This is a genomic window from Georgenia thermotolerans, from assembly GCF_009193185.1.
GTDB classification, from domain to species: Bacteria; Actinomycetota; Actinomycetes; order Actinomycetales; family Actinomycetaceae; genus Georgenia; species Georgenia thermotolerans.
In genome coordinates this window covers 1-45,677 of record NZ_VUKF01000040.1, presented here as the reverse complement: position 1 = coordinate 45,677, position 45,677 = coordinate 1, and the positions used below count along the sequence as shown (strand labels likewise).

The window sequence follows — 45,677 nt, the reverse complement described above, 5'->3', positions numbered from 1 at the left end:
GCTGGACGCCGCCGGGTTCGGCCCGACCCCGCGCGGCCTGCGCCTGCGCCCGGGCGCGGGGCACCGCTGAGCGCCCGCCCCCGGGCGCTCAGCCCCCGGCCGCACCGGGCCCGGCGGCCTTGAGGCGCGCGGCGGCGACGACGATCGCCACGCAGGTGTCGAGGTCGAGCAGCCCGGTGTTGAGGACCAGGTCGTAGTGGTCGACCTCGCGCGGGTCCCAGCCGTAGAGGTCGAGGGACATGTCCGCGCGCACCTGGTCCTCGCGCTTCTGCCGCTTGCGGGCCCGCTCGACGTCGATGCCGGCGTCGCGGGCGGCGCGGGCCACCCGCTGCTCGAGCGGCCCGTCGAGCCGGACGTGCAGCGTGGCCGGGCGGTCGCGCAGGATGAAGGCGCCGTTGCGGCCCATGATCACCCCGCCCTGGTCGGCCTCCTCGAGCACGACGCGGGTGTTCTCCATCGTCAGCTCGTACTTGTCGCGCTGGGCGGCGGTGACGTCGCCGACGTCGAGCCCGCCGTAGGAGGTACCCACGGCACCGAACACGCGGGCGAGGAGCCCCTCGTGCTCCCGGTGGCTCTCCGCCGCCTCGATCTCCTCCGAGCTGAACGCCTGCTGGTGGAAGGGCAGGCCGAGGGCCTGCGCCACGCGGGGGCCGACGTAGCCGGCGCCGGACCCGTACGACTCGAAGAGGGTCACCACGGGCAGCACCGCCCGCCCCGCCCCCTCCGGTGGACCAGCCTGGGACATGGCGTCCTCCCGGTGCCTGGGTCAGTTGGCTCCATGGTAGGGACCGGGCCCGGCCGGCACCCGGCACGACGCCGCCCGCCGCGCGGCCGGCACCACCCCGCCACCCGCCGCCCGTTGGCAGGTTGCTGACGTGGCCTGTTCTCCCCCTTGACCCAGATATGACGGAGCCGAGAACGTCGGGATCCGTGGCCTGCGCAACCGCGCAGCCGCTCCCGGCCCCTCCAAGGCCACCGACGACAGGAGGATCACGTGCACCATCCCAGACGCGTCGCCGCCCTCGCCGCCGCCACCCTCGTCCTCTCCGCGGGCGCCGCCGCCCCGGCGCTGGCGAAGGGCAACCCGAACAACTCCGCCAAGCTCACCCAGGCCGTCACCGTCGACGGCGTGCTCGAGCACCTCGAGGCCTTCCAGGCCATCGCCGACGAGCACGGCAGCCGCGCCTCCGGCACCGCGGGCTACGCGGCCTCCGCCGACTACGTCCAGGCCCAGCTCGAGGCCGCCGGCTACGAGGTCGAGCGGCAGGAGTTCCCCTTCGACTACTGGGAGCTCGGCGCCAGCTCGCTGCAGCAGACGAGCCCCAGCACGCGGACGCTCGAGGGCGTGCCGATGGAGTACTCCCCGGGCGGCAGCGCCGCCGGGGAGCTGGCCGCCCCCGCCGACCCGCTCGGGTGCACCGCCGCCGCGTACGCGGGCGCCGACCTCACGGGCAAGGTCGCCCTGGTGAGCCGGGGCTCGTGCACCTTCAGCGAGAAGGCGCTGGCCGCCGGCGCCGTCGGGGCCGACGCCGTGATCATCTACAACAACGCCCCCGGTCCGCTCAACGGCACCTACGGCGGGCTCCACCCCGACCACGTGCCCGGCTTCGGCATCACCCAGGACCTCGGCCGCGAGCTGCTCGCCCACACGGCGGCCGGACCGGCCGCCGTCGACCTCAGCGTGGAGGCCGTCGCCTACCCGTCGAGCACCTTCAACCTCATCGCCGAGACCCGTACGGGCCGGGCGGACAACGTCGTCATGCTCGGCGCCCACCTCGACTCGGTCACCGACGGGCCGGGGATCAACGACAACGGCAGCGGCTCGGCCGCCATCCTCGAGACCGCCATCCAGCTCGCCGAGGTCAACAAGCTCAACAACAAGGTGCGCTTCGCCTGGTGGGGCGCCGAGGAGAACGGCCTGCTCGGCTCCTGGGCGTACGTCGACAGCCTGAGCAAGCAGGAGAAGGCCAGGATCACCACCTACCTCAACTTCGACATGGTGGCCTCGCCCAACTACGTCATCGGCGTCTACGACGCCAACGAGTCCACCCACCCGGCGCCCGACGGCGTCACCATCCCCGCGGGCTCGGCGCAGACCGAGGCGGTCTTCACCGACTACTTCGACCGCACCCGGCAGGCGTGGGTCGACACGGAGTTCTCCGGCCGCTCGGACTACCAGGCCTTCATCGAGAACGGCATCCCGGCGTCGGGCCTGTTCACCGGCGCCGACGGCGTCAAGACCGCGCGGGAGGCGGAGATGTTCGGCGGCACGGCCGGGATCACCTACGACCCGAACTACCACACCGCCGCCGACGACCTCGCCAACGTCAACCGCACGGCGCTGGACATCATGAGCGACGCCATCGCCCACGCCACCATCACCCTCGCCCAGGACACCTCCGACATCAACGGCAAGCGCAGCGCCGGCAAGTCCGGCAAGCCGCACCCGCAGGGCGACCTGCACGCGCGCGGCGAGCTGCTCGCCGGCTGACCCGGGGGGCCGCGGGCACGTTGCAGGGGGGCGTGCCCGCGGCCCACCTCTTTACACAGAAAGTGTGCACACGTACTGTGCACTCCCATGGACACCCTCCCGGGCGGCGTCCGCCTCGATGCGCGGGCCGTGAAGGTCCTCGCGCACCCGCTGCGCACCCGGCTCCTCAGCGCGCTGCGCCTCGACGGGCCCGCCACCGCGACCACGCTCGCGCGCGCGCTGGGCACGAACAGCGGCGCCACGAGCTACCACCTGCGCCGGCTGGCCGAGGTCGGCCTGGTCACCGACGCCGACGGCGGCACCGGGCGCGAGCGCCGGTGGCGCGCCGCGCACGAGAGCCACGGCTTCACGGCCGGCGACGTCGAGGACTCCCCCGACGCCCGCGCCGCGCAGGCCTGGCTGCGCGCGGAGTACCAGCGCCAGTACCAGGCCTGGGCGCAGGCCTGGCTCGCCCACGAGGACGACTACCCTCTCGCCTGGCGCGACGCCGCGGGCAGCTCCGACTTCGCCCTCGAGCTCACCGCGGACCAGCTCGCGGCACTGCTGGCCGACCTCACCGCCGTCGTCGAGCGCTACCGCACCGCGCCGCCGCCCGCGGCCGACGACGAGCCCCGCCCCGTGCTCGTCGTCCTCCATGGCTTCCCGCGGGTGCCCGGCGGCGAGCCGTGAGCACGGCCGGCGTGGCGTTGACGGCGTCGTCGGCCCGGCGCCGGTTCCTGGTCCTCACCGCCCTGCGGTGGCTGCCCGTGGGCCTGGTCATCCCGGTGGTGGTGCTCCTGCCCCTCGACCGCGGCCTCACCCTCGCCGAGGTGGGCCTGGCGACGGCCCTGCAGGGGCTGGTCGTGCTGGCCCTGGAGCTGCCCACCGGCGGCCTGGCCGACACGCTCGGGCGCCGGGCGGTCCTGCTCCTCGCCGCCGTCGTCGGCGTCGGGGCGATGGCCCTGTACCTCGCCGCGGACAGCCTCGCGGCGTTCGCGGTCGTCTACGCGCTCAAGGGGGTCTTCCGTGCCCTCGACAGCGGGCCGCTGGAGGCGTGGTACGTCGACGCCGCGCTCGCCGCCGACCCCCGCGCGGCCATCGAGCGGGGGCTCAGCGCGCACTCGGCGGTGCTCGGGGTCGCCATCGCCGGCGGCGCCCTGGCCGGCGGCGGCCTCGTCGCCTGGGCCCCGGTCCCCGGCCTGGACGCGCTGGCCACCCCGGTGGCCGCGGCCCTCGTGCTGCAGGTGGCCGGCCTGGCCGCCATCGCCGCGCTCATGGTCGAGCCCCGCCGCGCCGGCGGCGCGCGGGCGGCGTGGCGCGCGGCCGCCGGGACGCCCCGGGCGATCGCCGACGGCGTGGGCCTCCTGCGCCGCAACCGGGTGCTGCTCGCGCTGGTCGCCGTGGAGCTGTCCTGGGGGTTCGGGATGGTGGCCTTCGAGCAGCTCACCCCGGTGCGGCTCCTGGAGATCCTCGGCGACCCCGACGCCGCCGCGGCGCTCGTGGGCCCCGCGAGCTCGGCCGCCTGGCTCGCCTCCGCGGCCGGGGCGGCGCTCGTGCCGCTGGTGGGCAGCCGGCTCGGGCTCGCCCGGTTCGCCGCGCTCACGCGCCTGCTGCAGGCCGCCACGGTCGTGGGCATCGGCCTGTTCGGCGGCGTCGTCGGCGTCGTGACGGCCTACCTGGCGTGCTACGTCGTCCACGGCGCGGCCAACCCCGCGCACATGGCCCTGCTGCACCGACAGGTCGACGGCCCCCGCCGGGCCACCGTCGTGTCGCTGAACTCCATGGTGGCCCAGCCCGCCGGCGCCCTGGGCGCCGTCGCGCTCACCGCGCTGGCCGACACCGCCTCGGTGGCCGTCGCGGTGTGCCTGGGGGCGGTCGTGCTCGCCCTGGCGGCGCCGCTGTACCTGCCCGCCTGGCGCCAGGAGCGGGCGGAGCGGGCGCGGGCGCGGGCACCCGAGCAACCGGGAAGCATGGACGCGGCCACCGGGCCCCACGAGCCCGAGCCGGGGAACGAGGTGCCCGGTGCCTGAGGGCGACATCGTCGTGCGGGTGGCGCGCCGCCTCGACGCCGCGCTGGCGGGGCAGGTGCTCACCCGCGGGGAGCTGCGCTGGGCGGACCTGGGCGCCGTCGACCTGGCCGGCGTCGGCGTGGTCGAGAACGCCACCCGCGGCAAGCACCTGCTGACGCGCCTGGACGACGGCCGCACGCTGCACACCCACCTGCGCATGGAGGGCGTCTGGCGCCTCGTGCGCACCGGCGACCTCGCCAGCGGGGCCAGCCGGGCGGACCGCAACCCCTACGTGCGCGCCGTGCTGGGCACCGCGCGATGGACTTGCCTGGGCATCAACCTCGGGATGGTCGACCTCGTGCCCACGGCCGAGGAGGCCCGGCTCGTCGGGCACCTCGGCCCGGACCTGCTCGCCCCGGAGCTGGACGCCGACGCCGCGGCCGCACGGATCCTCGCCCAGGACGAGCGCGGCATCGCCGAGGTGCTGCTCGACCAGACCGTGGTCGCCGGCCTGGGCACGATCTACATGGCGGAGACGCTGTGGACCCACCGGGTGTGGCCGTGGACGCCGGCGGGCTCCCTCGACGCCGTCGCCCGCGAGCTCGTGACGACCGGGCGCCGGCTCATGCGCCGCTCCGCCGACGCCCGGCTGCCCACGGCGACCGGCGACCCGCGCCGGAGCACCAACGTCCACGGCCGGGAGCGGCGCCCGTGCCCGCGGTGCGGCACCCCGATCGCCCGGGGCAAGGCCGGCACGCCGCCCAGGCAACGGTCGGTGTACTACTGCCCGTCGTGCCAGCGCCGGGGGTGAACGGGCCCGGGCATGGCGCGAGGCCCGGACCGTGCGGTCCGGGCCTCGCGGCGTCGTGGCGGCTGGGCGCCGATCTCACCCCACCGGGGTGAGCAGGCTCTCGCGGCGCACCAGCTCGTCGGGAACGGTGTCGGGGACATGGACGCCCTCTTCGACGGCGACGCGGTCGGACACGGCGCGCAGTACGAAGCTCATGGGCACGTTGAGCGCCTCGCAGATGGAGGCGAGCAGCTCGGACGAGGCCTCCTTCTGACCGCGTTCGACCTCGCTGAGGTAGCCGAGGGACACACGCGCGGCCGAGGAGACCTCACGCAGGGTCCGGCCCTGACGCTGACGGGCGTCACGGAGCACGTCCCCGATCTCGCGGCGAAGCAAGATCATGGTGCGGCCCTCCTCCCCTGCCCTGCTGGGCGATGTGGTCCTACCGTACCCTGCCGGAGCGGCGGGGCGCTTGCCCGGTCGTGCGTCCCGGCGGCCCTGGGGTCGCGTGGGAGTCGTGCCGTGTGTGGTGGTGGCACGGTACACGTACTTGCTGGTTGTCATCACCTGTACCAACGGCGCGTCGGCCCGGCTTGTTCCCCGCGACGGCGCCCGCTACCCGTCGTCGACGACGGAGCCGAGCAGCGCCAGGGCGGCGCCGGTCGCGGCGGCCCGGACGGCCGCGCGGGGCCCGGCCAGCGCCAGGCCGCGCACCCGCGCCGTGCCCGGGCCGCACGCCGCGACATAGACGGTCCCGGCCGGGCGCCCGTCGGCCGGCCCGGGGCCGGCCACGCCGGTCGTGCCGATCCCGTGCGTCGCGCCCAGCCGGCGGGCGGCGCCGCGGGCCATCTGCAGCGCGACCTCGGGGCGCACCGGGCCGTGCGCGGCGAGCAGATCGGCGTCGACGTCGAGCAGCTCGGCCTTGAGGTCGGTGGCGTAGGCGACGACGGCGCCGCGCAGCACCGCCGAGACCCCGGGGACGGTGACCAGGGTCGCGCTGACCTGCCCGCCGGTGAGGGACTCGGCGACGGCGAGCGTCGCGCCCCGGCCCAGCAGCCCGGCGACGACGCGCTCGACCGTCACCGCCCGGCGCCGGCGCCGGCGCTGGTGCTGGTGCCCGTGCCGTCCCCGGCGCGGGCGATGCGCGCGGCCTGCGCGACGTAGTCGAGGCCGGTGATCACCGTGACCGCGACGGTGAGGTAGACGAGGACCTGGGTGACGACGTTGATGACGTCGGCGACACCGGTGGGCACGAGCTCCGCCCACGGCACGAGGAGCAGCACGATGAAGGCCACCTGGAGGGTGGTCTTGAGCTTGCCGCCCTTGGAGGCGGCCATGACGGCGCGCCGCTTCATGAAGAACCGCAGCACCGTGATGCCCAGCTCGCGCACGATGATGACGATCGTGACCCACCAGGGCAGCGACCCGTCGAGCGAGAGCAGCACCAGGGCGGTGAGGACGAGGGCCTTGTCCGCGATGGGGTCGGCGAGCTTGCCGAAGTTCGTCACCAGGCCGCGGCTGCGGGCCAGGTGGCCGTCGAGCTTGTCGGTCGCGGCGGCGAGGGCGAAGACGACGGCCGCCCACACCCGGGTGGTGGTGGTGCCCTGCAGCAGCAGGACCGCGAACAGCGGCACCATGGCGATGCGCAGCATCGTCAGCACGTTGGCGATGTTCCACAGCGGCACGTCGGCGGGCTCACCGGCGCCGGTGGGCACCGTCTGGGGGTTCGTCGTCACCCGCCCAGCGTAGGGCCCGCGCGGCGGCGCCGCCGCCAGGAGCCACACCCGTCCGGACAGCCAGAACGCCATTCCGGTCACAGCCGGAATGGCGTTCTGGTCGCTGCGGGGTCAGCGGCCGGTGAGCTGCCAGGCGTCCTCGCCGCCGTCGTCGTCCTCGTCGTCCCAGCTCTCGGCGACCGGCGGGGCGTGCCCCTCGATCCCGTCGGCGTAGCGGTCCTGCGGCTCGTCGGCCTCGCGGTCGTAGGGCCCGGCGCCGTCGTCCTCCACCGGCGGCGGGTCCTCCCCGCGCAGCATCGCCAGCGTGGCGGGCAGGTCGTCGGGCTGGACGAGCACCTCGCGGGCCTTCGACCCCTCCGAGGGGCCGACGATCTCGCGGGACTCGAGCAGGTCCATGAGCCGGCCGGCCTTGGCGAAGCCGACGCGCAGCTTGCGCTGGAGCATCGACGTCGAGCCGAACTGCGTGGTGACCACCAGCTCGGCGGCCTGCAGGAGCAGGTCGAGGTCGTCGCCGATGTCCTCGTCGACCTGCTTCTTGACCACCGGCGCGATGACGTCCTCGCGGTAGGTGGGCTGCAGCTGGGCCTTGACGTGGTCGACGACGGCGTGGATCTCGGACTCGGTGACCCACGCGCCCTGCACGCGCATCGGCTTGGCCGATCCCATGGGCAAGAACAGCGCGTCGCCCTGGCCGATGAGCTTCTCGGCGCCGGGCTGGTCGAGGACCACGCGGGAGTCGGCCAGCGACGACGTCGCGAACGCCAGCCGCGAGGGCACGTTGGCCTTGATGAGGCCGGTGACGACGTCGACCGAGGGTCGCTGGGTGGCCAGGACCAGGTGGATGCCCGCCGCGCGCGCCAGCTGGGTGATGCGCTGGATGGAGGCCTCGACGTCGCGCGGGGCGACCATCATGAGGTCGGCCAGCTCGTCGACGATGACCAGCAGGTACGGGTAGGGGGCGATCTTCCGCTCGCTGCCCGGCAGCGGCTGGACCTTCCCGGCGCGCACCCCGGCGTTGAAGTCGTCGATGTGCTTGAACCCGTAGTTGGACAGGTCGTCGTAGCGGGCGTCCATCTCCCGCACGACCCACTCCAGCGCCTCGGCGGCCTTCTTCGGGTTGGTGATGATCGGGGTGATGAGGTGCGGGATGCCCTCGTAGATCGTCAGTTCCACCCGCTTGGGGTCGACCAGCACCATGCGCACCTCCTCGGGGGTGGCGCGCATCATGATCGAGGTGATCATCGAGTTCACGAAGCTCGACTTGCCGGCGCCGGTGGCGCCGGCCACCAGCAGGTGCGGCGTCTTGGCGAGGTTGGCGACGACGTAGCCCCCCTCGACGTCCTTGCCGACGCCGACGACGAGCGGGTGCTCGCTGCGCCGGGCCACCGAGGAGCGCAGCACGTCGCCCAGGGCGACGGTCTCGCGGTCGGTGTTGGGGATCTCCACGCCGATCGCGGACTTGCCCGGGATCGGCGAGAGGATGCGCACGTCGGCGCTGGCGACGGCGTAGGCGATGTTCTTGCTCAGCGCGGTGATGCGCTCGACCTTGACGCCGGGGCCGAGCTCGAGCTCGTAGCGGGTCACCGTCGGGCCGCGGGAGAACCCGGTGACCTTGGCGTCGACGTTGAACTCCGAGAGCACCTGCGTCAGCGCCTCGACCACCCGGTCGTTGGCGGCCGAGCGCACCTTGTGCGGGGCGCCCTTGATGAGCATGTCGTCCGCGGGCAGCGTGTAGATGACGTCCGGGGCGAGCTGGAGCTGCTCGGCCCGGGCGGGCAGCGCCTGCGTGGGCGGCGCCTGCAGCTCGCGCTCGGGGGTCTCCTCCGCGTGGCCGCCGTCGCCGGCGGTGTCGGCGGTGGGCGCCGTCTCCGCGGACTTCTTGCGGCCTCGGCCCTTGCGCGCGGCGCTGAGCGCCGCCGTCGCCGCCTCGTCGGCGGGAGCCAGGTCGTGCGGCTGGGCGAAGGCCTCGTCGCCGGTATAGTCCCCCGGCACCACCTCGGGGACGTCGGCCGCCTTCTTCCGGCGCCGGCGCGGCGCGGGGGGCCGGTGCGTCCCGTCGGCGGCGACGACCTCCGTCGTCGCGTCGTCGGGGGTGGCCTCGGGCCCGCGGCCGAGGAGCCACGCGCCCGCGGCGGAGAGCTTCGCGGGGACCGCGGCGACCGGGGTGGCGGTGACCACGAGGACCCCGAACACGGCCAGCAGCACGAGGATCGGCACGGCTCCCCAGGCCGAGAGCAGCACCGTGAGGGGGGTGCCGACCGCCCAGCCCAGCAGCCCGCCGGCGGACTCGACCGCGGCGAAGGAGTCGGTGGGGCGCGGCAGGTCCGCGCCGATGTGGACCAGGCCGCAGACGGCGGCGGTGAGGGCGACGATCCCGATGGTCACCCGGACGTTGGCCTGGGTGCGCTCGGGGTGGCGCATGAGGCGCACCGCCATGGCCACGAGGACGAGCGGCAGCAGGACGCCGAGCACCCCGACCACCCCGGCGGCCACGTGGTGGATGACGTCGCCGGCGATGCCGGAGAGCCCGAACCACTCGCGCAGCGCGATGACGATGGCCAGCGCGAGGAGCAGGAACGCCAGCCCGTCCCGGCGCAGGGCGGGGTCGAGGTCCTTCGTGCCGGACCCGACCTTGCGGGCGGTGCCTGCCACCACGTGTGCTCCTCCCATCCAGATGAAGCGGAAGGGCCGGAGCAGCAGGGGGACCTGCTGGGGGCGCGACGAAGCCGTCGAGCGCCCGCGGCCGCGGGCCTTGCTTCCGCGAGTACTGCGCGCGGATGACCCACGTGCCGTCGAGGCCGACCGTCCGGGGGAAGGCGTACGGGTAGCCATGACCAGCCCAACCTAGCGTCCGGGGCGGCTGGTCACACCCGCGCCGCGCCGCGGGTGCCCCGCATCACGTGCCCGACCGCCGCCGGCGGCCCGCATCACGTGCCCCGAGCACCGCCTCGAGCTCGGCGCGGGTCGGCGCCGCCCCGCCCCCGACGCGGGTGACGGCGATCGCGGCGGCGGCGTTGGCGCGGCGCACCGCCTCCAGCAGCGGCGTGCCGGCGAGGAGGCCGGCGGCGAGGACCCCGGTGTGCACGTCGCCGGCCCCGGTGGTGTCCACCGGGCGCACGGGCCGGGAGGGCACGAGGCTGCCCCCGCCGCCGGGCTCGCGCACCCAGCACCCGGCCACGCCCAGCCGCACGAGCACCGCGCACCTGGCGGGCACGCGCGAGCACAGACCGGTCCTGCCGTCCTCCCGCCCCGGTTCGCTGCCGGCCAGGTGCGCCGCCTCCTGGGCGTTGACGGTGAGCACGTCGCAGCGCGCCAGCACGGGGTCGAGCACCTCGGCCGGGATCAGGCCCGCCAGCGGGCTGGGGTCGAGCAGCAGCCGCACCCCGGCGGGCAGCGCGGCCGCCCACGGGCCCACGACGGGCGCGGCGTCGGGGTAGACGAGGTCGTATCCCGAGACGTAGACGAGGTCGCCGGGGCGCGGCGCCACGGCGCCGAGCTCCGCGGCCCGGGGCCGCCCCTCGGCGCCGATGGTCGTGACGAAGGTGCGCTCGCCGTCGGGCTCGACGAGGGCGACGACGACGCCGGTGTCCCCCGGCGCCGGTGCGGTGAGCACCTCCACGCCCTCCGCACGCAGCGCGGCGCGCACGAGGTCGCCGTTCGGGCCGGTGCCCACCGGGCTGGCCACGGCCACCCGGGCGCCCTGCCGCGCCGCGGCGGCGACGACGTTGAACCCCCCGCCCGGCGCCGGGCCGGCCGTCGTCGCCAGCACGTCGCCGCCGCGGGCGGGCAGACCGGGCACCAGCAGCGGCAGGTCCACCACGACCGAGCCGGTGGAGACCAGCCGCGGCGCCGGCGCGGCACCCGGCGGGTCGCCCGCCGGGCCCACCGCCTCGTCCGCCGGGCTCACCGCCTCGTCCGCCGGGCTCACCTCCGCAGCTCCAGCAGGTCCTCGGCGAGGGTGTCCAGGTCGAGGGTCGGGTTGCGCCGTGCCACGGTGTCCACCGCCTCGGCAGGCAGGGCCTGCCGCCCGCCCAGGGCGCCGGCCACCGCCCCGGCCATCGCCGCGATGGTGTCGCAGTCCCCGCCCAGGCTCGCGGCGATGCGGCACACCCACCACGGGTCGGCGGCCCCGCCGGGGCGCACGGCGTCGGCCAGCGCGAGCACGGCGAAGGCGGCGGGCACGGACTCCTGGGTGATCAGCGAGGTGCCCACGACCTCGTCGATGACGCGCGAGCCGGCCTCGACCTGCTCCGCCTCACCGGCCCCGGACGCCGCCTCGGCGGCCTCGAGGGTGAGGCGCACGGCGCACTCGAGCCGGCCGGCGAGCGAGGGCGCCGCGGTGTAGAACCCGCGGGTGGCGCCCGACCGGGCGGCGGCGGTGGCCGCGTCGAGCGCCTCGGGCAGGCCGGCGCCGTCCACCGCCACGGCGACGGCGGCGGCCACGGCGGCGGCGCCGGCGAGGGCCACGTGGGTGTTGTGGGTCGGCTCGCTCACGGCGACGACGCGGTCGACGAGCACCTGCAGCGGGCGGGCCGCCGTGGCGACGCCGACCGGGGCGATGCGCATGGCGGCGCCGTTGGTGTCGCCCCAGCGTCCCGAGGTCGGCGAGGGCCCGTGGGTGCGGATGTGCTGCAGCGCCCGCAGCGTCGACGGGCCCAGCAGGCTGGCCGCGCCCGCCGCGCGCATGCGCTCCTGCCAGGCGAGCAGCCGCTCGGCCAGCTCGGTGGCGTCCACCCGGCCCGCGCCGTCGACCAGGAGACGGCCGACGATGACGGCCTGGTCGGTGTCGTCGGTGACGTGCCCGGCGGGCAGGTCACCGGCGATCTCGTTGTCCTCGGCGTGCCCGGGGTGGAACCGGTCGATGAGCCCGTACCGCTGGGCCACGAGCGCGCGGGGCAGCCCCTCGGCCGGCATGCCGAGGGCGTCGCCGACGGCCAGCCCCCACAGGGCGCCGCGGGCGCGGTCGCGGGTGGTCGGGGCGCTCACTCGCCCGCCACGACCGCCGGCTCGGGCGCCGTGACCGTGGCCGCCTCCTGGCGGCGGATGCGCCCGGCGTTCGCCAGCCCGACAACCAGCCCGCCGAACAGCGCGACGGCCACGCCGACCCCGGAGAAGCCCCAGGTGTCGACGTCGAGGCCGAGCGGGCCGAAGAGGTAGCCCTGCCAGGTCAGCCCCTGGACGCCGTTGGTCACCAGCCCCCAGCCGATGGCGGTGAGCGCGAGCATGCCGACGACGTTGAGCCAGTTCACCGCCCCGTAGACGCCGCGGGCGTCGAACAGGGAGAAGGTGTCGTAGTCGCGGCGGCGCAGCAGCAGGTCGCCGATGAAGATGCCGGCCCACGCCGCGATCGGGACGCCGAGGGTGATGAGGAAGCCCTGGAAGGGGCCGAAGAAGTCCGCGGCGAACCACACGATGACGATCGTGCCGACCACCATGAGCAGCCCGTCGATGGCCGCGGCGACCCACCGCGGCACCCGCACGCCGACGGCGAGGAGCGTCAGGCCGGAGGAGTAGATGTCCAGCACGGCACCGGAGACCAGCCCGCCGACGGCCACCAGGACGAACGGGACGAGGTACCAGGTGGGCAGGAGCGTGGCGAGCGTGCCGATCGGGTCGCTGGAGATGCCCGCCGAGAGGTCGGGGTTGGACCCGACCAGCAGGAGGCCGTAGACGATGAGGACGACCGGCGCCAGGGAGGCGCCGAACGTCGTCCAGAAGACGACGCCGCCGGAGGAGGCCGCCCGGGGCAGGTAGCGCGAGTAGTCGGCCGCGGCGTTGACCCAGCCCAGCCCCAGCGCCGTCATGACGAGCATGAGCGCGCCGAGCACCGCCTCCCACGACCCGGCGGGCAGCTGCCCCAGGGCGGCGAGGTCGATCTGGTCGACGGTCAGGGCGATGTAGCCCAGGGTGACTACGCCCAGGACGATCGTCAGGACCGTCTGGACCCGCATGATCATGTCGAAGCCGAGGATCCCGGCGCCGACGACGATCGCGATGACCACGAGGAAGGCGATGATCCGGGCGGTGTTCCCGCCGGACCAGCCCAGCTGCTGGATGACGGTGTCGGTGGCGAGCGTGGCGAGGGCGACGAGCACGATCTCCCAGCCCACGAGCAGCAGGTACGACACGACGCCGGGCAGGAGGTTGCCGCGCACGCCGAACGCCGCCCGGGACAGGGTCAGGGTCGGGGCGGAGCCGCGCTTGCCGGCGAGCGCGATGATCCCGACGAGGAGGAAGGACAGCACCGTGCCGACGACGGCGACCAGGGTCGCCTGGGCGAAGGAGATGCCGAAGTCGAGGATCCACGAGCCGTAGCTGATGCCGAACACCGAGATGTTCGCGGCGAACCAGGGCCAGAAGAGGGAGGCGGGGCGGCCCTTGCGGTCCGCGTCGGCGATCACCTCGATGCCGGTGGCCTCGATGGTGAAGGCCGAGCTCGGGCCCTCCTGGCTGAGCGTCCGGTCGGTCACGACGTCGTCTCCTTGCTCCCGGCGACGGAGGGGGCCGGGACGTGGGGGTGGGAGGGGGGAAGGCCGGCGAGGACGCGGCGCACGGCCGGCGACAGGCGCCCCGCGGCGGCCTCCGCGACGGCGACGACCTCGTCGGGGTCGATCTGCTCGCCGGAGGCCTCGTGCGCCGTCACCGTGGACAGCGCGAGGACCCGCAGGCCGGCCTCGCGGGCGGCGATGGCCTCCAGCACGGTGGACATGCCGAGGACGTCGGCGCCCAGCGCCCGCACCATGCCGGCCTCGGCGGCGGTCTCGTAGTGCGGGCCGGCGAGCATGGCGTAGACGCCGGTGGCCAGCTCGACGCCGTCCTCCGCGGCGGCGGCCAGGAGTCCCGCGCGCAGGTCGGGGTCGTAGGCGGCGGTGAGGTCGACGAAGCTGGCGCCCTCGAGCGGCGAGACGCCGGTGAGGTTGAGGTGGTCGGTCAGCGCGACGACGCGGCCCAGCGGCCACTCGGGGCGCAGCGAGCCGTTGGCGTTGGTGAGCACCACCGTGCCGGCGCCGAGGGCGGCCAGGGTGCGCACGCCGTGGGCGACGGCGCCCGGCCCGTGCCCCTCGTACAGGTGCGTCCGGCCGGCCAGCGCGACCACCGGGCGCGCCTCGCCGTCGGGACCGGGCAGGTCGAAGCGGAGGATGCGGCCGTCGTGGCCGGGGGCGACCGGGGCGCGGAAGTGCGCCACCTGCGCCGTCGGCACCGCGGCCACGGGCGCGCCCCAGCCCGCGGTGAGCGGGCCCCAGCCGGAGCCGAGGACCACGCCGGCGGCCACGTCGTCGAGCCCGAGCCGGTCGCGCAGCTGCGCGGCGGCCGCCTCGGCCGCGGCCCGCCAGTCGTTCGTCACACGCGCATGCTAGAGCGAGAGCGCTGGTGGCGAGGTCAAGCGGGGCCGCGGCGGGCGCCGCGACGTCGAGGTGCGGCGGGCCGGCCGGCCGCCGAGCGGCGACGGCGGGGACGGCCCGTCGTCGGGCGGAGCCGGGCTACCGGACCTCGCGCAGCGCGAGGTAGGACTGCTCCGTCGCGACGTGGTGCACCTGGAACGCGTTCCCGCCGGGCGTCACCTCGACCTCCACGGCGCCGCCCGCGGGCACCCGCACGGGCAGCTCGGGGCTGCCGGTCCAGTCGATGCGCGCGCGGACGCGGCGGTCCCCCGCCGGGACCTCGAGCTCGAGGCGCTCGCCGCGGCGGACCTTGCCGCGCTCGACGCCGTCGACCTCCACCACGTAGGCGCGGAGCAGGTCCCGCCACCCGCCCCGGGGGCGATGGACGACGAGGCGCCCGGACGGCGGCGCCTGGTAGGTGGTCACGGCACTAGGCCTCGACGACCGTGGGGATGATCATCGGGCTGCGCCGCAGCCGCTTCGCCGCCCACCGGCCCACCACGCGGCGCATGGCCTGCTGCATCTGGTGGGTGTCGGCGTTGCCGCGGCCCACCACCTCGTTGAGCGCGCTGGTCACGTCGGGCAGGATCGCGTCGAAGACCGAGTCGTCCTCGGCCATGCCGCGGGCCTGGATGTGCGGCCCGGTCAGCACCTGGCCGGTGGAGGTGTCCACCACGGCGAAGATGGAGATGAACCCCTCCTCGCCGAGGATCCGGCGGTCCTTGAGCTCGGCGTCGGTGATCTCGCCGACCGAGGAGCCGTCGACGTAGACGTACCCGCACGGCACGGCGCCGGCGATGCGGGCCTTGCCGTCGACGAGGTCGACGACGACGCCGTCCTCCGCCAGCACCACCCGCTCGGCCGGCACCCCGGTGGAGACGGCGAGGGCGCCGTTGGCCACGAGGTGGCGGATCTCGCCGTGCACCGGCATGACGTTCTTCGGCCGGACGATGTTGTAGCAGTAGAGCAGCTCGCCGGCGCTGGCGTGGCCGGAGACGTGCACCTTGGCGTTGCCTTGGTGCACCACCTTGGCGCCCAGCCGCATGAGGCCGTTGATGAGCCGGAAGACCGAGTTCTCGTTGCCCGGGATGAGGGAGCTGGCGAAGACCACCGTGTCGCCGGGGCCCACGGAGATGCGGGGGTGGTCGCGGTTGGCGATCCGGCTCAGCACCGCCATGGGCTCGCCCTGGGAGCCGGTGCACATGAGCACGGTCTCGTCGGCGCGGTAGTCGTCGACCTTCTTGACGTCGATGAGGGTGCCCGGCGGCACCTTGAGGTAGCCGAGCTCGGCCGCGATGGTCATGTTGCGGACCATGGACCGGCCCACCAGGGCGACCTTGCGGTCGTGCAGGGCGGCGGCGTCGAGCACCTGCTGGACGCGGTGGACGTGGGAGGCGAAGCTCGCCACGACGATCTGCCCCTCGGCCTGCCCGAAGACGTTGTCGAGAACCTGGCCGATGTTGCGCTCGTGGGCGGTGAAGCCGGGGACCTCGGCGTTGGTGGAGTCCGTCATGAACAGGTCCACGCCCTCCTCGCCCAGGCGGGCGAAGGCGCGCAGGTCGGTGATCCGGCCGTCGAGGGGCAGCTGGTCCATCTTGAAGTCGCCGGTGTGGAGCACGTTGCCGGCCGAGGTGCGGATCATCACCGCGAGCGCGTCGGGGATGGAGTGGTTGACGGCGACGAACTCGAGGCCGAACGGGCCGATCTGCTCGCGCTGGCCCTCCCGCACGGCGAGGGTGACCGGGGAGATGCGGTGCTCCTTGAGCTTGGCCTCGATGAACGCGAGGGTGAGCTGGGAGCCGATGAGCGGGATGTCGCGCCGCAGCCGCAGCAGGTACGGCACGCCGCCGATGTGGTCCTCGTGGCCGTGGGTGAGGACGATCGCCTCGACGTCGTCCAGCCGGTCCGCGATGTAGTCGAAGTCGGGGAGGATGAGGTCCACGCCGGGCTGGTTGTCCTCGGGGAAGAGCACGCCGCAGTCGACGATGAGCAGCTTGCCGTTCACCTCGAAGACCGTCATGTTGCGCCCGACCTCGCCGAGGCCGCCGAGCGGGACGACGCGCAGGCCGCGCTGCGGGATGGGACCGGGTGCTGACAGCTCAGGATGCGGGTGACTCACGGGCCCATCCTGCCAGGCCGGGACGCGGGCGGGCCCGCGGGGCCCGCGCCCGGGCACGGTGGTGACCAGCGTCACCACCCGGTCGCGGCCCGCCCCGGCGCCGCCGGGGCGCGCCCGCGGGGCCGGTCAGGCCGGGATGAGGGCGTGCTGGCGCAGGGTCTGCTCGAGCGCGGCCATCTCGGCCGGGGACGCCTCGACGAGCGGCAGGCGCACGGCGGGGCTCTCGATCAGGCCCTGGAGGTAGACCGCGGCCTTGGCCATGACGGCGCCCTGGCCGCCGCCCATGATCGCCGCGACGAGCGGGCGCATGCGGGCGGCGACGTCCCGGGCGCCGGGCAGGTCGCCGGCGTCGACCTCGCGGACCATCTCCGCGTAGGCGCCGGCCGCCACGTGCCCCACCACCGAGACGACGCCGGAGGCGCCGTGCGCCAGCCAGTCGAAGTTCAGCCCGTCGTCGCCGGAGTAGTACTCCAGCCCGGTGCGGGCCATCCGCTCGAAGCCGGCCGGCACGTTGCCGGTGGCGTCCTTGACGCCGAGGATGCGCGGGTGCTCGGCGAGCCGGTCGAGGGTGTCGTCGCCGATGGCGACCCCGGTGCGGCCGGGGATGTCGTAGAGGATCACCGGCAGGTCGACGGCGTCGGCGACCGCCTTGATGTGCCGGTACACGCCCTCCTGGGAGGGCCGGTTGTAGTACGGGGACACGACGAGCACGCCGCGGGCCCCGGAGCGCTCGGCGCCCTGGGCGATGCGGATCGCGTGCGCGGTGTCGTTGGACCCGGCACCGCCGATGATCATGGCGCGGTCCCCCACCGCGTCGACGACGGCGCGCACGAGGTCGTCCTTCTCCGGCTGGTGCGTGGTGGGCGACTCACCGGTGGTGCCGTTGAGCACGAGGGCGTCGCACCCGTCGTCGACGAGGCGGACCGCCACCTTGATGGCCGAGTCGATGTCGATCGAGCCGTCGGCGTGGAAGGGCGTGACCATCGCCGTCGAGACGGACCCGAAGGTGCGCGACGGGAGGCGGGGGGCGGTCTGCTCGGTCATGCACGAACCGTAACGCTCGCGCGGCCCGCCGGGAGACCGTCATCCCACATGGTGGTGGTCTGCTCGAGGCTTCCCGCGCATCCGGGCCGGCCTCGCTCGCTGCCCCACGCGAGCCAGCCCGCTCGCTCCCCCGGAAGCCAATCTCGCTCGCTCCCCCACGCGAGCCAGCCCCGCTCGCTCTCGGCCGCCCGACCGGCCGCTAGCCTGGGGCGGTGACTTCCGCCGACGACGCCCAAGACGACCTGCTCGGCCGCCTCCTGGCACAGTCCGGCGGTGCCGGCGCGCCGGCGCACGATCCCCATGCCGGTCACGCCCACGCCGACCCGCACCGGCCCACCGCCGACCACTCCGTCCGGCCGGCACTCCCCGAGGACGCCGAGGCGCTGGGCGACATCCACGCGCGGACCCTGCGGGCGACGCTGACGGCGGCCGTGGGCGAGCTGGACCCGGCGGTCGGTGGCTCCATCGACGCCGCCGCGCTCGGCGCCGCCTGGCGCGCAGCCATCAGCGCCCCGCCGTCGCCCCGGCACCGCGTCCTCACGGCGTGCGCCGGCGCCCAGGTGGTCGGTTTCGCGGCGTTCGCACCGGCGGAGACCCCGGTCGACGTCGAGGCCGGCCCCGGCGACGACGACGAGGGGCACCCCGCCACGGCGCCCTCCCCCGGACCCGCCCGGGCCGTCGGGGAGATCCTCGCCCTGGAGGTCCCCGCCGCCCACGCGCGCCGCGGGCACGGCTCCCGGCTCCTCGCCGCGTGCGTCGACCTGCTGCGCGAGCAGGGCGCGACCCGCGTGCAGGCATGGGCCGTGCAGGACGACGAGTCGCGCACGCGATTCCTCAGCCAGGCCGGCTTCGCGCCCGCCGGCGTCCGACGCACGCTGGACGTGGCCGGCACGCCGGTCACCGAGATCTGCTGGTACGCCGAGCTCTGAGCCGCGGCGACGCGGACGTCGGCCCCACCCGCCGGAGCACCTCTCAGCTGCCCTCAAGCGCTGCCGTCCGGGCCGCCCGCGCGCCTCTCAGGTACCGTCGCGGCGCCGCCCGGACCGTCAAGACTCCTCTCCGACCCGCTTGGCCGCGCCGGTCTGTCTCCCCTTTGTCCACACCCGACCGACCCTGTTCACATGACCGACAGGTGATGTCAGTGGTCGGTCATAGCGTGTGGGCATGGTCAACGACGACCCTGCGGACAGACAGCCCGATCCCGACGGCGACCCCGACGGCGGGCAGAGCCGGTTCGGCCTCAACCCGGGCCCGGCCCGCGATCTCGAGCTCACCGCGCCCGGCCCCGCCCTGGCCCGCCGCCTCGCCGCGCTGTCCCCCGCCGGCCTCGACGACGCCACCGTGGTCGAGTCGATCGCCGGCTACGAACGCCTCATCGCCTGGGCCACCGCCGCCCAGGCCCGCCTGACCACCGAGCTCCTCGCCCGCCGCACGCCGGCCCCCAAGCCCGGTCCCCACCCCGAGGTCCTCGCCGCCTTCGAGATCCAGGCCCGCCTGGGCATCACTCGCTACGGCGCCGAGGCCAAGGTCGGCTACGCCATGCAGCTCGACGACTACCCCGAGGTCGCCGATGCCCTCAGCCGGGGCGAGATCGACACCGCCAAGTCCAAGATCCTCCTCGACCCCATCTACGGCCTGCCCGCCAAGAAGCTTCGCGCCCTCCACGGCCGCCTGCTGCCTTCCGCCGCCACACTCACCGGCCCCCAGCTGCGCGACCGGATGCGCCGGGCGGCCCTGGCCCACGACCCCGACCACGCCGCCAAGCGCCACACCACCGCCTACGCCGAGCGCACGGTCACCGTCGAGCCCGCCTACGACGGCATGTCGTGGGTCTCGGCCCTGCTGCGCTGCGACGACGCCGAGGCCACCCGCATCTACCTCGAGCACCTCGCCGCCGCCGCCCAGACTCCTGGCGACACCCGCAGCGCCGACCAGCGTCGCGCCGACGCCTTCCGCGACCTGTTCCGCACCCTGCTCGACCGCGGCATGGACCTCGACGGCGCCGATCTGCCCATCCTGGCGCGCCGCCGCCCCCACCTGCAGGTCACGATCGGCGCGGGCACCCTCCTCGGCCTGGACGAGGCCCCCGGCCTGCTCGCCGGCTACGGTCCTATCCCCGCCGACCTCGCCCGCGAGATCGCTCAGGATGCCACCTGGCAGGCCCTGATCACCGACGCCACCACCGGCGAGGTCGTCGCCCTGGGCACCAAGGCCTACCGCCCCGGGGCGGTCCTGGCCCAGACCGTCCTCGCCCGCGACGTCACCTGCACCTTCGTCGGCTGCCGCGTCCCGGCCTGGCGCTGCGACCTCGACCACACCCCCGAGTACGACCCCGCCAAGACCGCCACCGAGGTCCAGACCCGCCTGGACACCCTCTACTCCCGCTGCCGCTCCCACCACGGCGCCAAGACCATCAAGGCCTGGCACACCCACCGCGACCCCGCCACCGGCGACAGCATCTGGACCGCGCCGACCGGTCACACCTACCGGCGGAAGGTCAACAAGCCACCCGGGGCCGCACCACCACCGCCCGAGGACCCGCCGCCCTTCTGAGGTAACGCGTCATCGCCCCGACCGTGCTGACCGCCTGCCACCGCCCCGGCACAGGCGCGCGCCAGATAGTGCCCGTGACGTCGGCACCGCGCCGCCGAACCTCAGCCGAGGTCGAGGACCTGGTCGAGCCCGAACGTCAGTCCCGGCCGGCGCACGACCTCGCGCACGGCGAGGAGCACGCCGGGCATGAAGCTGGACCGGTCGAAGGAGTCCGTGCGGATGGTCAGCTGCTCGCCGGGGTTGCCCAGCAGGATCTCCTCGTGCGCCACGAGGCCGCGCAGCCGGACCGCGTGGACGTGCACGCCGTCGACCACCGCGCCGCGCGCGCCGTCGACCTGGGTCTGGGTGGCGTCCGGCATCGCGCCGAGCCCGGCCGCGGCCCGGGCCTCGGCGATGTGGCGAGCGGTGGTCAGCGCCGTGCCCGAGGGGGCGTCGACCTTGTTGGGGTGGTGCAGCTCGACCACCTCGGCCGACTCGAAGAAGCGGGCGGCCTGCTTCGCGAACGTCATGGCGAGCACCGCGGACAGGGCGAAGTTCGGGGCGATGAGGACCCCGAGGGCGTCCCCGTCGTCGCTCCCGGCGTTGCGCTCCTCGAGGTGGCGGCGCACGCGGTCGAGCGACTCGTCGGCCCACCCGGTGGTGCCGACGACGACGCTGAGCCCGGCGTCGATGAGGGCGTGGACGTTCTCCTCGGTCGCGCTCGGCACCGTGAACTCCACGGCCACCGTGGCGCCGCTGCCCGCGAGCGCGTCGATGCTGTCGTCGGCGCCGAGCTGGGCGACGAGAGTGAGGTCGTCCGCGCCCTCCACGGCGTCGCACACCGCCTGGCCCATCCGTCCGTGGGCGCCGATCACTGCTACTGCGAGGGGGGAGGTCACGCAGGCAGGGTAGGCGATCCGCCAGCACGCGCGCCCTGGCGGACCGCCGGCCGACCAGCGCGCCCCCACGTCGCGCACCGCTAGCGCATGTGCCGATGGCGCATTTCATCACCGGAAAGCCCGCGACAGCGCAGCGAGGCGGCCCCCCAAGCCCGCGACAGCGCAGCGAGGCGGGCCCCCACCCGGAGGTGAGGGCCCGCCGAGGCGGCGTCGGGCCGCTGGACGTGAAGCCGGTTCAGTCGACGGACATGTCAGTCCTCATAGGTGAGGCCGAACCCGAACGGGAACAGCTCGCCGTCGTCCGTCTCCTTGTACCCGGGCAGGTCGCTGTACTGCTGCTCGACGGCCGCGCGGGTGCCCGCCAGGGCGAAGGGCATCTTGCCCTGGGGCGTGAAGTCGCCCGAGAGGACGTCCATGAGCGCGGTGTCGCTGATGCCGAAGCCGGCCACGATGGCTCCGGCGTCGCGCAGGCCGCTCGCCTCGTCGAGGACGAAGGGCTGACGGAAGTAGACGTGGAGGACGGTGTTCTCCGCGCCCACCTCGTTCATGACCTGCTGGACGTCGCTCAGCGCCGGCACGACCTGCCAGGACTGGGACTGCTCCATCCCCGAGAAGTCGAGGATGCTGGACTCCCACGGCACGGAGCCGCCGAAGCGCAGCCCGTTGTCCGTGCACGGCGCGCCGGTGTCGTAGGAGACGCAGACGTCCTCGGCGCCGAACTTGTGCTGCCCGTCGAGGGCGGCGGTGCCGGGCATGACGATCGGGTTGACCGGCGTGCCGGGGTCGGCGGCCGCGGCGCGGCTGTCGAAGGTGTTCGTGTTCGTGTTCTTCGCCGTGACGTTGATGATCGCGTAGTCGGCGTCCGCGGCGCTGGGCCGCTTGCCGTCGACGAGCTTGTTGCCGTTGATGACGGTGAAGCCCTCGGCGGCCACGGCGGCCTCGTTGAAGTCGCCCAGGATGTAGACCGTCGAGCCCTTCGTCAGCGGCAGGGCCGTGTCGCCGTCCTCGGTGGTGTTGTTCTGCAGCAGCACGGCGGACTTGCGCTGGACGTCCAGGCCGACCTCGCGGTGCTCGGCGCTGCCCACGGTCGCGTCGGCCACAGCCGGGTCGACGTACGGGTTCTCGAACAGGCCCATCTGGAACATCGGGGTGAGCAGCCGCTCGGCGGCGAGCGTGACGCGCTCCTCGCTCACCTTGTCCGACTCGACGAGGTCGATGATCGTCTGGACGTCGTTGAAGCCGGAGAGGGTGTCGGTGCCGCTGTTGATGGCGGCCGCGACCCGCTCGGGCACCGTGTTGGTCTCCAGGCCCCAGGCGCGGTCGGTGATGATGCCGGTGTCGGAGTTGACGTACCCCTGGAAGCCGAGCTTGTCGCGCAGCAGGTCGTTGACGATCTGGTTGGAGAAGGCCATGCCGGTGTTGTCGTAGGTGACGCCGTCGTAGGTCAGGTCGATCGGCGCGCCGTAGTAGGGCATGATCGCCGACACCCCGGCGTCGATGGCGGCCTCGAACGGCTTGAGGTGCTCACCGAACGCGCCGCCCGGGTACACCTGGGTCTTGCCGAACGAGTAGTGCGGGTCGAGGCCAAGCTCCTGCGGGCCGCCGCCCGGGAAGTGCTTCATCGTCAGGGCGACGTCGCTGTCGGGGCTCAGCGAGACGCCGTGCGCGTCGATCGGGCCCTGCAGGGTGCCGACCAGCGTCTTCATGATGTTGGCGTTGAGGTCCGCGTCCTCGGTGAAGGTCTCGTGGGTGCGGTACCACCGCGGCTCGGTCGACAGGTCGGCCATGTAGCCGTACATGCCGCGCAGTCCGATGGAGGACCACTCGTCGCCCATGACCTCGGCGAAGTCCTCGACGACGGACATGTCGCCCGTGGTGGGGTCCGCTCCGGTCGTGCGCGCCTCCTCGCCGAGCGCGGCGGCGGCGATGCCGGCCTCCTTGGGGAAGGCGCTCATCGCGCCGGCGGACTCGTTGATCCCGGCCCGGGCGTCGGGGTCGATGTGATTGCGGGCGTTGGACTTGTACAGCACCGGGATGCCGAGGCGGGTGCCCTCGCTCATCTCCTGGATCGTGTTCATGAACGTCGCCGCCTCGGACGGCGTCACCGACGTCGTCGCGCCGAAGCCGCTGCCCGGCTTCCCGCACACCGCCTTGTCGGCGCTGGTGACGGTGTTCCGGAAGATGAAGCGGTGCATGTACTGGTCGTCGATGAACTTCGCCGCGTTGGGACCGGGCACGCCACGGGTCTGCGTCGCCTGGTCGCACTCGGCGTTGAGCGTGTCGATGAGCATGAGGCCGGCCTTCTCCTCCAGCGTCATGCGCGAGACGAGGTCGGCGACCCGCTTGTCGGTCGGCTTGGTCCAGTCCTCGTAGGTGTCGATCGTGCCGTTGGCGTTGAGGTCGCGGAACTCCCGCTGCCCCTTCTTGATGATCGGCTTGACGCGCGCCTCGACGTCCGGGGCGTTCCTGCCCCCGGCCTGCGAGTGCGCCGGCGGGTTGCCACCGGCGCTGGAATGGTCCGGCGGCGCCGCGAACGCCCCGCCGGCCAGCGCCAAGGAGAGCGGGACGGCGACAGCGGCGGCCGCAAGGCCCTGCCGTCGGCGCGATCTGCGTGTGCTCATGTGCTGGTCTCCCTCGACCTCGACGAGTGGCCGGGCAGCCCTCTCGCGGTGCCCCCGTACCACGAAACTGACGCCGTCCGTCGGTCAGCGGCGACGACGCCACGGCCATCCGGTCGGCTCCCAGGTAAATCCCAGTGGACGTCACCCTGAGACGTGCGCCACCCACATGGCAACCAGTTGCCAGATCTTGCCCCGGCCCCCGGCCCCCGTCGACGCACGGCGCGCGGACGCGCCGCCTGACAGCGCGCGGACCCGTCCCCGGCCCGCCCGGCCCGCTCGGCTAACCTCGCCGCGTGAACCCGACCGAGCTGCTCGGCTTCGTCACCGGCGCCCTCTGTGTCTGGCTGGCCGTGCGGCAGAACGTGTGGACGTTCCCCGTCGGCCTCGCCAACAACGCGGTCTTCGCCGCGCTCTTCACCGCCGCCGGTCTCTATGCCAACGCCGCCCTCCAGGTCCTCTTCGCCGTCCTCGGCGTGCTCGGCTGGTACTGGTGGCTGCACGGCGCCGACGGCGCGCGGCTGCACGTCAGGCGCACCCCGCGCTGGGCATGGCCCGCCGCCGCCGGCGTCACCGTCGCACTGACGGTCACCGGCGCCGCCGCCCTGGGCGCGTGGACGGACTCGACCGTGCCGTGGTGGGACTCGCTGACGACGGCGACCTCCGTCGTCGCGCAGGTGATGCTCGGCCGCAAGTGGCTGGGCAGCTGGGCGGTGTGGATCGCGACCGACGTGCTGCTCGTCGGGCTGTACGCCTCGCAGGGGTTGTGGCTGACCGCAGTGCTCTACGTCGGCTACCTGCTGCTGTGCGCCGTCGGTGTCCGTGACTGGAAGGCGGCGCTCGCGCCCGCCCCGGCGATGGGTCGGCCAGGCTCGGAGACGGCGCCGTCGGCCCCCGCGGGAGCGGCGCCCTCGGCTCAGGTGCCCGCGCCGTGAGGTACGCCCACGGCCTCGTGGTCGGCAAGTTCTACCCGTTGCACGCCGGGCACCTGAACCTCCTGCGGGCGGGCCTGCGGCTGTGCGACCGGCTGACGGTGCAGGTGCTCGGCTCGAGCGTGGAGTCGGTCCCGGCCGAGGTGCGCGCCGAGTGGGTCCGCGCCGAGGTGCCCCAGGCCCGCGTCGTCCACGCCCTGGACGACGCCCCGGTCGACTACGGCTCCGACGCCGCCTGGCGTGCCCACCTGGCGATCATCACCGCGCTGCTGGACGCCCCCGTCGACGCCGTGCTCACCGGCGACGGCTACGGCGTCGAGATGGCCGACCGCCTCGGCGCCGCCTGGGTGCAGGTCGACCCCGGGCGCGCCGCCACCCCGGTGTCGGGCACCGCGGTGCGCGCCGATCCCGGCCGGCACTGGTGGGCGCTGCCGGCGCCGGTGCGCGCCTACCTGTGCACCCGGGTGGTCGTCGTGGGCGCGGAGTCGACCGGGACGACCACCCTCGCCCGGGCCCTCGCCGCCCGCTACGGCACCCCCGAGGTGCCCGAGTACGGACGCACCTGGAGCGAGATCCGCCCCGGCGGCCTGTCCCGCCCCTGGCACACCGCCGAGTTCGACCTGATCGCCCGCGAGCAGGCGCGCCTCGAGGACGACGCCGCCGCGCGCACCCCGCGCCCGCTGCTCGTGGCCGACACCGACGTGCTCGCCACCACGGTCTGGCACGAGCGCTACGTCGGCACCGCATCCCCCACCGTCGCCGCGCTGGCCGCCCGCCGGCGCCCGGACCTGTACCTGCTCACCGGGGACGAGATCCCCTTCGTCCAGGACGGCCTGCGCGACGGCGAGCACGTGCGCCCCGCCATGACCGCCCGGTTCCGCGCGGTGCTGGACGCCGCCGGCGTGCCCTGGCACGAGGTCCGCGGCACCCCCGCACAGCGGCTCGCCCGCGCGGCGGCGCTCATCGACGCCCTGCCGCACGGGCGCCGGCTGGCGGACCCGCTGCCCCAGGCCGGCACGGAGGTGCACTCCGCCGCGCGTGCCGACCACATCGCGGCGGCCCCGTCCGGAAGAGTGGGCGCGTGACCGCACCGACCGACCCGCTCCGCCACGTCTCCGCCTCGCCCACCCTGCCCACGCCGTCCCCGGCCGCCGGCGGCGAGCTCGAGGTCGAGGACCTCTTCCGGCCGCTGGCCGCCGCCCCCAGCCCCGGCGCCGGCACCGGGCTGGACGAGAAGCTGCGCCAGGCCTACTTCTGGATCGTCAACCACGCGATCATCTCCCCGCACTACGACGTCGAGTTCGACGCCGAGGCGGCCGGGCGGGTCTTCCGGCTCGGCGACTCCCGGGCGGAGCTGCGGCTGCCGACGGCGCAGTCCTACTCCAGCTTCGTCCTCCTGCCGCTGCTGACCTTCGCCGTCCGCGGCCGCTGCCTGCTCCTGGGCGGGCCGGGTCGCGGCAAGACCGCCTCGGCCATCCTCATGGGCGTCCTGGCCGGCTACCCCGTCCGGGAGGTGCGCCGGGCCATGCAGCACGGCCACCCCCAGCTGACGGTGACCGACCTCTTCGGCACCCCGCTGCCCAAGGACCTCGTCAGCGCCGACTCGCTGGCCGACGTCGACGTCGCCTGGCGCTCCTGGCTCGGCATGCGCGTGAAGATCGTCGACGAGTACAACCGCATCCCCACCCGCACCCAGTCGGCGCTGCTGACGGTGCTGGCGGACGGCTACGTCGAGGTCTACGACCAGATCTACGAGACCGGCGCCTCGGCGTGGTACCTCACCGCCAACGACGACGCCGGCGGCGGCACCTACCAGGTGGTCGAGGCCCTGCGCGACCGCATCGACGTCATCGTCCACGCCCTGCCGTTCAACTCCCGCTTCCTGGGCGAGCTGGTCGAGCGGGCCGAGCGCCGGCTGCGCCCCGAGGAGGCGGTCCCGCCGGAGATCGTCTTCACCGCCGAGGAGCACGCCGCCGTGCACGCCGCGATCACCGCGCTGCCGCTGCCCGCGGAGGTCCGCCGCCGGATCGAGTTCTTCGCCTCCCAGCTGGAGCTCCTCGAGCGGGCCGGCGACCAGTTCGAGTACCGCACCAAGGACACCGCCCGCCTGGCCGGCGCGGACGTGCACCACATCGCCGCCCAGGACACCGGCCGGGACCGGCTGTCCGACGTCGGCTCCTCCACCCTCAACGGCCTGTCGGTGCGGGCCCTGCAGTCCCTCGTCGCCTACGCCAAGGCCATGGCGTTCTTCCGCGGCCGGCCCGCCGTCGGGCTGGACGACGTGCGCGCCGTGCTGCCCTTCGTCCTGCACGACAAGGTCGCCCCGGACCTGCGCGCCCCGGCGTTCGAGGACGAGGGCCGGGCGCCGCTGCGCACGGACCGCATCTCCTGGCTGCGCGACATCTTCGACACCGCCTGCGCGCAGTACGACGTCGCCGGGCTGGACCGCGACGACGTCGTCGCCGAGATCCTCGGCGAGCTGCACGCCGGGCTCGACGGCGTCGACGCGGCCACGGTCCGGGCCCGGATGGCCCGCATCGAGCAGGTGCTGGACGGGTGGGGCCAGGCGCGCAAGCTCTACGGCCACCTCTACGACGACGCGCTGGCGCTGAAGTACGCCCACCAGCGGTACACCAACTACCTCACCTGGCTGCAGTGGAGCCGGTGAGCCGCTGGCGCGCGGACGTCCTCGCGCACCGGGTGGACCGCGCGGCCCTGCTGCGCCGCGCGCAGGCCGCGGGCGCGCGGCGGGACGTGCTGCACCGGGCGCTGGGCGAGGCCGGTGCCGTCGTCGACGCCCTCGCCGCCCAGGGGCTGCCCGACCGGGTGGTCGCGGCGGTGGCGGCGGACCTGTTCGCCCGCGTGTGCGGCGCGTGCCCCCGCGGGTGGGACGAGCGGTCGCTGACGCGGTGGGTGGTCCTCGCGATCGTCCCGCGCCTCGCCCGGGTCCTGCCCGCCGAGGTCTCCCCGCTGCTCGACGACCTCCTCACCGCCGCCACGCGGCTGCGCGGCCAGGTCGACCTGGCCGCCTGGGCCGGTCGCCTCACCGACGCCCTCCACGCCGCGGGCGACGCCCGGCACCTGCGGGACCTTGCCGCCCTGGCCGCCTGGCGCTCCGGCGCCGTGATGTGGCGCGCCGCCGCCCTCGGCGCCGCGCCTCGCGTGCCGGCCGCCGCGCTGGCCGCGGTGCTCGGCCTGGACGCCCCGACCGACGCGCGCGCCGCCCTGGAGCGCCACGCCCGCGAGCCGTGGTGGTGGCCGGGCGAAGGCCCGGGGACCTGGCGCGTAGGTGGCTTCCGCGGCTTCGGTGGGCCGTGGGTCCGCGTGCCCGACCTCGTCGGCGGCGACGGCGTGCGCTGGCTCGTGCGCACCCCGGCCGCCCCGCACGACGGCGGCGCCACCGTGGCGTCCGACCCCGCCACCCGGTGGTGGCTCGTGCGGGCCGACCGCCACGGCTGGTCCGTGCGGCCCACCCGCGCGGCCGAGGACCTCGCCCGCGCGTGGTTCCTCGACGAGCGGGGGCTCGCCGCCCGCGGGGTGCGGGCCTGGACCACGCCCCGGTCGTACTGCCTGCACGTCGGGACGGGCGCATGAGCGCGGCCCGGTCCACGAGCAACGCCCACCGGCGGGGCTTCGACCCCGCGCCGGCCGACCCCGGGGCCGCCGACCACGCGGCCACCGACGCCCTGCGCCAGCGCTGGCTCACCGCCTGGCCGCGGGCCCTGGCCGCGTGGGGCCGCCACCTGCGCCTGCGCGCCCCGCACCTGGTCGGCCCGGCGGACGTGCCCGCCGACGTCGCCTCCTTCGCCTGGTTCTCCACCCGCGACGTGGAGGTCTTCGTCGACCTCGAGCAGGCCCGGGCGCTGGGCCTGGCCGGCCTGCCGGTGGAGGTGCTCGCCCACGAGATCGGCCACCACGTCCTCTCCCCCGGCGACCTCGCCACGGCCGGCCGGCTGCTGGTCCGCGCCCGGGCCGGGCTCGTCGACCGGGTCGACCTCGCCCCGGTCGTCGCGAACCTGTGGTCGGACCTGCTGATCAACGACCGCCTGCAGCGGCGCGCCGAGCTGCGCATGGGCTCCGTCTGGCGCGCGATCGGCCCACCGCACCCCGACGACGTCGTCATGCAGCTGGTCATGCGCACCGACGAGCTGCTCTGGGCGCTGCCCGCCGGCACCCTGACGTGCCCCGACGCCGCCGTCCCGGAGCGGGAGGCGCAGCTGTGCGCCCGGGCCGTGCGGGCGTATGCCGACGACCCGGTCGGCGGGGTCGGCGGCTTCGGCGCGCTCGTGCGCCAGCTGCTGGCCGACCGCGGCGGGGAGGCCCCGCTGGCGGGGGCCGCCGCCGTGGTGTGCGCGCACGCCCCGGCGGACGGCGGAGCGGTGCCCGGGCTGGCCAGCGACCCCACCCTCGCCGCGCCCGCGGTTCACCCCGCCCTGGATCCGCGGGTGGTCCGCGGCCTGGCGCCCGCCGGCGAGCAGGACCCGGACGGGAGCGCGACGCCGGGCAGAACCGTGGGGACGCCCACGGGAGACGACGGCGCCACCTCCGGCGCCTGGTCGCCCACCGACCACCCCCACGGCATCGACCCGGCCGAGTACGCCGCCGTGCTCGCCGAGCTGGGCGTCCAGAGCGACCCCGCGCGGGCCGCGGCGGCCTGGTACCGCGAGAACGCCGCCCCCTACCTGGTGCCGTTCCCCACGCTGGCCCGCCCGGTCACCCCCGAGCCCCTCCTGGGCGGCCTGGAGACGTGGGACGCCGGTGACGACCTCGCCGCGATCGACTGGCCGGCCAGCCTGGCCGCGGGGCCCCGGCCGGTGCCGGGGTTCACGCTCGTGCGCCGGGTGGTGGAGGAGGACGACCCGGCCGAGCCGGGCCGTGAGCCGGTCGACCTGGACCTCTACCTCGACTCCTCGGGGTCCATCCCCGACCCGTGCTCGATACGGTCCCCGCTCGCCCTCGCCGGGACGGTGCTGGCGCTCTCGGCGCTGCGGGCCGGCGCCCGGGTGCGGGCGACGACGTGGAGCGGCCCGGACCAGGTCGCCGGCACCGACGGGTTCACCGAGCGGTCGGACGACGTGCTCGCCGCCGTCGTCGCCCACTTCGGCGGCGGCACCTCCTTCCCCCTCGAGCACCTGGCCGCGGCCCACCCGCCGCGCACCGGCGACGACGGCGGGCACCCCACCGACCGCCCGGAGCCGCACCGGCGCGCGGACCCCCGCCACCCGGTCGACCCCGACCGCCGCCCGTGCCACATCGCGGTGATCTCCGACGCCGGGGTGGACACGATGTTCCGCACGGCGGGCGTGGCCGTCGACGCCCTCGCCGCGGCGGGCGGGGGTGGCACGCTCGTGCTGCAGACCTCCGCGGACATGGTGGCGCGCATCCGCGAGATGGCGGCGCCCTACGCGGTGCACCGCGTGGCGGATTGGGAGGATCTGGTGGACTTCGCGCGTGCGTTCGCCGCGCGGATGTGGGACGTGACGGGAGCAGGACGATGACGGACCGGCCAGCCGGGGACCGGCCCGGCCCCGAGGGGCCGCCGCTGGGCTCGCTCATGCGCGACCTCGCCGCCGTCTCCCCCGACGTGTGGGACCCGGGCCTCGACGTGGTCGCCCTGTGGGAGGACTCGCTCGCCGACCTCGCCGCCCCGGGCACCCGTCCCACGCCGGACCTCTCCGCGCCGGCCACCGGCCCGGTGCAGCGCGAGGCCGTCGCCGTGACCCTGGCGGTGCTGCACGCCCCCAGCCTGCGGCCGTGGCGCGGCCGCCTCGACCCGGCGGCGCTGCACGAGGTGGTCGAGCGCATGGTCCGGGTGCTCGGCGCCCACGTCAGCCCCCGGGACTGGCAGGCCGACCCCCGCGCCCGCGAGGAGGCCGCCCGGGTGCTGCTGGACCTGCTCGGGCTGCGTCCCGCCGGGGAGTCGGCGGCGGTGGCCGCGGACCGCCTCGCCGCGCTGAGCAGCGCCGGGCTCGCCGCCGCCCTGGCCGAGATGGTGGAGGAGCAGCGCCGGGCGCAGGAGCTCGCCCGCCAGCTCGCCGAGCGCCGCGCGCGGGAGGCCGCGATGCGGGTGACCTATGTCTGAGCGGCCGGCACCTGAGCGGCCGGCGGAGCCCCGGCTCGACCCGGTGCTCGCCGAGTACACCCCCTTCGCCGACGCCGCGCTCACCGACGCCGAGCGGTGGCCCACCCTCACCGCCGCCGGCGCCGCCCGCCTGACCGCCGTGCGCGAGCACCCCCGCGCGCCAGCCTGGGTGCACGCCTGCGGCGACCGGCTCACGGCCGGCGACGTCGCCCGCCTGGACCGGCTGCACGACGACATCGCCGCCGCCCCCGCACCGGCCGCCGGGGCGGCAGCCCCCGAGTGGGTGGACGAGCTGCTGGCCCGCGCCGCCCGGACGGTCCCGCACTACCGGCGCCGCTGGCGCGGCGCGCCGCCCCCGCTGGCCGAGGTCCCGCCGATCTCCCGGGCGCACCTGGCCCGGGCGCTGGCCGACTTCGTGCCCCTGGACGTCCCGCTGGCCGACGCCATCGCCGGGACGAGCTCGGGCAGCACGGGCGCGGCCGTGGTGCTCCCGCAGCACCCCGTCACCGTGGCCGCCGACCTGGTCCAGCTGCGCCGGCTCGTGACCGGGGCCGGGCGCACCTGGCGGCCCGACCCGGCCCGTGTGGCCGTCCTCAGCGTCGTGGCCCAGGAGACGGCGTTCACGTACGGATCGGTCCTCTCCGCCTTCGAGCAGGCCGCGATGGCCCGGATCACCCTCCACCCCGCCGGCTGGCGGCGCGCCGGGGACCGGGAGGCCTACCTCGCCTGGGCGGACCCGCAGGTCATCACCTCCACCCCGCTCGCCCTCCTCCGTCTCGCCGAGCTCGACGTGGACCTGCGTCCCCTGGCGGTGGTCAGCGGCGCGACGGCGCTGGCCCCGGCCACCCGCGCCGTCCTCGAGGAGCGATGGGCCGCCCCGGTCCTCGACGTCTACGGGCTGGTGGAGGCCGGGCCGCTGGCCGCGTCCGGCGCCGCCGGGGAGCCGCACCGGCTGCTCCCCCGCCGCGTGCACGTGGAGGTCCTCGACGCCGACGGCGCCCCGGTGCCGGTGGGCGGGCGCGGGGAGGTGGTGGTCACCGCCGACGAGAACCCCTACCTGCCGCTGCTGCGCTACCGCACCGGCGACACGGCCGTCCTCGGTGCCGACGGCGCGCTGCACGCCCTCGAGGGCCGGGCGCCGGTGCGGTTCCGGCACGACGACGGCACCTGGGTCGACGCCGTCAGCGCCACCCAGCTGCTGCAGGCCCACGGCGCCCGCGCCTGGCAGCTGCACCAGGACGCCGCCGGCGCGCTGCGCCTCGACCTGCTCGGCGGCGACGCCGACGGGGCGCGGAAGAGCCTGCGCCGGCTGCTCGGGCGCGACCTGGCGCTGCGGGTGCTGGCCTCGCCGGACGAGCTCGGACCGGGCAAGCCGCGCCGGTTCTCCAGCGACCTGCCGGGAGGGACGGCATGACGGACGACACCCCGGTCGCCGGGGACGGGACATCGGTCTCCGGGACCCTGGTCCGCGAGGTGGCCACCCCGCACGGCCCGGCACGGGTGCACCTGCGCCGGGCGGCCGCGCCGCGGGCGGCGATCATGCTCGGCCACGGCGCCGGGGGCGGCGTCACCGCGAAGGACCTGGTGCTCGCCGCGGACGTGGCGCTGGCGGCGGGCCTGAGCGTCGCGCTCGTCGAGCAGCCCTACCGGGTGGCGGGGCGCCGGGCGCCGGCCCCGGCCCGGCAGCTCGACGCCGCCTGGACGGCCGTCGCGGCGCACCTGCGCGAGACCGACCTCGCCGGGCTGCCGCTCGTCGCCGGCGGGCGCTCCTCGGGCGCGCGCGTGGCGTGCCGGACGGCCGGCGCGGTGGGCGCGGTCGCGGTGCTGTGCCTGGCCTTCCCGCTGCGCCCGCCGGGCAAGGCCGACCGGCCCAGCCGACTGCCCGAGCTCGACGGCGCAGGGGTGCCCGCGCTCGTCGTCCAGGGCGCGCGCGACCCGTTCGGCGTCCCGCCCGCGGGACCGGACCGGGAGGTGGTCGTCGTCGACGGCGACCACAGTCTCGGCAAGGATCACGCGGCGATCCGGGCGGCGCTGGAGCGGTGGCTGGCCGAGGTGGTCTGAGACGGCGGGCCGGCGGCCGCAGCCGCCGGCCCGCCGCCGTGCCCGGTCAGGCCGAGGCGCGCGTCCCGAGGAGCCGTTCGGCGACGTCGTCGTCGAACGGGCCGACCACCACGAGCGAGCGCGGCTGGGCGGCGAGGTCCGCGGCGAGCTCGCGCACCTGCTCGGCGGTGACCTGGGAGATCTGCTCGATCAGCTCGTCCAGGCCCGTCAGCTCGCCGTGGACGATCTCGGCGCGGCCGAGGCGGGACATGCGCGAGCCGTTGTCCTCCAGGCCGAGCACGAGGTTGCCGCGCAGCTGGCCGACGCTGCGGCGCAGCTCGTCCTCCCCCACGCCGTCGCGCACGAGCCGGTCCCACTCGGCGGTGAGCAGCTCGACCACCTGGGTGACGTTCCCCGGCGCGCAGCCGGCGTACAGGCCGAACGTGCCCGCCTCGGCGTAGGAGGAGGCGAAGGCGTAGGTGGAGTAGGCCAAGCCCCGCTTCTCGCGGATCTCCTGGAACAGCCGCGAGCTCATCCCGCCGCCGAGCACGGTGGTGAGCACGGACAGGACGTAGCGGCGCTCGTCGCCGGCGGCGATGCCCGGGCCGCCGAGCAGCACGTTGGCCTGCTCGGTGGGGCGGCGCACCGTGACGCCGCGACCCTCCCCGGGCAGCGGCACGGACTCCGGTCCGGGCACCACGACGGCGCCCGAGCCCGGCACCACGCCGCGCAGCTCCGCGGCACCGGTGCGCCGGGCGGCTGGGACGGCCTGCGGGTCGAGGGTCCACCCGCCGGCCCGCACGGCGTCGAGCACCTGCGCGCACAGGGCGTCGTGGTCGACGCTGCCGGCGGCGGTGACGACGAGCTCGTGCGGGACGTAGGTGCGCCGGTAGTGCTCGACGACGGCGTCGCGCGGCACGGCCCGGATGGTCTCCGGGGTGCCGCCGATGGGCCGCCCGAGCGGGTGGTCGCCGAGCACCACGGAGGTGAAGCGCTCGTGGGCGACGTCGACGGGGTCGTCGTCGTTCATCGCGAGCTCTTCGAGGATGACCCCGCGCTCGGTCTCGAGCTCGCCGGCGTCGATGACCGAGGAGGTGACCATGTCGGCGATGACGTCCACCGCCATGGGCAGGTCGGCGTCGAGCACCCGCGCGTAGTAGCAGGTGTGCTCCTTGCCGGTGGCGGCGTTGGCCTCCCCGCCGACGGCGTCGAAGGCCTCGGCGATGTCCAGCGCCGACCGGCTCGCGGTGCCCTTGAACAGCAGGTGCTCGAGGAAGTGGGTGGAGCCGAAGTGCCCGTCGGTCTCGTCACGCGAGCCGACGGCCACCCAGGCGCCCACCGCCGTCGAGCGCTGGCCCGGCATGGCCTCGGTGAGGACCCGGATCCCGCCGGGCAGGACGGAGCGCCGGATGACGCTGCCGTCCTGCTCGGTGTGGATCTCGGTGCCCGGCGCTCCCGCCGGGCCCAGGTGAAGCGGCTGAGGCATCCTCAGGCGTCGGCACCCTGGGCCGCGGGCGCCTCGCCGGCGTCCTCGCCCTCGTGCTTGCGGGTGCGGGTGCGCTCCCGACGGCGGCCGCCGTCGCGGCGACCCCCCTCGCGGCGCCCGCCCTCGCGGTGCTGGCCGTCGCGACCGGCGTCCTGGTGCTGCTCGCCGTCGCCGGACTCGGACGCCTCGGCGCCCTCCTCCTCGCCCTCGACCACGGCGTGGAGCGAGAGCTTGCCGCGCGGGTCGATCTCGGCCAGCTCGACCTGGACCTTGTCGCCGACGTTGAGGACGTCCTCGACGTTCTCCACGCGCTTGCCGCCCACCAGGCGACGGATCTGCGAGATGTGCAGCAGGCCGTCCTTGCCCGGGGTGAGGGAGACGAAGGCGCCGAAGGACGTGGTCTTGACGACCGTGCCCACGAAGCGCTCGCCGACCTCGGGCATCTGCGGGTTGGCGATGGCGTTGACCGCCTGGCGGGCCGCCTCGGCGGAGGGGCCGTCGGTGGCGCCGATGTAGACGGTGCCGTCGTCCTCGATGGAGATGTCCGCGCCGGTGTCCTCCTGGATCTGGTTGATCATCTTGCCCTTGGGGCCGATGACCTCGCCGATCTTGTCCACCGGGACCTTGACGGTGATGACGCGCGGGGCGGTCGGGGCCATCTCGTCCGGGGTGTCGATGGCCTCGTGCATGACGTCGAGGATGTACAGGCGGGCGTCGCGGGCCTGGGTCAGCGCGCCGGCCAGCACCGAGGCGGGGATGCCGTCGAGCTTGGTGTCGAGCTGGATGGCGGTGACGAACTCGCGGGTGCCGGCGACCTTGAAGTCCATGTCGCCGAAGGCGTCCTCGGCGCCGAGGATGTCGGTGAGGGCCGCGTAGCGGGTCTCACCGTCCACCGTGTCGGACATCAGGCCCATGGCGATGCCCGCGACGGGCGCGCGCAGCGGCACGCCGGCGTTGAGCAGCGACAGGGTCGAGGCGCACACGGAGCCCATCGAGGTCGAGCCGTTGGAGCCCAGGGCCTCGGAGACCTGCCGGATCGCGTAGGGGAACTCCTCGCGGGTGGGCAGGACGGGCACGAGCGCCCGCTCGGCGAGCGCGCCGTGGCCGATCTCGCGGCGCTTGGGCGAGCCCACGCGGCCGGTCTCGCCGGTCGAGTAGGGCGGGAAGTTGTAGTTGTGCATGTAGCGCTTGCGGGTCACCGGGGAGAGGGTGTCCAGCTGCTGCTCCATGCGCAGCATGTTCAGCGTGGTGACGCCGAGGATCTGCGTCTCGCCGCGCTCGAACAGCGCCGAGCCGTGGACCCGGGGCAGCACCTCGACCTCGGCGGAGAGGGTGCGGATGTCCTTCAGACCGCGCCCGTCCATGCGCACGCCGTCCTTGAGGACGCGCTGGCGCACCGCGTGCTTGGTGACGGCGCGGAAGGCGGCGGAGAGCTCCTTCTCGCGGCCCTCGAAACGCTCGGCGAGCGCCTCGAGCATGGCGGCGCGGATCTCCTCCTGCCGGTTCTCGCGCTCCTGCTTGCCGGCGATCTGGATGGCCTGCTCGAGGTCGGCGGAGACCTGCTCCGCGACGGCGGCGTAGGCGTCGTCCTCGTAGTCGAGGAAGCGGGGGAACTCGGCGGTCGGCTTGGCCGACTCGTTGGCCAGCTGCTGCTGGGCCTCGACCAGGGCGGCGATGAACGGCTTGGCGGCCTCGAGGCCGTCGGCCACGACCTCCTCGGTCGGGGCCTGGGCGCCGTGCTCCTTGATGAGGGTCCAGGCGTTGTCGGTGGCCTCGGCCTCGACCATCATCACCGCGACGTCGGTGGTGCCGTCGTTCTTGGTGACCACGCGGCCGGCGACGACCATCGAGAAGACGGCCTTCTCGACCTCGCTGTAGCGCGGGAAGGCGACCCACTGGCCGTCGATGAGCGCGATGCGCACGCCGCCGATGGGGCCGGAGAACGGCAGGCCCGAGATCTGCGTGGACATCGAGGCGGCGTTGATGGCGAGGACGTCGTAGGCGTCGTCGGGGTGGATCGCCAGGACCGTCTCGACGATCTGGACCTCGTTGCGCAGGCCCTTGACGAAGGACGGGCGCAGCGGGCGGTCGATGAGGCGGCAGGCGAGGATGGCCTCGGTCGAGGGGCGGCCCTCGCGACGGAAGAACGAGCCGGGGATCTTGCCCGCGGCGTACTGGCGCTCCTCGACGTCGACCGTCAGCGGGAAGAAGTCGAACTGGTCCTTGGGGTGCTTGCCGACCGTGGTGGCCGACAGCACCATCGTCTCCTCGTCGAGGTAGGCGACGGCGGAGCCGGCGGCCTGGCGGGCCAGGCGCCCGGTCTCGAACCGGACGGTGCGGGTGCCGAACTTGCCGTTGTCGATGGTGGCTTCGGCGAACTTGATCTCGGGACCCTCCATGGGTGCCCTCCTTCGGGTTCGTCCGCCCCGGCGGCCCGGCGGTCATCGATCGAGGCCCACGGACGGGTTGCGGGTCGTCCCGCGTTCCGGAGGCCACTACCGAGGACCGGTCGTGCGTGGCCGGTGCGGAGGTGGTGTAGGTGTTCAGTTGTGGGCCCGCTGCGGGCCCGGCGCGCCTGCCGTGCCGGACAGGCATGCAGGACCGGCCCGGACCCGAGGGTCCGAGCCGGTCGGTCGGTCAGCGGCGCAGGCCGAGCCGCGCGATGAGGCTGCGGTAGCGCTCGATGTCCTCCTGGGCGAGGTAGCCCAGCAGGCGCTTGCGCTGGCCGATGAGGAGCATGAGACCGCGGCGCGAGTGGTGGTCGTGCTTGTGGGTCTTGAAGTGCTCGGTGAGGTCCTTGATCCGCTGGCTCAGCAGGGCGATCTGGACCTCCGGCGAACCGGTGTCACCCTCGTGGGTGGCGTACTCAGCGATGATGGACTGCTTCACGTCAGCAGCGAGGGCCATGTGGTTCTCCTGTAGGTCGTTGCACGGAGCTCCGGGGCATGTTCTCCCGGGCATGACGCATCCGTGGCCGGCTTGACGGCAGGGGCCAGCGTATCAGGCGCGCCGGAACGCCTGCGACCCGGCCTTCGTCACAGGACGCCCGCCCCGAGAGGGGCTCGGTCGCCCGGGCGCTGCTGCCGCCTGCCCAGGCGCCACCGGCCGGGGGCGGTTGCCTGCTCACCACCGGCCGGTTGCGGCCGGTCAGGCGCCGCCGGCCGGGTCGACCGGCACCTCCTCGGCCGCCGCCCCGGCCGGGACGACGCCCTCCTCCCCCCGGGCCCCGACGCGCTCGACGACGAGCCCGTTCGCGTCGGCGTCCACCCGCACGGTGTCCCCCGGGGCCAGGGCGCCGGAGAGCAGCAGCCCGGCGAGGCGGTTGTCGAGCTCGCGCTGGACGGTGCGCCGCAGCGGCCGGGCCCCGAACTCGGGCTGGAAACCCTCCTCGGCGAGGTGGCCGACGGCCGCGTCGGTGATGTCCAGCGCGACGTCCTGGGCGCGCAGCTGGCGGCGGGTGCCCTCGAGGATGAGGCCGACGATCTGGTGGAGCTGGGCCTTGTCGAGGCGGTGGAACACCACGGTCTCGTCGATGCGGTTGAGGAACTCGGGCCGGAAGTGCGCGCGCAGCCGCTCCATGAGCCGAGGGGTCAGCGCCGCGAGGTCGGTGTCGCTCGCGCCGAGGATGAGGTCGGAGCCGATGTTGGAGGTGAGGATGACGATGGTGTTCTTGAAGTCGACCGTGCGGCCCTGGGCGTCGGTGACCCGTCCGTCGTCGAGGAGCTGCAGCAGGACGTTGAACACGTCCGGGTGGGCCTTCTCCACCTCGTCGAACAGGATCACCGAGTACGGCTGGCGCCGGACGCGGTCCGTCAGCTGCCCGGCCTCCTCGTACCCGACGTAGCCCGGGGGCGCCCCGACGAGCCGGGAGACGGTGTGCTTCTCCTGGAACTCGCTCATGTCGAAGCGGATCATGCGGTCCTCGTCGCCGAAGACCGCCTCGGCCAGGGCCTTGGCGAGCTCGGTCTTGCCCACGCCGGTCGGGCCGAGGAAGAGGAAGGACCCGATCGGGCGGTCCGGGTCCGACAGGCCGGCGCGGGCGCGGCGCACCGCCTCGGCGACGGCGGTGACGGCCTCGTCCTGCCCGATCACCCGGGCGTGCAGGGCGTCCTCGAGGCCCATGAGCCGCTGCCGCTCCTCGGTGGTCAGTTCCGCGACGGGGATCCCGGTCTTGCGGGAGACGACCTCGGCGACGTCGTCGACGGTCACCTCGGGGGTCGCCGCGGTGACGACGTCGCCCAGCTGCTCCTCGAGGCGGTCGATCTGCTCCTTGAGCTGGTTGGCCTTCTCGTAGTCCTCGGCGGAGACCGCGGACTCCTTCTCCCGGCGCAGCCGGGCCAGCTCCTCCTCCGTGGAACGGGTGTCGGCGTCGGGGGTCTTGGCGCGCAGCCGGACCCGGGCCCCGGCCTGGTCGACGAGGTCGATGGCCTTGTCGGGCATGAACCGGTCGGTGATGTACCGGTCCGACAGCTCGGCCGCGGCGACCAGCGCCTCGTCGGAGTAGTGGACCTGGTGGTGGGCCTCGTAGGCGTCGACCAGGCCGCGGAGGATCTCGATGGTGTCCTCCACGCTGGGCTCGGAGACCATCACCGGCTGGAAGCGCCGCTCGAGGGCGGCGTCCTTCTCGATGTAGCGGCGGTACTCGTCGACGGTGGTGGCGCCCACGCAGTGCAGGTCGCCCCGCGCGAGCGCGGGCTTGAGCAGGTTGCCGGCGTCCATGGAGCCCTCCGCCCCGCCGGCGCCGACGATGGTGTGCAGCTCGTCGATGAAGAGGATCAGCTCGTCCCGGTGGGCGCGGACCTCGTCGAGGACCTGCGTCAGGCGTTCCTCGAACTCCCCGCGGTACTTGCTGCCCGCCACGAGGGAGCCGACGTCCAGGGCGATCACCCGCCGGCCGGCGAGGGTGGAGGGCACGTCGCCGTTGACGATCCGCTGGGCCAGGCCCTCGACGATCGCCGTCTTGCCCACGCCCGGGTCGCCGATGAGCACGGGGTTGTTCTTGCGGCGCCGGGAGAGGATCTCGATGGTCTGCTCGATCTCGTCGGCGCGGCCGACCACCGGGTCGACGTTGCCCGCCCGGGCCTCGGCGGTCAGGTCCCGCCCGTACTGGTCGAGGGTGGGGGTGGCGCTGGGCTCCTGCCCGCCGGGGCGCGGGCCGGGGTGCGGCCCGGGGTGCGCGGCGTCGCCCACGCGCGCGCCCGCCAGCGCCTGCGCGGCCGGCGTCTCGGGATTGGCGGCGATGCCCAGCAGGAGGTGCTCGGGACCGACGTAGCTGACGCCGGCCTCGTGGGCCTGCTGCTGCGCCGCGCGCAGCGCGGCCTTGGCGGCGGGGCTGAGGGTCAGCGGACCGGTGGCGGCCCCGCCGTTCCGCGTGGCCACCTGGCGCATCTGGGCGGCGACCTCGTCGGGGTCGAGCTTGAGCTCGCTGATGATCCCCCGGGTCGGGTCGTCGAGGGTGGCGGCGTAGAGCAGGTGCTCGGGGGTGACCTGGGCGGTGCCCCACTCGCGGGCGGCGTCGTGGGCGGCGCCGACGAGCGTCTTGGCGTCGTCGGTGAGCAGCCGTCCGAGGTCCACGCGCTGGACCGGGGGCCGGGCCAGGGTGCCGGGGCCGAAGAAGCGGTTGAAGATCTCGTCGAACGGGTCGCGCGAATGCAGCCAGCCCTCGGTCATGATCGCCTCGCATCGATGAGGGCACCGGGGCACCGCGGCCGGGCGTCTCGGCGTCGGGTGGATTCGGTCCTTCGACCTTGACACCCGGCGGTGCCCCCTCGCAAGGGGGTGGTCAGGCTCCGGCCGCCTCGGCGCCGGCCGGCCCGCCCGGGGTGGCCGCGCGGGCCGCGTCGGGCCGCTGCGGGGCGGGCACGCCGAGGAGGCCGGCGGTGCGGGCGACGTCGTCGGCCATCTGGTCGAGCAGGGCGGGGATCCCGTCGAAGGCGACCATGGGGCGCAGCCGCGCGACGAGCTCGACGACGACCTCCTCGCCGTACAGGTCCAGGTCGGTGCGGCCGAGCACGTAGGCCTCCACGGTGCGCTCGACGCCGTGGAAGGTCGGGTTGGTGCCCACCGAGATCGCGGCGGGCAGCCGCTTGGAGGTGCCGTCGTCGGGCGCGTGGGCGGGGCGGATGAGCCAGCCCGCGTAGACGCCGTCGGCGGGCACCACGCCGAGGTCGTCGGCGAGGAGGTTGGCGGTGGGATAGCCCAGCTGGCGGCCGCGCTGGGCGCCGTGGACGACGACGCCGCGCACCCGGTGGGTGCGGCCGAGGACGTTGGCCGCGCCGGCGACGTCGCCGGCCGCGAGCAGCTCGCGCACCCAGGTGGACGACCAGCGCCGGCCGGTGTCCGGGCACTCGATGTCCTTGACGATCCGCACGCCGAAGCCCAGCTCGTGGCCGAGGCGGACCATCGTGTGCTGGTCGCCGGCGTTCTGCCAGCCGAAGCGGACGTCCTCCCCGACCACGACCAGCCCGGCGTGGAGGGTGTCGACGAGGTAGCGGCGGGCGAACTGCTCGGGGGTGTGGCGCGCCAGGTCGAGGGTGTACTCGAGCACCAGCACGGCGTCCACGCCCGTGGCGGCGAGCCGCTCGAGCCGGTCGGTCAGGGAGGCGATGAGCTCGAAGTGCTCGTCGGGGCGGTGGACGGTGGCGGGGTGGGGGTCGAACGTGATGGCCACCGACGTCCAGCCGGCGTCCTCGGCCTCGCTCACGGCCGCGCCGAGCACCACCTGGTGACCGCGGTGCACGCCGTCGAAGATCCCGAGGGTGGCCACGGTCGGGCCGAGGTCCGCGGGAACCTCCTCGGTTCCCCTCCACACCTGCACGCGTTGTCCTCCTGGCTGTCCGGGGCCGGCCGGCCCGCCGGGGACGGTGGCGTCCCCGGGGCCGTTGGCCGGGACGACACTACCTCCCCCGGCGCCCGGGCCGGGCCACGGGTTCGCCGCCCGGGGTCAGTGGCGCCCGCAGGCGCAGCCGCCGCCGGGCCGGGGCCCCTGCTGGGCCAGCGTGGCGGGGTCGGTGCCCTCGCCGGGGCGGGCGGAGGTCAGCCCGAGGTTGCGGCGCCCGGCGATGTCCAGCGGGGCGCCGTGCCCGTGCCCGCCGTGCCCGTGCCCGTGGCCCTGGCCGCCGTGGCCGTGGCCCTCGCCGCACCCGCACCCGCAGCCGCCGGCGCGCTCGGCGGACTCCGCCGGCCTGGTCGTCTCGCTCATGACAGCTCCTCTCGTCATCGGCCGCAGCCTGCTCCCACTGTAATCGGGCCGCCTCGGGCCGCCCTGGGACCAGGAGCGCCCCTGGGGAGGAGGAGCCGCCCCGGGACCAGGAGGCCGCCCTAGGGAGGAGCCGACGCTAGGCGGGGTCGAGGACGAGGACCGGCCGGGCCGCCCCGTCCCGGTCGGCCAGCAGCGCCACCACGTGCCCGTCGGGGGCCAAAGCCGCCGTGACCGCGGGGTGCCCGCCACCCGCCTGCTGCGCGGCCGGCTCCGCTCCCGCCGGCCCGGTAGGGGGCAGGAACTTGCCCACGCGCACGGCCCGGGTCTGGGCCTCGTCGAGGCGCCGTACGGGGAACGCGGTCGTGGCCGCCTCGGTCAGCGTGAGGGTGCGCAGGCCCGCCGGCTCGGCGGCGTCGGCCTGCGCGGCGACCTCGGCGGCGAGGTCCGGCACCGACCGGGCCTGGGCGAGGGTGAAGGGCCCGACGCTGGTGCGGCGCAGGGCGGTCAGGTGCCCGCCGGTCCCCAGGGCCGCGCCGAGGTCACGGGCCAGGGCCCGCACGTAGGTGCCCGAGGAGCAGCCCACGACGACGTCCACGTCGACGACCGTGGCGCCGGGCACCTCCACGACCCGTGGCGGCGCGGTCACCTCGAGGCGGTGGATGGTCACCGTGCGCGCGGCGAGGGCCACCTCCTCCCCCTGCCGGACACGGGCGTAGGCGCGGCGGCCGTCGACCTTGATGGCGGAGACGGCGCTGGGCACCTGGGAGATGGGGCCGCGCAGCGCCGCCAGCGCCCGCTCGAGGGCAGCGGTGTCGACGCCGTCGGCCGTCAGCAGCGGGCCCGCGCCGGGCGCCGCGGCGACCTCACCCTCGGCGTCGTCGGTGATCGTGGTCTGGCCCAGCCGCACGGTAGCGGCGTACTCCTTGTCGGCGCCCACGAGGTAGGTGAGCAGCCGGGTGGCGCGGCCCACGCCGAGCACGAGCACTCCGGTGGCCATGGGGTCGAGCGTGCCGGCGTGGCCGACCTTCTTGGTGGCCGCCAGCCGCCGGGTGCGGGCGACGACGTCATGGCTGGTCCAGCCTTGCGGCTTGTCCACCACCAGCAGGCCGTCGGGGGTGGTCGCCCGCCCCCGCGGGATGTCCAGGCCGGTGGTGCCGGGCGCCGTCACGGGCGGGCGTCGTCGTCGGCCACGTCCTGGTCGTCCTCCTCCGCCGGGCGGCGGTAGGGGTCGGGGTCGCCGGCGTAGGCGGCGCGGGCGGCGAGCTGGGCGAGCTCGGCGTCCCGCTCGGCCGCGGCGCGCAGCGCCTCCTCGAGGCTGGCGGCCGTCTCGGGCACGGCGTCGGGCACGAACTCGATCGTGGGGGTCAGCCGCACGCCGGTCTGCTTGCCGACCTCGGAGCGGATGATCCCCTTGGCGGAGGCCAGCGCGGCGGCGGAGGAGGTCCGCGCCTCCTCGTCGCCGAGGACGGTGTAGAAGATCGTGGCGTTCTGCAGGTCGCCGGTCACCCGCACGTCGGTGACGGTGACGAAGCCCAGCCGCGGGTCCTTGATCCGGGTGTCGAGCATGCGCGCGACGATCTGCTGGATGCGCTCGGCTAGCTTGCGGGCGCGGGGCGCGTCGGCCATGGGTGTCTCCTTGGGACGAGGGCGACCGCCGACGGGCGGAGCCGGGGCGGATGGGGGGCGGCACCGAACCGGCGCCGCAGGGCCGGGAGCCGGGCCCCGCGCCGCATCAGCGGCACGGGACCCGGCTCGGGCGGTGTGGCGATCAGGCGCGCGGCTTCTCGCGCATCTCGAAGGTCTCGATGACGTCGCCTTCCTTGATGTCCTTGTAGCCGATGCCGATACCGCACTCGAAGCCCTCGCGGACCTCGGTGACGTCGTCCTTCTCCCGGCGCAGGGACCCGATGGTGAGCTTGTCCGCCACCACGACGCCGTCGCGCGTGAGCCGCGCGCTGGCGTTGCGGCGGATGAGACCCGACCGCACGATCGAGCCGGCGATGTTGCCGAACTTGGAGGACCGGAACACCTGGCGGATCTCCGCGGTGCCCAGCTGGACCTCCTCGTACTCCGGCTTGAGCATGCCCTTGAGGGCGTTTTCCACGTCGTCGATCGCGTCGTAGATGACCGAGTAGAACTTCAGGTCGACGCCCTCGCGGTCGGCCAGCTCGGCGACCCGCTCGGCGGGGCGCACGTTGAAGCCGATGATGACGGCGTTGTCCACCGTCGCCAGGTTGACGTCGTTCTGCGTGATGGCACCCACCCCGCGGTGGATGATCCGCAGCGCGACCTCGTCGCCCACATCGATCTTGAGCAGGGCGTCCTCGAGCGCCTCGACGGCACCGGAGACGTCGCCCTTGATGATGAGGTTGAGGGTCTCGACCTTGCCCTCCTCGAGCGCCTTGGTGAAGTCCTCGAGGCTGACGCGCTTGCGGCGCTTGGCCAGCGTCGCGGCGCGCTCGGCGGCGGCCCGCTTGTCGGCGATCTGCCGGGCGGTGCGGTCGTCGGGCGCGACGAGGAAGTTGTCACCGGCGCGCGGGACGGACTGCAGACCGAGCACCTGCACCGGGAACGACGGGCCGGCGACCGTGACGTTCTCGCCGTGGTCGTCGAACATGGCCCGCACGCGGCCGTGGGCGGTGCCGGCGACGATGGCGTCCCCGACGTGCAGCGTGCCGGACTGGACCAGCACGGTCGCCACGGCGCCGCGGCCCTTGTCGAGGTTGGCCTCGATGGCCACGCCGCGGGCGTCCTTGTCGGGGTTCGCCCGCAGGTCCAGCGCCGCGTCCGCGGTGAGCAGGACGGCCTCGAGGAGGTCGTCGATGCCCGTGCGGTTGCGGGCGGAGACGTCGACGAACATCGTGTCGCCGCCGTACTCCTCGGCCACGAGGTTGTACTCGGTGAGCTGCTGGCGGATCTTCGCCGGGTTGGCCTCCGGCTTGTCCACCTTGTTCACGGCCACGACGATCGGCACCCCGGCCGCCTGGGCGTGGTTGAGCGCCTCCACGGTCTGGGGCATCACGCCGTCGTCCGCGGCGACCACGAGGATCGCGATGTCGGTCACCTGGGCACCACGGGCACGCATGGCGGTGAACGCCTCGTGACCGGGGGTGTCGATGAAGGTGATCGGGCGCTCGCTGCCCTCGAGCTCGGTGGTGACCTGGTAGGCACCGATGTGCTGGGTGATGCCGCCGGCCTCGCCCGCGACGACGTCCGTGGACCGGATGGCGTCGAGGAGCTTGGTCTTGCCGTGGTCGACGTGACCCATGACGGTGACCACCGGCGGGCGGGCCTGGAGGACCTCGTCGGTCTCCCCGGCCTCCTCCGCCTGCAGGTCGATGTCGAAGCTCTCGAGGAGCTCGCGCTCCTCCTCCTCGGGGGAGACGACCTCGACGACGTAGCCCAGCTCGGCGCCCAGGGTCTTGAAGGTGTCCTCGTCCAGGGACTGGGTGGCCGTGGCCATCTCGCCCAGGTGGAAGAGCACCGTCACCAGGCTCGCGGGGTTGGCGTCGATGCGGTCGGCGAAGTCCGCCAGCGAGGCGCCGGCGCGGATGCGCACGACCGTGGTGCCGTCGCCGCGCGGGACCTGCACGCCGCCGAGCGACGGCGCGGACTGCTGCTCGAACTCCTGGCGCTTCGCCCGCTTCGACTTCCGCCCGCGGACGGGACGGCCGCCGGCGCGCCCGAAGGCACCCTGCGTGCCGCCGCGGCCACCGCGGCCGCCGCCACCGGGACGGCCGCCGAAGCCGCCGCCACCGCCGGGACGACCGGCGAAGCCGCCGCCCGCGCCGGGACGACCCGTGCCGGCACCGCCACCGGCACCGGGACGGCCACGACCGCCGGTGCGGGCCGGGGCGCCGGGACGGCCCACGGAGCTGTGGTTCGGCATCATGCCGGGGTTCGGGCGCGGACCGCCGGGACGCGGCGCCGCGGGACGCGGACCGCCCGTGCCGCCGGGACGCGGGCCGGCCGCGCCGGTGCCACCGGGGCGCGGGCCGCCGGAGCCGCCCGGACGGGGCATGCCCTGGGAGGTCGCGAACGGGTTGTTGCCCGGGCGGGGACCGCCGGGGCGCGGGCCGCCGGGCCGGGGGGCGCCGGAGCCACCGGAGCCGCCCGGACGGGGCATGCCCTGGGAGGTCGCGAACGGGTTGTTGCCCGGGCGGGGAGCGCCGGGGCGGGGCGCACGCTCGCCGGGACGGGGCGCGCCGCCGGGACGAGCCTGCGGGCGGGTCTCCGCCGCGGGCTTGGCCTCGGGACGGGCCGCGCCGGGCTTGGGCGCGTCCGGGCGGGCCGGGCGTGCGGGGGCAGCGGGGGTCTCCGCCGCCGGGGCGGGGGCC

The 45,677-nt window shown here is 75.3% G+C and carries 37 protein-coding genes; 14 read left to right on the top strand and 23 right to left on the bottom strand.

The genetic code is table 11. The features are described 5' to 3' along the window. Positions 1–88: 88 nt before the first annotated feature. A complete protein-coding gene (locus tag GD970_RS16695; protein WP_152204038.1) occupies positions 89–745 on the bottom strand; it encodes a cytidylate kinase-like family protein in 657 nt (218 codons plus the stop codon). A gap of 249 nt (positions 746–994) precedes the next feature. Between GD970_RS16695 and GD970_RS16690 the strand changes: the two genes are divergently transcribed. The 4 genes from GD970_RS16690 to GD970_RS16675 all read left to right on the top strand — a co-directional run bounded on the left by GD970_RS16690 (position 995) and on the right by GD970_RS16675 (position 5,290). Beyond that, positions 995–2,491, top strand: a complete 1,497-nt coding sequence (locus GD970_RS16690; protein WP_152204037.1) for a M28 family peptidase — start codon at positions 995–997, stop codon at positions 2,489–2,491. Between the two features lie 87 nt (positions 2,492–2,578). Next, entirely contained in the window at positions 2,579–3,160 is a 582-nt protein-coding gene (locus GD970_RS16685) for an ArsR/SmtB family transcription factor (protein ID WP_152204036.1), read from the top strand. After that, positions 3,157–4,500 carry an MFS transporter gene (locus GD970_RS16680; protein WP_211489962.1) on the top strand — a complete coding sequence of 448 codons (1,344 nt, stop codon included), beginning with the start codon at positions 3,157–3,159 and terminating at the stop codon, positions 4,498–4,500. Before GD970_RS16685 ends, GD970_RS16680 begins: the two co-directional genes overlap by 4 nt. After that, positions 4,493–5,290 carry an Fpg/Nei family DNA glycosylase gene (locus GD970_RS16675; protein WP_152204035.1) on the top strand — a complete coding sequence of 266 codons (798 nt, stop codon included), beginning with the start codon at positions 4,493–4,495 and terminating at the stop codon, positions 5,288–5,290. Before GD970_RS16680 ends, GD970_RS16675 begins: the two co-directional genes overlap by 8 nt. A 75-nt stretch (positions 5,291–5,365) precedes the next feature. On the opposite strand, the gene GD970_RS16670 is transcribed toward GD970_RS16675, so the two are convergent. The 11 genes from GD970_RS16670 to dapA form a co-directional block, all read right to left on the bottom strand. Next, on the bottom strand, positions 5,366–5,671 hold the full coding sequence (locus GD970_RS16670; RefSeq protein ID WP_152204034.1) for a helix-turn-helix domain-containing protein: 306 nt from the start codon (positions 5,669–5,671) through the stop codon (positions 5,366–5,368). Positions 5,672–5,884: 213 nt separating this feature from the next. Beyond that, positions 5,885–6,352, bottom strand: a complete 468-nt coding sequence (locus tag GD970_RS16665; RefSeq protein ID WP_152204033.1) for a CinA family protein — start codon at positions 6,350–6,352, stop codon at positions 5,885–5,887. After that, the gene (gene pgsA, locus GD970_RS16660; protein ID WP_226925411.1) at positions 6,349–7,005 is read right to left on the bottom strand and encodes a CDP-diacylglycerol--glycerol-3-phosphate 3-phosphatidyltransferase; all 657 of its coding nucleotides are present in this window, start codon (positions 7,003–7,005) and stop codon (positions 6,349–6,351) included. Before pgsA ends, GD970_RS16665 begins: the two co-directional genes overlap by 4 nt. Positions 7,006–7,116: 111 nt before the next feature. Further along, positions 7,117–9,837, bottom strand: a complete 2,721-nt coding sequence (locus GD970_RS16655) for an FtsK/SpoIIIE family DNA translocase (protein ID WP_152204032.1) — start codon at positions 9,835–9,837, stop codon at positions 7,117–7,119. Positions 9,838–9,901: 64 nt separating this feature from the next. Continuing rightward, positions 9,902–10,933 carry a PfkB family carbohydrate kinase gene (locus GD970_RS16650; RefSeq protein ID WP_226925409.1) on the bottom strand — a complete coding sequence of 344 codons (1,032 nt, stop codon included), beginning with the start codon at positions 10,931–10,933 and terminating at the stop codon, positions 9,902–9,904. After that, a complete protein-coding gene (locus GD970_RS16645) occupies positions 10,930–11,991 on the bottom strand; it encodes an ADP-ribosylglycohydrolase family protein (protein WP_152204031.1) in 1,062 nt (353 codons plus the stop codon). Before GD970_RS16645 ends, GD970_RS16650 begins: the two co-directional genes overlap by 4 nt. Next, positions 11,988–13,475, bottom strand: coding sequence for a purine-cytosine permease family protein (locus tag GD970_RS16640; protein ID WP_152204030.1), 1,488 nt, complete (start codon positions 13,473–13,475; stop codon positions 11,988–11,990). The genes GD970_RS16645 and GD970_RS16640 overlap by 4 nt, the downstream gene beginning before the upstream one ends. Continuing rightward, positions 13,472–14,350, bottom strand: coding sequence for a purine-nucleoside phosphorylase (locus tag GD970_RS16635; protein WP_152204029.1), 879 nt, complete (start codon positions 14,348–14,350; stop codon positions 13,472–13,474). Before GD970_RS16635 ends, GD970_RS16640 begins: the two co-directional genes overlap by 4 nt. 136 nt (positions 14,351–14,486) lie before the next feature. Continuing rightward, complete coding sequence (locus GD970_RS16630) at positions 14,487–14,813, bottom strand: hypothetical protein (protein WP_152204028.1); 327 nt, start codon at positions 14,811–14,813, stop codon at positions 14,487–14,489. Between the two features lie 4 nt (positions 14,814–14,817). Then, positions 14,818–16,506 (bottom strand): ribonuclease J, encoded by a 1,689-nt coding sequence (locus tag GD970_RS16625; protein ID WP_152204027.1) that lies wholly within the window; start codon positions 16,504–16,506, stop codon positions 14,818–14,820. A 126-nt stretch (positions 16,507–16,632) separates the two neighbouring features. Further along, positions 16,633–17,550 (bottom strand): 4-hydroxy-tetrahydrodipicolinate synthase, encoded by a 918-nt coding sequence (gene dapA / locus GD970_RS16620; protein ID WP_152204026.1) that lies wholly within the window; start codon positions 17,548–17,550, stop codon positions 16,633–16,635. A 212-nt stretch (positions 17,551–17,762) separates the two neighbouring features. Between dapA and GD970_RS16615 the strand changes: the two genes are divergently transcribed. Beyond that, the gene (locus GD970_RS16615; protein WP_152204025.1) at positions 17,763–18,479 is read left to right on the top strand and encodes a GNAT family N-acetyltransferase; all 717 of its coding nucleotides are present in this window, start codon (positions 17,763–17,765) and stop codon (positions 18,477–18,479) included. A gap of 235 nt (positions 18,480–18,714) precedes the next feature. After that, positions 18,715–20,103 (top strand): DUF222 domain-containing protein, encoded by a 1,389-nt coding sequence (locus tag GD970_RS16610; RefSeq protein ID WP_152204024.1) that lies wholly within the window; start codon positions 18,715–18,717, stop codon positions 20,101–20,103. 101 nt (positions 20,104–20,204) lie between these two features. Here GD970_RS16610 and dapB read toward each other — a convergent pair whose 3' ends face one another. Then, positions 20,205–20,981, bottom strand: coding sequence for a 4-hydroxy-tetrahydrodipicolinate reductase (gene dapB, locus GD970_RS16605; protein ID WP_152204023.1), 777 nt, complete (start codon positions 20,979–20,981; stop codon positions 20,205–20,207). A 251-nt stretch (positions 20,982–21,232) separates the two neighbouring features. Beyond that, entirely contained in the window at positions 21,233–23,602 is a 2,370-nt protein-coding gene (locus tag GD970_RS16600) for a glycoside hydrolase family 3 protein (protein WP_152204022.1), read from the bottom strand. A gap of 293 nt (positions 23,603–23,895) precedes the next feature. Here GD970_RS16600 and pnuC point away from each other — a divergent pair, with 293 nt between their 5' ends. The 8 genes from pnuC to GD970_RS16560 are packed head-to-tail and all read left to right on the top strand — an operon-like array spanning position 23,896 to position 32,674. Further along, positions 23,896–24,534 (top strand): nicotinamide riboside transporter PnuC, encoded by a 639-nt coding sequence (gene pnuC, locus GD970_RS16595; protein WP_152204021.1) that lies wholly within the window; start codon positions 23,896–23,898, stop codon positions 24,532–24,534. Further along, entirely contained in the window at positions 24,531–25,616 is a 1,086-nt protein-coding gene (locus GD970_RS16590) for an AAA family ATPase (protein WP_152204020.1), read from the top strand. The genes pnuC and GD970_RS16590 overlap by 4 nt, the downstream gene beginning before the upstream one ends. Beyond that, positions 25,613–27,199 (top strand): MoxR family ATPase, encoded by a 1,587-nt coding sequence (locus tag GD970_RS16585; protein ID WP_152204019.1) that lies wholly within the window; start codon positions 25,613–25,615, stop codon positions 27,197–27,199. Before GD970_RS16590 ends, GD970_RS16585 begins: the two co-directional genes overlap by 4 nt. Then, the gene (locus GD970_RS16580) at positions 27,196–28,125 is read left to right on the top strand and encodes a hypothetical protein (protein WP_152204018.1); all 930 of its coding nucleotides are present in this window, start codon (positions 27,196–27,198) and stop codon (positions 28,123–28,125) included. The genes GD970_RS16585 and GD970_RS16580 overlap by 4 nt, the downstream gene beginning before the upstream one ends. Beyond that, on the top strand, positions 28,122–30,029 hold the full coding sequence (locus GD970_RS16575) for a hypothetical protein (RefSeq protein ID WP_152204017.1): 1,908 nt from the start codon (positions 28,122–28,124) through the stop codon (positions 30,027–30,029). The genes GD970_RS16580 and GD970_RS16575 overlap by 4 nt, the downstream gene beginning before the upstream one ends. Then, a complete protein-coding gene (locus tag GD970_RS16570) occupies positions 30,026–30,613 on the top strand; it encodes a hypothetical protein (protein ID WP_152204016.1) in 588 nt (195 codons plus the stop codon). The genes GD970_RS16575 and GD970_RS16570 overlap by 4 nt, the downstream gene beginning before the upstream one ends. After that, positions 30,606–32,027 (top strand): AMP-binding protein, encoded by a 1,422-nt coding sequence (locus tag GD970_RS16565; RefSeq protein ID WP_152204015.1) that lies wholly within the window; start codon positions 30,606–30,608, stop codon positions 32,025–32,027. Before GD970_RS16570 ends, GD970_RS16565 begins: the two co-directional genes overlap by 8 nt. Then, the gene (locus GD970_RS16560; RefSeq protein ID WP_152204014.1) at positions 32,024–32,674 is read left to right on the top strand and encodes an alpha/beta hydrolase family protein; all 651 of its coding nucleotides are present in this window, start codon (positions 32,024–32,026) and stop codon (positions 32,672–32,674) included. Before GD970_RS16565 ends, GD970_RS16560 begins: the two co-directional genes overlap by 4 nt. 46 nt (positions 32,675–32,720) lie before the next feature. On the opposite strand, the gene GD970_RS16555 is transcribed toward GD970_RS16560, so the two are convergent. The 9 genes from GD970_RS16555 to infB all read right to left on the bottom strand — a co-directional run. After that, positions 32,721–34,139, bottom strand: coding sequence for a M16 family metallopeptidase (locus GD970_RS16555; RefSeq protein ID WP_152204013.1), 1,419 nt, complete (start codon positions 34,137–34,139; stop codon positions 32,721–32,723). A 2-nt stretch (positions 34,140–34,141) separates the two neighbouring features. Then, positions 34,142–36,538, bottom strand: coding sequence for a polyribonucleotide nucleotidyltransferase (locus GD970_RS16550; protein ID WP_152204012.1), 2,397 nt, complete (start codon positions 36,536–36,538; stop codon positions 34,142–34,144). A gap of 238 nt (positions 36,539–36,776) precedes the next feature. Continuing rightward, complete coding sequence (gene rpsO, locus GD970_RS16545) at positions 36,777–37,046, bottom strand: 30S ribosomal protein S15 (protein WP_152204011.1); 270 nt, start codon at positions 37,044–37,046, stop codon at positions 36,777–36,779. Between the two features lie 240 nt (positions 37,047–37,286). Beyond that, positions 37,287–39,809, bottom strand: coding sequence for an ATP-dependent Clp protease ATP-binding subunit (locus GD970_RS16540; RefSeq protein WP_152204010.1), 2,523 nt, complete (start codon positions 39,807–39,809; stop codon positions 37,287–37,289). A 112-nt stretch (positions 39,810–39,921) separates the two neighbouring features. Next, positions 39,922–40,956, bottom strand: a complete 1,035-nt coding sequence (locus GD970_RS16535; protein ID WP_152204009.1) for a bifunctional riboflavin kinase/FAD synthetase — start codon at positions 40,954–40,956, stop codon at positions 39,922–39,924. A gap of 126 nt (positions 40,957–41,082) precedes the next feature. Next, positions 41,083–41,340, bottom strand: coding sequence for a hypothetical protein (locus GD970_RS16530; RefSeq protein WP_152204008.1), 258 nt, complete (start codon positions 41,338–41,340; stop codon positions 41,083–41,085). 136 nt (positions 41,341–41,476) lie between these two features. Continuing rightward, on the bottom strand, positions 41,477–42,508 hold the full coding sequence (gene truB / locus GD970_RS16525; protein WP_170297302.1) for a tRNA pseudouridine(55) synthase TruB: 1,032 nt from the start codon (positions 42,506–42,508) through the stop codon (positions 41,477–41,479). Next, positions 42,505–42,966 (bottom strand): 30S ribosome-binding factor RbfA, encoded by a 462-nt coding sequence (rbfA, locus tag GD970_RS16520; RefSeq protein WP_152204007.1) that lies wholly within the window; start codon positions 42,964–42,966, stop codon positions 42,505–42,507. Before rbfA ends, truB begins: the two co-directional genes overlap by 4 nt. 142 nt (positions 42,967–43,108) lie before the next feature. Beyond that, the coding region (gene infB / locus GD970_RS16515; protein WP_152204006.1) for a translation initiation factor IF-2 at positions 43,109–45,677 on the bottom strand (2,569 nt) is incomplete at its 5' end.

Coding starts and splice junctions, on each gene's coding strand:
- GD970_RS16695 (WP_152204038.1), bottom strand. CDS start 745: ATGTCCCAGGCTGGTCCACCGGAGGGGGCGGGGCGGGCGGTGCTGCCC.
- GD970_RS16685 (WP_152204036.1), top strand. CDS start 2,579: ATGGACACCCTCCCGGGCGGCGTCCGCCTCGATGCGCGGGCCGTGAAG.
- GD970_RS16670 (WP_152204034.1), bottom strand. CDS start 5,671: ATGATCTTGCTTCGCCGCGAGATCGGGGACGTGCTCCGTGACGCCCGT.
- GD970_RS16655 (WP_152204032.1), bottom strand. CDS start 9,837: ATGGCTACCCGTACGCCTTCCCCCGGACGGTCGGCCTCGACGGCACGT.
- dapA (WP_152204026.1), bottom strand. CDS start 17,550: ATGACCGAGCAGACCGCCCCCCGCCTCCCGTCGCGCACCTTCGGGTCC.
- GD970_RS16610 (WP_152204024.1), top strand. CDS start 18,715: ATGGTCAACGACGACCCTGCGGACAGACAGCCCGATCCCGACGGCGAC.
- GD970_RS16600 (WP_152204022.1), bottom strand. CDS start 23,602: ATGAGCACACGCAGATCGCGCCGACGGCAGGGCCTTGCGGCCGCCGCT.
- GD970_RS16575 (WP_152204017.1), top strand. CDS start 28,122: ATGAGCGCGGCCCGGTCCACGAGCAACGCCCACCGGCGGGGCTTCGAC.
- GD970_RS16570 (WP_152204016.1), top strand. CDS start 30,026: ATGACGGACCGGCCAGCCGGGGACCGGCCCGGCCCCGAGGGGCCGCCG.
- GD970_RS16565 (WP_152204015.1), top strand. CDS start 30,606: ATGTCTGAGCGGCCGGCACCTGAGCGGCCGGCGGAGCCCCGGCTCGAC.
- GD970_RS16560 (WP_152204014.1), top strand. CDS start 32,024: ATGACGGACGACACCCCGGTCGCCGGGGACGGGACATCGGTCTCCGGG.
- GD970_RS16555 (WP_152204013.1), bottom strand. CDS start 34,139: ATGCCTCAGCCGCTTCACCTGGGCCCGGCGGGAGCGCCGGGCACCGAG.
- GD970_RS16550 (WP_152204012.1), bottom strand. CDS start 36,538: ATGGAGGGTCCCGAGATCAAGTTCGCCGAAGCCACCATCGACAACGGC.
- rpsO (WP_152204011.1), bottom strand. CDS start 37,046: ATGGCCCTCGCTGCTGACGTGAAGCAGTCCATCATCGCTGAGTACGCC.
- GD970_RS16540 (WP_152204010.1), bottom strand. CDS start 39,809: ATGACCGAGGGCTGGCTGCATTCGCGCGACCCGTTCGACGAGATCTTC.
- GD970_RS16530 (WP_152204008.1), bottom strand. CDS start 41,340: ATGAGCGAGACGACCAGGCCGGCGGAGTCCGCCGAGCGCGCCGGCGGC.
- rbfA (WP_152204007.1), bottom strand. CDS start 42,966: ATGGCCGACGCGCCCCGCGCCCGCAAGCTAGCCGAGCGCATCCAGCAG.